This is a genomic window from Luteimonas sp. Soil_C_16 (assembly GCF_057657295.1).
On sequence record NZ_JBDGIS010000006.1, the window covers coordinates 1 to 57,671 of the forward strand.

Annotated in this window: 46 protein-coding genes and 1 riboswitch (1 of these 47 running past the window's edge); of the genes, 17 read left to right on the forward strand and 29 right to left on the reverse strand. The window is 68.4% G+C overall.

Going from position 1 to position 57,671, the window contains the following annotated elements; all coding sequences use genetic code 11:
• Positions 1-376 precede the first annotated feature (376 nt).
• The 3 genes from AC3A5T_RS12140 to AC3A5T_RS12150 all read right to left on the reverse strand — a co-directional run bounded on the left by AC3A5T_RS12140 (position 377) and on the right by AC3A5T_RS12150 (position 6,230).
• Entirely contained in the window at positions 377-1,624 is a 1,248-nt protein-coding gene (locus AC3A5T_RS12140; protein WP_487628798.1) for an FAD-dependent oxidoreductase, read from the reverse strand.
• 130 nt (positions 1,625-1,754) lie between these two features.
• On the reverse strand, positions 1,755-4,955 hold the full coding sequence (locus AC3A5T_RS12145; protein ID WP_487628799.1) for a multidrug efflux RND transporter permease subunit: 3,201 nt from the start codon (positions 4,953-4,955) through the stop codon (positions 1,755-1,757).
• Between the two features lie 6 nt (positions 4,956-4,961).
• A complete protein-coding gene (locus AC3A5T_RS12150) occupies positions 4,962-6,230 on the reverse strand; it encodes an efflux RND transporter periplasmic adaptor subunit (RefSeq protein WP_487628800.1) in 1,269 nt (422 codons plus the stop codon).
• 210 nt (positions 6,231-6,440) lie between these two features.
• On the opposite strand from AC3A5T_RS12150, the gene AC3A5T_RS12155 reads away from it, so the two are divergent.
• The 3 genes from AC3A5T_RS12155 to AC3A5T_RS12165 all read left to right on the forward strand — a co-directional run bounded on the left by AC3A5T_RS12155 (position 6,441) and on the right by AC3A5T_RS12165 (position 11,713).
• Positions 6,441-7,214, forward strand: coding sequence for a TetR/AcrR family transcriptional regulator (locus AC3A5T_RS12155; RefSeq protein ID WP_487628801.1), 774 nt, complete (start codon positions 6,441-6,443; stop codon positions 7,212-7,214).
• A gap of 12 nt (positions 7,215-7,226) precedes the next feature.
• A complete protein-coding gene (locus tag AC3A5T_RS12160; RefSeq protein WP_487628802.1) occupies positions 7,227-8,429 on the forward strand; it encodes an efflux RND transporter periplasmic adaptor subunit in 1,203 nt (400 codons plus the stop codon).
• A gap of 104 nt (positions 8,430-8,533) precedes the next feature.
• Positions 8,534-11,713, forward strand: coding sequence for an efflux RND transporter permease subunit (locus tag AC3A5T_RS12165; RefSeq protein ID WP_487628803.1), 3,180 nt, complete (start codon positions 8,534-8,536; stop codon positions 11,711-11,713).
• A 181-nt stretch (positions 11,714-11,894) separates the two neighbouring features.
• Here AC3A5T_RS12165 and bioD read toward each other — a convergent pair whose 3' ends face one another.
• Positions 11,895-12,581, reverse strand: coding sequence for a dethiobiotin synthase (bioD, locus tag AC3A5T_RS12170; RefSeq protein ID WP_487628804.1), 687 nt, complete (start codon positions 12,579-12,581; stop codon positions 11,895-11,897).
• Between the two features lie 135 nt (positions 12,582-12,716).
• Between bioD and AC3A5T_RS12175 the strand changes: the two genes are divergently transcribed.
• The 9 genes from AC3A5T_RS12175 to AC3A5T_RS12215 all read left to right on the forward strand — a co-directional run bounded on the left by AC3A5T_RS12175 (position 12,717) and on the right by AC3A5T_RS12215 (position 24,636).
• Positions 12,717-13,199, forward strand: coding sequence for a GAF domain-containing protein (locus tag AC3A5T_RS12175; protein WP_487628805.1), 483 nt, complete (start codon positions 12,717-12,719; stop codon positions 13,197-13,199).
• Positions 13,196-13,570 (forward strand): TfoX/Sxy family protein, encoded by a 375-nt coding sequence (locus AC3A5T_RS12180; protein ID WP_332077411.1) that lies wholly within the window; start codon positions 13,196-13,198, stop codon positions 13,568-13,570. Before AC3A5T_RS12175 ends, AC3A5T_RS12180 begins: the two co-directional genes overlap by 4 nt.
• A 50-nt stretch (positions 13,571-13,620) precedes the next feature.
• A riboswitch (cobalamin riboswitch) is annotated at positions 13,621-13,837 on the forward strand.
• A 124-nt stretch (positions 13,838-13,961) separates the two neighbouring features.
• On the forward strand, positions 13,962-15,845 hold the full coding sequence (gene btuB, locus AC3A5T_RS12185; protein WP_487628806.1) for a TonB-dependent vitamin B12 receptor: 1,884 nt from the start codon (positions 13,962-13,964) through the stop codon (positions 15,843-15,845).
• A 187-nt stretch (positions 15,846-16,032) separates the two neighbouring features.
• Entirely contained in the window at positions 16,033-16,740 is a 708-nt protein-coding gene (locus AC3A5T_RS12190) for a TorF family putative porin (RefSeq protein WP_487628807.1), read from the forward strand.
• Between the two features lie 37 nt (positions 16,741-16,777).
• Entirely contained in the window at positions 16,778-18,526 is a 1,749-nt protein-coding gene (gene kdpA / locus AC3A5T_RS12195; RefSeq protein WP_487628808.1) for a potassium-transporting ATPase subunit KdpA, read from the forward strand.
• Positions 18,523-20,589 carry a potassium-transporting ATPase subunit KdpB gene (gene kdpB, locus AC3A5T_RS12200; protein WP_487628809.1) on the forward strand — a complete coding sequence of 689 codons (2,067 nt, stop codon included), beginning with the start codon at positions 18,523-18,525 and terminating at the stop codon, positions 20,587-20,589. The genes kdpA and kdpB overlap by 4 nt, the downstream gene beginning before the upstream one ends.
• A 10-nt stretch (positions 20,590-20,599) precedes the next feature.
• Entirely contained in the window at positions 20,600-21,223 is a 624-nt protein-coding gene (gene kdpC, locus AC3A5T_RS12205; protein ID WP_487628810.1) for a potassium-transporting ATPase subunit KdpC, read from the forward strand.
• Positions 21,224-21,227: 4 nt separating this feature from the next.
• The gene (locus tag AC3A5T_RS12210) at positions 21,228-23,927 is read left to right on the forward strand and encodes a DUF4118 domain-containing protein (RefSeq protein WP_487628811.1); all 2,700 of its coding nucleotides are present in this window, start codon (positions 21,228-21,230) and stop codon (positions 23,925-23,927) included.
• Entirely contained in the window at positions 23,920-24,636 is a 717-nt protein-coding gene (locus AC3A5T_RS12215) for a response regulator (protein ID WP_487628812.1), read from the forward strand. The genes AC3A5T_RS12210 and AC3A5T_RS12215 overlap by 8 nt, the downstream gene beginning before the upstream one ends.
• Before the next feature lie 56 nt (positions 24,637-24,692).
• On the opposite strand, the gene AC3A5T_RS12220 is transcribed toward AC3A5T_RS12215, so the two are convergent.
• Entirely contained in the window at positions 24,693-25,448 is a 756-nt protein-coding gene (locus AC3A5T_RS12220) for an S-methyl-5'-thioinosine phosphorylase (protein WP_332077419.1), read from the reverse strand.
• Between the two features lie 451 nt (positions 25,449-25,899).
• Between AC3A5T_RS12220 and AC3A5T_RS12225 the strand changes: the two genes are divergently transcribed.
• Complete coding sequence (locus AC3A5T_RS12225) at positions 25,900-28,872, forward strand: TonB-dependent receptor (RefSeq protein WP_332077716.1); 2,973 nt, start codon at positions 25,900-25,902, stop codon at positions 28,870-28,872.
• A 329-nt stretch (positions 28,873-29,201) separates the two neighbouring features.
• On the opposite strand, the gene AC3A5T_RS12230 is transcribed toward AC3A5T_RS12225, so the two are convergent.
• The 6 genes from AC3A5T_RS12230 to AC3A5T_RS12255 all read right to left on the reverse strand — a co-directional run bounded on the left by AC3A5T_RS12230 (position 29,202) and on the right by AC3A5T_RS12255 (position 35,630).
• The gene (locus AC3A5T_RS12230; protein WP_332077420.1) at positions 29,202-29,762 is read right to left on the reverse strand and encodes a hypoxanthine-guanine phosphoribosyltransferase; all 561 of its coding nucleotides are present in this window, start codon (positions 29,760-29,762) and stop codon (positions 29,202-29,204) included.
• Positions 29,759-30,745: a beta-N-acetylhexosaminidase gene (nagZ, locus tag AC3A5T_RS12235; protein WP_487628975.1), complete on the reverse strand. Its 987-nt coding sequence runs from the start codon at positions 30,743-30,745 to the stop codon at positions 29,759-29,761. Before nagZ ends, AC3A5T_RS12230 begins: the two co-directional genes overlap by 4 nt.
• A gap of 258 nt (positions 30,746-31,003) precedes the next feature.
• Positions 31,004-31,507 carry a CYTH domain-containing protein gene (locus tag AC3A5T_RS12240; protein WP_487628813.1) on the reverse strand — a complete coding sequence of 168 codons (504 nt, stop codon included), beginning with the start codon at positions 31,505-31,507 and terminating at the stop codon, positions 31,004-31,006.
• 7 nt (positions 31,508-31,514) lie between these two features.
• On the reverse strand, positions 31,515-32,852 hold the full coding sequence (gene rlmD / locus AC3A5T_RS12245) for a 23S rRNA (uracil(1939)-C(5))-methyltransferase RlmD (RefSeq protein WP_487628814.1): 1,338 nt from the start codon (positions 32,850-32,852) through the stop codon (positions 31,515-31,517).
• Between the two features lie 118 nt (positions 32,853-32,970).
• Entirely contained in the window at positions 32,971-33,570 is a 600-nt protein-coding gene (locus AC3A5T_RS12250; RefSeq protein WP_232134885.1) for a YdbL family probable chaperone protein, read from the reverse strand.
• A 32-nt stretch (positions 33,571-33,602) separates the two neighbouring features.
• Positions 33,603-35,630 carry an AsmA family protein gene (locus AC3A5T_RS12255; RefSeq protein WP_487628815.1) on the reverse strand — a complete coding sequence of 676 codons (2,028 nt, stop codon included), beginning with the start codon at positions 35,628-35,630 and terminating at the stop codon, positions 33,603-33,605.
• Between the two features lie 32 nt (positions 35,631-35,662).
• Here AC3A5T_RS12255 and AC3A5T_RS12260 point away from each other — a divergent pair, with 32 nt between their 5' ends.
• Positions 35,663-36,403, forward strand: coding sequence for a response regulator transcription factor (locus AC3A5T_RS12260; protein ID WP_487628816.1), 741 nt, complete (start codon positions 35,663-35,665; stop codon positions 36,401-36,403).
• Positions 36,404-36,405: 2 nt separating this feature from the next.
• On the opposite strand, the gene recO is transcribed toward AC3A5T_RS12260, so the two are convergent.
• The 10 genes from recO to rpoE all read right to left on the reverse strand — a co-directional run bounded on the left by recO (position 36,406) and on the right by rpoE (position 45,688).
• Complete coding sequence (gene recO, locus AC3A5T_RS12265; RefSeq protein ID WP_487628817.1) at positions 36,406-37,122, reverse strand: DNA repair protein RecO; 717 nt, start codon at positions 37,120-37,122, stop codon at positions 36,406-36,408.
• Positions 37,123-37,137: 15 nt separating this feature from the next.
• Entirely contained in the window at positions 37,138-37,575 is a 438-nt protein-coding gene (locus tag AC3A5T_RS12270) for a GFA family protein (protein ID WP_332077428.1), read from the reverse strand.
• Positions 37,576-37,588: 13 nt separating this feature from the next.
• Positions 37,589-38,494 carry a GTPase Era gene (gene era / locus AC3A5T_RS12275; protein WP_332077430.1) on the reverse strand — a complete coding sequence of 302 codons (906 nt, stop codon included), beginning with the start codon at positions 38,492-38,494 and terminating at the stop codon, positions 37,589-37,591.
• A gap of 66 nt (positions 38,495-38,560) precedes the next feature.
• A complete protein-coding gene (rnc, locus tag AC3A5T_RS12280; protein WP_332077718.1) occupies positions 38,561-39,244 on the reverse strand; it encodes a ribonuclease III in 684 nt (227 codons plus the stop codon).
• Positions 39,228-39,608: a DUF4845 domain-containing protein gene (locus AC3A5T_RS12285; RefSeq protein ID WP_487628818.1), complete on the reverse strand. Its 381-nt coding sequence runs from the start codon at positions 39,606-39,608 to the stop codon at positions 39,228-39,230. Before AC3A5T_RS12285 ends, rnc begins: the two co-directional genes overlap by 17 nt.
• A 28-nt stretch (positions 39,609-39,636) precedes the next feature.
• Positions 39,637-40,431: a signal peptidase I gene (gene lepB / locus AC3A5T_RS12290; RefSeq protein WP_487628819.1), complete on the reverse strand. Its 795-nt coding sequence runs from the start codon at positions 40,429-40,431 to the stop codon at positions 39,637-39,639.
• Between the two features lie 60 nt (positions 40,432-40,491).
• A complete protein-coding gene (gene lepA / locus AC3A5T_RS12295) occupies positions 40,492-42,288 on the reverse strand; it encodes a translation elongation factor 4 (RefSeq protein ID WP_332077719.1) in 1,797 nt (598 codons plus the stop codon).
• Between the two features lie 190 nt (positions 42,289-42,478).
• Entirely contained in the window at positions 42,479-44,017 is a 1,539-nt protein-coding gene (locus AC3A5T_RS12300; RefSeq protein WP_487628976.1) for a Do family serine endopeptidase, read from the reverse strand.
• Positions 44,018-44,114: 97 nt separating this feature from the next.
• A complete protein-coding gene (locus tag AC3A5T_RS12305; RefSeq protein ID WP_487628820.1) occupies positions 44,115-45,065 on the reverse strand; it encodes a sigma-E factor negative regulatory protein in 951 nt (316 codons plus the stop codon).
• On the reverse strand, positions 45,062-45,688 hold the full coding sequence (gene rpoE, locus AC3A5T_RS12310) for an RNA polymerase sigma factor RpoE (RefSeq protein ID WP_332077435.1): 627 nt from the start codon (positions 45,686-45,688) through the stop codon (positions 45,062-45,064). Before rpoE ends, AC3A5T_RS12305 begins: the two co-directional genes overlap by 4 nt.
• A 276-nt stretch (positions 45,689-45,964) precedes the next feature.
• Here rpoE and AC3A5T_RS12315 point away from each other — a divergent pair, with 276 nt between their 5' ends.
• Entirely contained in the window at positions 45,965-48,046 is a 2,082-nt protein-coding gene (locus tag AC3A5T_RS12315) for a 3-hydroxyacyl-CoA dehydrogenase NAD-binding domain-containing protein (RefSeq protein ID WP_487628821.1), read from the forward strand.
• 160 nt (positions 48,047-48,206) lie between these two features.
• Here AC3A5T_RS12315 and AC3A5T_RS12320 read toward each other — a convergent pair whose 3' ends face one another.
• Positions 48,207-48,788, reverse strand: a complete 582-nt coding sequence (locus tag AC3A5T_RS12320; RefSeq protein ID WP_487628822.1) for a TetR/AcrR family transcriptional regulator — start codon at positions 48,786-48,788, stop codon at positions 48,207-48,209.
• Between the two features lie 78 nt (positions 48,789-48,866).
• On the opposite strand from AC3A5T_RS12320, the gene AC3A5T_RS12325 reads away from it, so the two are divergent.
• Positions 48,867-49,130 carry a hypothetical protein gene (locus AC3A5T_RS12325; RefSeq protein WP_487628823.1) on the forward strand — a complete coding sequence of 88 codons (264 nt, stop codon included), beginning with the start codon at positions 48,867-48,869 and terminating at the stop codon, positions 49,128-49,130.
• Positions 49,131-49,175: 45 nt separating this feature from the next.
• Here AC3A5T_RS12325 and AC3A5T_RS12330 read toward each other — a convergent pair whose 3' ends face one another.
• The 4 genes from AC3A5T_RS12330 to mltG are packed head-to-tail and all read right to left on the reverse strand — an operon-like array spanning position 49,176 to position 52,303.
• Entirely contained in the window at positions 49,176-49,535 is a 360-nt protein-coding gene (locus tag AC3A5T_RS12330; RefSeq protein WP_332077440.1) for a PilZ domain-containing protein, read from the reverse strand.
• Positions 49,536-49,557: 22 nt separating this feature from the next.
• Positions 49,558-50,490, reverse strand: coding sequence for a DNA polymerase III subunit delta' (locus AC3A5T_RS12335; protein ID WP_487628824.1), 933 nt, complete (start codon positions 50,488-50,490; stop codon positions 49,558-49,560).
• Complete coding sequence (gene tmk / locus AC3A5T_RS12340) at positions 50,487-51,128, reverse strand: dTMP kinase (RefSeq protein WP_487628825.1); 642 nt, start codon at positions 51,126-51,128, stop codon at positions 50,487-50,489. Before tmk ends, AC3A5T_RS12335 begins: the two co-directional genes overlap by 4 nt.
• Positions 51,125-52,303: an endolytic transglycosylase MltG gene (gene mltG / locus AC3A5T_RS12345; protein ID WP_487628826.1), complete on the reverse strand. Its 1,179-nt coding sequence runs from the start codon at positions 52,301-52,303 to the stop codon at positions 51,125-51,127. The genes tmk and mltG overlap by 4 nt, the downstream gene beginning before the upstream one ends.
• A gap of 130 nt (positions 52,304-52,433) precedes the next feature.
• Here mltG and AC3A5T_RS12350 point away from each other — a divergent pair, with 130 nt between their 5' ends.
• The gene (locus AC3A5T_RS12350; protein WP_487628827.1) at positions 52,434-52,769 is read left to right on the forward strand and encodes a hypothetical protein; all 336 of its coding nucleotides are present in this window, start codon (positions 52,434-52,436) and stop codon (positions 52,767-52,769) included.
• 15 nt (positions 52,770-52,784) lie between these two features.
• Here the strand turns inward: AC3A5T_RS12350 and AC3A5T_RS12355 are convergent, their stop codons facing one another.
• The 3 genes from AC3A5T_RS12355 to AC3A5T_RS12365 form a co-directional block, all read right to left on the reverse strand.
• Positions 52,785-54,134: an aminodeoxychorismate synthase component I gene (locus AC3A5T_RS12355; RefSeq protein WP_487628828.1), complete on the reverse strand. Its 1,350-nt coding sequence runs from the start codon at positions 54,132-54,134 to the stop codon at positions 52,785-52,787.
• Between the two features lie 39 nt (positions 54,135-54,173).
• Positions 54,174-56,060 carry an ATP-binding cassette domain-containing protein gene (locus tag AC3A5T_RS12360; protein ID WP_487628829.1) on the reverse strand — a complete coding sequence of 629 codons (1,887 nt, stop codon included), beginning with the start codon at positions 56,058-56,060 and terminating at the stop codon, positions 54,174-54,176.
• Positions 56,061-56,336: 276 nt separating this feature from the next.
• On the reverse strand, positions 56,337-57,671 hold the 3' portion of the coding sequence (locus AC3A5T_RS12365; protein WP_487628830.1) for a protein adenylyltransferase SelO. Its footprint extends 258 nt past the window's final position; the window shows 1,335 of its 1,593 coding nt (coding positions 259-1,593); its start codon lies off the right edge, out of view; the stop codon is at positions 56,337-56,339.

Genomic DNA, 57,671 nt, shown 5'->3' on the forward strand with positions numbered 1-57,671 from the left:
ACAGGGCTTCCGCGCTGTCGCGCGGCTTACTTTTGTCTTGGCAAAAGTAAGCAAAACCGTCTTCGCCGGACGCGAGCCGACGCGATGAAGCCGCGTCGGTGCCCTCCGCTCCTCGCCTGACGTGGCACATTGGGACCTTCACGGTTCCGCAGCCCAAACTCGCTGCGCTCAGACACGGGCTGCTCTTCGGCCACGCCAGGCTCCGGTGCTCGGCTCGCTCTACGGCTCGATTCAAGTCAAAAGCTGAGAGCCAAAGCCAAGCCAAGCCAAAGCCAAAGCCAAAGCCAAGCCAAAGCCAAAGCCAAGGCAAAGGCAAAGGCAAAGGCAAAGGCCAAAGCGAGAGCTTGAGCAACAACGAAGTCAGGCAGAGTCGCGACTACTTCAAAGAAGCTTCGGACACCCGAAACGCCCCCAATGCATCCACGAACTCTGGCGCCAACGCCATCGACCCGAACACCCCGTGCTGCGTGCCACTGAGCACCCGCAACATGTGCCCCCGCCCACCCGGCAGATTCCCCAGCGGCCGGAACGCGACATCGCGCGCGGTCGCGATCACGTCGCGCTCGGACTGGAACACCGGCGTCAGCCATCGGCTCCAGAACTGGTAGATCGCCACGTGCCGGCGACGCACGCGCGCATACGTGGCCAGTGCGTCCGGCAACGCGTGTTCTCTCAAGGCATCACGCAAGGCCTCGGCATCGAGCAGGGCCATATTGACGCCCTGCCCCAGCTGCGGGCTCATCGCGTGCGCGGCGTCGCCGAGCAGCGCCCAGCGGCCGCGATGCCACTGCGTCAGCGTGACGTCGCGATAGGTCGCGCGTGCGAGCTGTGCGTGCGTCGTCGTGGCACTGAGCAGACGCGCGGCGTCGGGCCAGATCGCGGTGACCGTGTTGCGCCAGTCGTCGAGCGCGGCGGACTGCCAGCCGTCGAAGGCGGCGATCGGCAGGCTCCAGAAAAAGCTCAGCCTGGGCACGGTATCGCCCGGACGCGTGCCGACCGGCAGCAGGCCGATCATCCGGCGCGCGGCGACGTAGCGCTGGCGGAGTTCGTTCAAGTGCGGCCAGTCGTCCGCATCCAGCAGGCACCACAGCGCGCCCCAGGGATACACCGCGTCGCGCCGCACGCCGCCGAGCCGGCCGCGCAGGCGCGAGGCGGCACCGTCGGCCGAGAGCACCAGATCGAAGGGGCCGTGCCGTCCGCCATCGGCATCGCACAGCCAGCGGTCGTCGGTGTCGTCCGGACCTTCGATGGTGATGCCGGCATGCAGGCGCACAGCGTCGCCGCGCGCTTGGTCGAGGATCGAGAACAGCGCGCCGCGCTGCAGGCCGACACCGCACAGGCGCGGGTCGAGTCCGGCGTAGCGCATGTCCATGACCGCGCGGCCGCAGGGCGTCTCGCCGTACAGCCGATCGACACGCGCGCCGTGCGCGAGCACCTGGTCGAGCAGTCCCATGCGCCACAACACCTGCAGGCCGGTGGGTTGCAGCAGGAAGCCCGCACCAACCGGGCCCGGCTCGGGCGCACGTTCGAAGACCTCGATGCGATGGCCGTCGCGCGCCAGCAGGACCGCTGCGGCCTGTCCGGCCGTGCCGTAACCGACGATGGCGATACGCAATGACGTCATGACGGCTCCGCTGCAGGGCGGCCAGCATATCCGGCGCGTTGCGGATTCCGGCAGTCGCATGCATCGCGCGCCACACAAAAAGAGCCGCCCTGTTGCCGGGGCGGCCCTTGTGGATCAGTCGAACGCGCGGTCAGTGCGCCGGTCGTTCGTCGCCGTCGTGTTCCAGCTGGCGATCACGCTCGCGTGCCGCTTCCAGACGCGGATCCGGCTCGTCGAGTTTGTCGCCCAGCACGCGGCGCACGATGATGAAGAACACCGGGATCAGCAGCAGGCCGAGGAAGGTCGCGAACAGCATGCCGCCGATGACGCCGGTGGCCAGCGCATGGCGTGCGCTGGAACCCGCGCCGCTCGACAGCGCCATCGGCGTGACGCCCATGATGAAGGCGAACGAGGTCATCAGGATCGGGCGGAAACGCAGGTTCGCCGCCTCGATCGTCGCATCGCGCAGCGTCTTGCCTTCCTTGTACTGCTGCACCGCGAACTCGACGATCAGGATGGCGTTCTTCGCCGCCAGACCGATCACCGTCACCATGCCGATCTTGAAGAAGATGTCGTTCGACAGGCCCGGACGCAGCATCGTGAAGACCACCGCGCCGAGGATGCCCAGCGGCACCACCAGCAACACCGCGACCGGAATCGACCAGCTCTCGTAGAGCGCGGCCAGACACAGGAACACCACGACCACCGACAGCAGCAACAGCAGCGTCGCCGTGTTGCCCGCGATGATCTCCTGGTAGGACATGCCCGCCCAGTCGTAGCCGAAGCCTTCCGGCAGTTCGTTCTCGACGATCTCCTCCATCGCGGCCATCGCTTCACCGGTACTGCGACCGGGCGCCTGCGAACCGACGATGTTGATCGCCGAATAGCCGTTGTAGCGCGTCAGCGACGGCGTGCTCGCGCCCCACTCCGGCTTCACCACCGTGCTCAGCGGAATCATCGTCGGCGTGCCGTCGGGATTCGTCGACGTCGTGCTCGGCGTGTAGAAGCGGCCGATCGAACCCGGCTCGGTGCGGTACTGCGCATCGGCCTGCATGTTGACGCGCTTGATGCGGCCGTCGGACACGTAGTCGTTGACGTAGACCGGCGCCAGCATCAGCTGGATCGCGCCGTAGATGTCGGTCACCGACAGGCCCATCGACTGCGCCTGCACGCGGTCGACGTGCAGTTGCAGCTGCGGCGCGTCTTCCAGCGTGTTCGGGCGCACGCCCTGCAGCACGTCGGTCTTCTGCGCGGCCGCGCCCAGCAGCTGGTTGCGTGCCTGCTGCAGCGCCGCGTTGCCGGCGCCGGTGCGGTCCTGCAGATACATGTCGAAGCCGCCGAACTGGCCCAGACCCTGCACGGTCGGCAGGTTCACGACGAAGATCGTCGCGTCCTGCACGCCCTGCAGCGCGCCGTTGGCCTCGCCGAGGAAGCCGTTGATGTCGACGTCGCGCTCGCCCCAGTCCTTGAGCTTGATGAAGCCCATGCCGACGTTCTCGCCCTGGCCGACGAAGCTGAAGCCCGCGACCTGCAGCATCGCCTCGTACGACGGGTTCTGCTCCAGGCGTGCACGCACGTCCTCGAACACCGCGTTGGTGCGCTGCAGGGTCGAGCCCGGCGGCAGCTGCACGATCGCCAGCGCATAGCCCTGGTCCTCGTCGGGCACGAAGCTCGACGGCAGCCGGATGTAGAGGAACGCACAGACCACGCACAGCACCGCGAACACCGCCATCCAGCGCGGCGCATGCTTCACGGCACTGCCGATGTGGCCGACATAGGTCGCGTTGACCTTGTCGTAGTACTTGTTGAACGTGCGGACGACGACGTTGTCCTTGCGCTCGCCGGGCGGTGCATGCTGCTTGAGGAAGGTCGCGCACAGCGCCGGCGTGAAGCCCAGCGCGAGGAAGGCCGAGAAGCCCATCGCGACCGCGATCGTGATCGCGAACTGCTTGTAGATCTCGCCCGAGGCTCCGCCCTGCAATGCGCTGGGGATGAACACCGCGGCCAGCACGACGGTGATCGCGACGACGGCGCCGGTGATCTGGTCCATCGCCTTCATCGTCGCCTCGCGCGGCGGCAGATGTTCCTCCGCCATGATGCGTTCGACGTTCTCGATCACCACGATCGCGTCATCGACCACGATGCCGATCGCCAGCACCATCGCGAACAGGGTGAGCTGGTTGATCGTGTAGCCGAGCATGCTCAGGCCCAGGAACGTGCCGAGCAGCGCGATCGGAATGACCAGCGTCGGGATGATCGTCGCGCGCAGGTTCTGCAGGAACAGCAGCATCACCAGGAAGACGAGGATCACCGCCTCGATGAGGGTCTTGATGACCTCCTTGATCGACAGCGTCACGAACGTGGTGGTGTCGTAGGGCTTGAACCACTCGATGCCCTGCGGGAACGAGGGCTGCAGTTCGTCCATGCGCGATTCGACCGCCGTGGCCACCGTGAGCGCGTTCGCGCCGGGCAGCAGCTGGATCGCGAACGCACCGGTCGGCTGGCCGTTGTACTTGGTGTCGAAGCCGTAGCCCGACGCGCCGATCTCCACGCGCGCGACGTCCTTCAGGCGCACGGTCGCGCCGTCGTTGTCGGCGCGCAGGATGATGTTCTCGAACTGCTCGGGCGTGCTGAAGCGGCCTTCGGCCGAGACCGTGGCGGTGAAGCCCTGGCCTTCCGGCGCCGGGTCGGAGCCGACCGAACCCGCAGCGAACTGCACGTTCTGTCCACGTACCGCGGCCATGACCTCGGTCGCCGACATGCCGTAGCCCTGCAACTGGTCCGGGTTGAGCCAGATGTTCATGGCGTACTCGGAACCGAACTGCTGGGTGCTGCCGACGCCGGGCACGCGCGCGATCTGCTCGAGCACGCGCGAACCGATCAGGTCGTTGAGCTGGTTGCGGGTGACCGTGGGGTCCGCCGAACGCAGGCCCACGACCATCAGGAAGCCGGCGTTGGCCTTGGCCACGACGACGCCCTGCTGCACCACTTCACTGGGCAGACGCGGCGTGGCCAGCGAGACCTTGTTCTGCACCTGCACCTGCGCGATGTCCGCGTCGGTACCGGTTTCGAAGGTCAACGTGACGCTGGCGCGGCCGGACGAGCTCGAGGTCGAACTGAAGTACAGCAGGTTGTCGATACCGGTGAGCTGCTGCTCGATGACCTGTGTGACCGCGCGTTCGGTGGTGTCGGCGCTGGCGCCGGGATAGGTCGCCGAAACGGTGACCTGCGGCGGTGCGACGCTCGGATACGACTCCACGCCCATGTTCAGCAGCGAGATCACGCCCGCGAGCGAGATCAGGATGGAGACGACCCAGGCGAAGACCGGGTGGTTGATGAAAAACTTGGGCATGGCGGATCAGTCCTGCGTGTCGTTCGCAGCGGGCGCCTGGCCGGCGGCCTCCTGCGCAGGTGCGGGTGCCGCCGCTGCGTCGCCGGGCGTCGCGGGTGCGGCGGCCTCGCCTGCGGAATGCGCCGCCGGCGCTGCACCTGCGGCCGCGCCGGGCGCCGCCTGCGCCTGTGCCTGCTCGGGCGTCCACGGCTTGGGCGCGACCACCGCATCGGGACGTGCCTTCGGCACGCCGCTGACGATCACGCGGTCACCGGCCACCAGGCCGTCGGTGATGACCCACTGGCCACCCTGTGCGCGGTCGGTACGGACCGACTTGCGGACGACCTTGTCGCCCTCGCCCACCACCAGCACGTAGGCGGTGTTGGCATCGCGCAGCACGGCGGCCTGCGGCACCAGAAACACGCCGCTCTGCTGGCCCATGTTCGCGCGCAGCGTCACGTAGACGCCGGGCAGCAGACGACGATCGGGGTTCGGCAGTGTCGCGCGCAGCTGGATCGCGCCCGAGGCCGGGTCGACCACGTCGCCGGAGAAGTCCAGCGTCGCCAGCTGGTCGTGCACCGTGCCGTCGCCGAGCACGATCTCGACCTGGCCGCCACCGGCGTCGCGGTCGAGCGGCAGTGCGCGGATGCGGGCGAATTCGCCGGCGCTCATCGAGAAGTTGATGTACAGCGGATCGATCTGGTCGACGGTGGTCAGCAGCGTGGAATCGCCCTGCCCGACCAGTGCGCCCTCGGTGACCTGCTGCTTGCCCGCGCGGCCGGAGATCGGCGCGCGCACGGTGGCGTAGCCGAGATTGATCTGCGCGGTCTGGGTCGACGCGCGCGCGGCCTGCAGCGCGGCTTCGGCGCTGCGCTCGGCGGCGAGCGCGTTGTCGAGATCCGACTTGGAGATGAAGTTGGTCGGCGCCAGCTGGCGCGCGCGGTCCGCGGCGCTCTTGGCGTTGACCGCGTTGGCCTGCGCCTGCGCCTGCGCGCCCTGCGCGGTGCCGAGCGCGGCCTGCAGCTGCGCGGGATCGATGCGGAACAGCACGTCGCCTTCGGTGACGTCGCTGCCTTCCTGGTAGACCCGGCGTTCGAGCACACCCGGCACGCGGGCACGCACGTCGGCGCTGCGGAACGGGGCCAGACGGCCGACCAGTTCCTGTTCCAGCGCGATGCTGGTCGGCTGGACGGTCAGCACACCGACTTCGGGCGGCGGCGGCGCGGCCTGCTCCTCTTGTTGACCGCAGGCGGAAAGTGCCGCAGCGAGCACGGCAATGGAGAGGAGTCGGCGCATGGGGGAGAGACCTGGGAGAGGTGGGACGGGATTTACTATACCGGCCAGTATAGCTAATTCAGATTGCGGTTCGCACCGTGAAGGAAGTCATTGCCGCCGGCGCGGGCGCGATGCTGCGTTGCAGGCGGTGCGAGGCCGGTGAAATCGAACCTTGCTCACGGAATGAATCAAGTTCATAATCCGCGCCGCTTCCGGTTCATTCAGGTTTCCATGCCACCCCTGTCCCCCGCCGTCGCACGTCGCCAGCGCGAGATCGCCGCGCGCGAACGCACGCTGCTCGACACCGCCCAGGCGCAGATCCAGCGCGACGGACTGCTGTCGCTGCAGATGGCGCGCGTGGCCGAGGAGTGCGGCTATGCGATCGGCACGCTGTACAAGCATTTCGCCAGCAAGGAAGACCTGCTGGTCGCGCTGGCCACGCGCAACAGTCTCGACCGCGTGGAGCTGTTCGAACGCGCCGCGAAGTGGAGCGGGCCTACCCGCGAGCGCATGCTCGCCGTCACGCTCGCCGACATGCTGATCATCCGCGAGCAGCCCGAGCACTTCCGCCTCGCCCAGTTCGTTTGGACCGACGTGGTCTGGGGCGCGGCGTCGGACGAAAGCCGGCGCCGCGCGCTCGAAGCCTGCGAACCCCTGGGCACGCTCGTCGACGGCATCGTCGCCGAGGGTCGCGAACGCGGCGAGTTGCCCGCCTCGGTGCTGACGGTCGGTGCGATGACGATGGGGCCTTGGATGATGACCGTCGGCATGCACGCGCTCGTGCAGCAGCAGGGCCTGGTCGACACCGCCGTGACCGGCGATCCCTATCGCCTTCTGATCCGCCAGCTGCAGTACCTGTTCAACGGTTACGGCTGGCAACCGCTGTTCGACGCCGAGGACGATGCCGCGCTCGATGCGCTGATCGCCCGCGTCAGCCGTGACGTCTTCGATACCGACTGGTCCAGCATCACGCCAGACCTGCCGCCGCCCCTTCCTCTTTCCTGACGGAACCCGACCATGTCCAGGACCGATACCCCATCCACGCCGCGCAAACCGCGTCCCCGTCTGCGGATGATCGTGATGCTGATCCTCGTCGCCGTGATCTTCGGCGGCGTCTTTCTCGCCAAGGCCCTGATGGGCAAGGGCATGAACGATTTCTTCGACAACATGCCGCAACCGCCGGTCGCGATCACGACCTACGACGCCGCGCAGCAGTCGTGGTCGACGCCGCTCGAAGCAGTCGGCACGCTGGTCGCGGTCAACGGCACCGACGTCACGACGGAAGCCGGCGGCGTGGTCCGCAAGCTGTCGTTCGAACCCGGCCAGCCGGTCAAGGCCGGCACGGTGCTGGTCGAACTCAACACCGACAACGAACTCGCGGTGCTGCGCTCGAGCGAAGCGGCGGCGAAGCTCGCCGTCGTGCAGCGCGACCGCTGGCGCGAACTCGGTGAGACGCAGCTGGTCTCGAAAGCCGAGGTCGAAGAACGCGCGACGCAGGCGGCGACGTCGCTCGCGCAGGTCGAGGCGCAGCGCGCCCTGATCGCGCAGAAGACCATCCGCGCACCGTTCGACGGCGTGCTCGGCATCCGCAAGGTCAACCTCGGCCAGTTCATCTCGCCGGGGACGCCGATCGTCGGCCTGCAGCAGCTCGATCCGATCTTCCTCGACTTCACCCTGCCCGAGCAGCAGCTGCCGCTGATCGAGACCGGTGCAACGCTGCAGGCGGTCGTCGACTCGCTGCCGGGTGAGCAGTTCGAAGGCACGATCACCGCGATCGAGCCGTCCGTCGATGCCGGCACACGCAACTTCATGGTCCAGGCCACGCTGGCCAATCCCGACGGCAAGCTGCGCCCGGGTGCGTTCGCGCGCGTCGGCCTCGCGGTCGGCGGCGAGCAGAGCGTGGTGGTGATCCCGCAGACGGCGGTGACCTTCAATCCCTACGGCAACGCGGTGTACGTGGTGTCCGAGAAGCCGGTCGATCCTGAAGCGCCCAAGGCCGAAGGCGAAGACGCGCAGCAGGGGCCGACCTTGATCGTGCGCCAGCGCTTCATCAAGACCGGTGCGACCCGCGGCGATCTGATCGCGGTCACCGATGGCCTCAAGCCCGGCGAGCGCGTGGCGACCAGCGGCCTGCTCAAGCTGCGCAACGACGCCGTGGTGACGATCAACAACAAGGTGCAGCCGAGCGCGGATGCCGCGCCGACGCCCGAAAACCGATGAGCGCGCGCCGCTGATCGCGATCGCACCTTCCTGATCGATGTGTCCGGGCGCCCTGCGCCCGCCCCGCTCCCTGACCCGTGCGCCACCGCGCGGGGGAGACCGAGATGAAATTCACCGACATCTTCATCCGCAAACCCGTGCTGGCGATGGTCGTCAGCCTCTTCATCCTGCTGTTCGGCCTGCGCGCGTTCTCCGAGCTCAACGTGCGCCAGTACCCCGAGCTGCAGAATGCGGTCGTCAACATCAGCACGACCTACTTCGGCGCCGACGCCGACCTGATCCAGGGTTTCATCACCACGCCCCTGGAACGCGAGGTCGCGAGCGCCGAGGGCATCGACTATCTGACCTCGACCAGTTCGGCCGGCGTCAGCGTGATCCAGGCCTACATCCGTCTGGACTACGACCCGAACGAAGCGCTCACCCAGATCGCGGCCAAGGTCAACAAACTGCGCAGCGAGCTGCCGACCGAGTCGGAAGATCCGGTCATCGACCTGCAGCAGGGCCAGCAGGTCGCGGCGATGTACGTTTCGTTCGCCAGCGATGCACTCAACGACAACCAGATCACCGATTACCTGACCCGCGCGGTCGAACCGACGATCGCGACGATTCCCGGCGTGCAGCGCGCCGAGATCATGGGCCCGGGTTCGTTCGCGATGCGCGTGTGGCTCAAACCCGACCGCATGACCGCGCTCGGCGTCACCGCGAGCGACGTGTCGGCCGCGCTGCAGTCCAACAACGTGCTGTCCGCGCTGGGCTCGACCAAGGGCCAGATGGTCGCAGTCGACCTGACCGCGCGTACCGACCTGCGCACGCCCGAGGAATTCCGCGCGCTCGTCGTGCGCGAGGCCGATGGCGCGATCGTGCGTCTGGGCGACATCGCCGATGTCGTGCTGGGATCGGAGAACTACGGTTCGTCGGTGCGCATCAACGGCGCCGCGGCGACGTTCATGGGCATCTATGTCTCGCCGGATGCGAACGCGCTCGACGTGATCGCCGAGGTCCGCAAGGCCTGGGACAACGAGATCGTGCCGCAGTTGCCGGAAGGCATCGAAGCGACGATTCCCTACGACAGCACCGAGTCGATCCAGGACGGCATCAACGAGGTCATCCGCACGATCATCGAGGCGGTGATCATCGTCATCGTGGTGATCTACCTGTTCCTCGGCTCGTTCCGCAGCGTGCTGATTCCGGCCGTCACGGTGCCGCTGTCGCTGGTGGGCGCGCTGTTCCTGATGCTGCTGATGGGCTTCACGATCAATCTGCTGACGCTGCTGGCGATGGTGCTGGCGATCGGCATCGTGGTCGACGACGCGATCATCGTGCTGGAGAACATCCACCGGCACATCGAAGAAGGCATGACGCCGTTCGATGCCTCGATCCGCGGCGCGCGCGAACTGGCGTGGCCGGTGGTCGCGATGACCACGACGCTGATCGCGGTATATCTGCCGATCGGTTTCCAGGGCGGCCTGACCGGCGTGCTGTTCACCGAGTTCGCGTTCACGCTCGCCGGCGCGGTGTTCCTGTCGGGCATCATCGCGCTGACGCTCACGCCGATGATGTGCGCGAAGATCCTCAAGCCGCACGGCGAACACAGCAAGAGCCGCCTCGAGAAGTGGCTCGACCGCCGCTTCGAATCGGTGGAGCGCGGCTACCAGCGCAGGCTGCACGGCGCGCTGCAGACGCGCGCGGTGATCCTCACCTTCGGTGCCATCGTGCTGGTCTCGTGCGTGTTCCTCTACATCGGCGCGCCCAAGGAACCGGCACCGCCGGAGGACGAAGGCTTCGTGTTCGCGATCGGCAGCGCCGACGCCGCGAGTACGCTCGATTACGTCGAGGGTTACACCGAGGAGATGACCGCCGTCGTCGAGCAGATCCCCGAGATCAACGACTTCTTCCTGTTCAACGGCGGCATGGGCGGCATGGGCGGCAGCAACAGCGCGATGGGCGGCTTCGTCATGAAGCCGTGGAGCCAGCGCGAGCGCTCGACCAACCAGATCCTGCAGCAGGATCTGCAGCCCAAGCTCGCCGAGATCACCGGTCTGAACATCTTCGCGCTGGTGCCGCCGTCGTTGCCGTCGGCGGGTGGTGACGGCGGTGGCGAGTTCCTGATCGGTGGTATCGGCTCGCTGGAACAGCTGTCGGAGATCGCCGACGAAGTCGTGGCGCGTGCGCAGGCCAGCAGTCGCTTCATCTTCCTCGACAAGGATCTGAAGATCGACAAGCCGCGCGTGGAAGTGCAGATCGATCGCGACAAGGCGGCGCTGCTGGGCATCGACATGCGCACGCTCGCGGCCGACATGAGCGCGCTGCTGGCCGGCGGCTACGTCAACCGCTTCGCGATGCAGAACCGTTCCTATCGCGTGATCCCGCAGGTGCAGCGCAGCGACCGGCTCAATGCCGAGCAGCTGGGTAACTATTACACCCGCACCCGCGACGGCGACCTGATTCCGCTGTCGACGGTGATCTCGTTCAAGGAAAGCGCGCAGCCGCAATCGCTTAAGCGCTTCCAGCAGCTCAATGCGGTGGGCATCACCTTCGCGCCGCGCCCCGGCGTGACCAAGGGCGAGGCGCTGCGCGTGCTCGACGAGATCGCTGCCGACGTGCTGCCGCAGGGGTACAGCGTGGACTACGCCGGCGAGTCGCGGCAGTTCAAGCAGGAAGGCACGACGATGCTGATCACCCTCGCCTTCGCGCTGGTGATCATCTTCCTGGTGCTGGCGGCGCAGTTCGAGAGCTTCCGCGATGCGGTGATCATGCTGATGACCGTGCCGATGGCGATCAGCGGCGCGCTGCTGGTGCTCAATGCGCTGGCGCTGCTCTCGGGTGTGCTGCAGTTCGCCGGCATCGAGGCCTTCCCCGGCATGTCGATCAACATCTACACCCAGGTGGGACTGGTGACGCTGGTCGGCGTGATCTCCAAGCACGGCATCCTGATCGTGGAATTCGCGAACAAGCTGCAGGTCAACGAGGGTGTCTCAAAGGCCGAGGCCATCGAACGCGCCGCCGCGATCCGTCTGCGTCCGGTGCTGATGACGACCGCCGCGCTGGTGTTCGCGATGGTGCCCCTGCTGATCGCCAGCGGTCCGGGCGCTGCGGCCCGCTTCTCGATGGGTCTGGTGATCGCCGCCGGCATGTCGATCGGCACCGCGTTCACGCTGTTCGTGCTGCCGGCGTTCTATCTGCTGCTGGCCCGCGACCACAGCCACGATCGCGACGCGGCCGAAGCACGGAAGGCGGACCATCGCGACGACGACGATCTGACGCCGGCGCCGCAGGGGCATTGAGTCCCGGCGACAGGTGACACGGAAACGGGCGCGGCTTCGGTCGCGCCTGTTTCTTTCGGGGTTATCCCGTTCGATCAGATGGCGAGGATGGGTTTCGCTGGCGCTCTATCCATCCTGCAAAGGCGCCGACACTCCCACCGAAGGACGGGTGGAGCGCAAGCGAGACCCATCGCGCAACGCGCTAGAGAATCGCGATCCACGCTGCATCGAGCGACAACGTCGCAGGCAGGTCGCTTCCGTCCGCGACGAACGGCAACACCCCCAGACACGGCGCCGGCAACGCGTCCGCCAGCAGGCCGACGTAGTCGTCCGCGCGTGCGAAGTCCGGATCGATGCGGTTACCGATCCATCCGACCAGCCGACAGCCGTCCGCCTCGATCGCACGCGCAGTCAGTCGCGCGTGACTCAGGCAGCCGAGCTTCAGGCCGACGACCAGCACGACGGCGCCGCCGAGCTGCCGCGCGAGATCCCGGTGCTCGAGCTCTTCCGCCAGCGGCGCATCCCAGCCGCCGGCACCCTCGACCAGCACCACATCCGCAGTCGATGCGAGCCGCGCATGCGCGGCGTACAGGCCTGCGATGTCGACCGTCACACCCGCCGCGATCGCGGCCAATGTCGGCGCCGTCGGCTCCGGCAGCGCCACCGGATTGACGTCGGCGTAGTCCGGTCGCGGCGCACTGGCCGCCTGCAGGGCGAGCGCATCTTCATTGCGCCAGCGCCCGTCGATCCAGTCGCAGCCACTGGCGATGGGCTTCATGCCGACCGCGCGGAGACCGTGCGCACGCAGTGCATGCAGCAGGGCCACGCTCGAATGGGTCTTGCCGATGCCGGTATCGGTGCCGGTCACCAGAAAGCTGCGCGCGCTCATGCGGATTCCGTCGCGATGCGGGGCTGCGCACCGCAGCGCGGGACCGGCGCGGTTCGCAATGGGCGGCCGTCCGCATCGCGCGACCACGCGTCCCGTCCCCCGAGCCCCTGCGGGGCCGCTGCTACACTCCGCGGCATGTTCACTTCATCTCCCCTGACCGGCTCCAAGGCCGAACAGTATGCCGCGCTGGCGGCACAGGCACGGGCGCTGCTGCACGGCGAACGCGATGCAATCGCCAATGCGGCGAACCTCTCGGCGCTGGTCTATCACGCGCTGCCGGATCTCAACTGGGTCGGCTTCTATCTCTTCGACGGCACCGAACTCGTGGTCGGCCCGTTCCAGGGTCTACCGGCCTGCGTGCGCATTCCTCTAGAAAAAGGCGTGTGCGGCGCGGCTGCGCGCACGCGCACGACGCAGCGCATCGACGACGTGCATGCCTTCCCCGGCCACATCGCCTGCGACAGCGCCTCGCGCTCGGAACTGGTGGTCCCGCTGTACGTCGGCGAGCGCCTGATCGGCGTCTTCGACATCGACAGTCCGGTCCCGGCGCGTTTCGACGTTGAAGACCAGATCGGCATCGAGTCCCTGGCCGCCGTCTATCTCGAATCGCTGCAATGACCGCACCGACGCCGCTCAAGCTGCGCAACATCGGACCCAAGTCCGCGGCCTGGCTGCGTCAGGTCGGCCTGCGCACGCGCGAGGATCTGGAAGCGGCGGGCGCGGTGGACGCGTTCGTCAAGGTGCGCCGCGCCGGTTTCAAGCCCAGCCTCAACCTGCTGTATTCGCTGGAAGGCGCGTTGCTCGACTGCCACTGGCAGGACGTGCCCGAGGCGCGCCGCCTGCAACTGGTCGAAGCCGCCGAGGCCGCGACCGCCCTGCTTCCCGATCCGCGCGCGCGCCAGGCGGCCGGCCCGGTGACGACGACGGTGACCGAAACGGTCGAATCGGAATCGCCCTTCGACAGCCTGTTCGACCGCCGCGACGACTGACCGCATTCCCGGCGCCGCCTGTCCGCGCCTGCAGCCCCGCGCTCACGTACAATCCGCGCCAGCTTCATGGTGACCCGCCGGCGTTCCGCCGTCCGGGTTGAAACGGGAAGCCGGTGACGCGCCCAGGCGCCAGTCCGGCACTGCCCCCGCAACGGTAAGCGTGTTCAAGGCATCGCATCCGCCACTGTGCCCGTGCACGGGAAGGCGCGACGCCCGGGAGTCCTCCCACGCGCGAGTCCGGAGACCGGCCACGAAGTCTTCCTCGATTGCGATGCGGCGGGCATTGCGGCGGCGTTCCGGACGGCGTGCGCGCGTCCGGCCGGCAGCCGTGTCCGTCCTCGCGATCTCCCGATACCCCGCGTGCGTGGGCGCACGCGACAAGGAGACTGCAATGCCGTTCCGCACCCTGACCGTGGCGATCGTCGCCGCTCTCGCTTCGCCATTCGCCGTCGCCGCGACCGCCGCCGACGCGCGCGATCTCGACACCGTGCTCGTCACCGCCAACCGCAGCGCAAGCACGCTCGGCGACACCATCGTGCCGGCCCAGGTCATCGACCGTGCCGAGATCGAACGCACCCAGGCGCGCGACCTGCCCGAACTGCTGCGCGGCCGCGCCGGCATCCAGATCGGCAACTCCGGCGGCCCCGGCAAGCTGACCTCGGTCTTCATGCGCGGCAGCGAGTCCGACCACGTGCTGGTGCTGGTCGACGGCGTGCGCATCGGCTCGGCGACCGCCGGCCTCGCCGCATTCCAGGACATTCCGGTCGACCAGATCGAGCGCGTCGAGATCGTCCGCGGCCCGCGCTCCAGCCTCTACGGCTCGGAAGCCATCGGTGGCGTCATCCAGATCTTCACCCGCCGCAACACCGGTGCGATCAGCCCGCACGCACGCATCGGCGTGGGCAGCCACAACCTGCGCGAAGCCAGCGCCGGCATCGGTGGCCGCGCCGGCCGCGGCTGGTTCGGGGTCGACGCCGCGTTCCAGCGCACCGACGGCATCGACAGCTGCCGCGGCCGTGGTCCGCTGGACGGCGATTTCGGAGCGGGCTGCTTCGTTGACGAGCCCGACCGTGACGGCTACCGCAACCGTTCGCTCAACCTGCGCGGTGGCGTGGAACTCGCGGAAGGCCTGACGTTCGAAGCCAACGCCCTGCGCGCGGAAGCGTTCAACGAGTACGACGGCAGCGTGTTCGGCGGCAACGAGGCCGACAACGTGCAGCAGGTCGCCGGCGGCAAGCTGACCTATGCACCTTCCGACGTCGTCACACTGACCGCGCAGGCCGGCCGCAACTACGACGAGTCCACGACCTACTTCCGCGACATCGATGCGGGCACGCGCGTCGATGTCGGCCAGATCGACACCCGTCGCGACACCGCCTCGGTGCAGGCCGATTTCGGTCTGGCGCCAAGCCAGCGCTTCTCGCTCGGCTTCGACTGGATGTCCGACAACGTCGAGAGCGACACCGACTATGCGTTGACCTCGCGCAACAACTTCGCCGTGTTCTCCGATTACACGGCGCGTTTCGGCGCGCACCGCGTGCAGGCCGGCGTGCGTCACGACGACAACGAACAGTTCGGCGGCCACACCACGGGCAGCCTCGGCTGGGGCCTCGACCTCGACCACGGGCTGCGCCTCAACGCCAGCGCCGCGACCAGCTTCAAGGCGCCGACGTTCAACGATCTGTATTTCCCGTTCGGCAGCGGCAATCCGGATCTCGAGCCCGAGCGCGCGAAGACGGCCAATCTCGGTCTGTCCCAGTACGCCGATGCGTGGAACTGGTCGATCAACGTGTTCGAGAGCCGCGTCGACGATCTGATCTTCCTCGACCGCAACTTCATCCCGCAGAACATCCAGGAAGCCCGCATCCGCGGCGCCGAGCTGACGTTCGCGACCACGCTCGCCGGCTTCGACCTGTCGACCGAACTGAGCCACGTCGATCCGCGCGACAGCAGCGACAACGCCAACAACGGCAACCTGCTCGCCCGTCGTACGCGCAACAGCGGCCGTCTCGACATCGACCGCAGCTTCGGCGACTTCCGCATCGGCACCACGCTGCGCGCCAGCAGCAGCCGCTACGACGACGCCGCCAATACGGTGCGCGTCGCCGGCCACGGCACGCTGGACCTGCGCGCCGCGTGGGCGTTCAACCCCGACTGGACGCTGGAAGCCCGCGCGACCAACGTGCTCGACAAGACCTACGAGACCGTGAACTGGTACTACCAGCCGGGTCGCGAATACGGTCTGGCGCTGCGCTGGTCGCCGGTCACACGCTGATCCAGGCGCGGCGCAGGCCGCGTTTCGCGTCACTCCACACGGCCGTCGCATGACGGCCGTGTGCGTTTCGGGGGGGCAGGTTTTACGGCGAATTTATGCCGCAAGGCCGCCGGGCGCATGGAGACTTTATGCGCGCCGGGCGGACCATGCGCGGCATCGGCGGAACGGTTCCGCCCTGGATGCCACGATGTCCACCCGGTTCTGTCCGCGACGCCCGCACGCCGTCGCCTGTGCCTTGCTCACGCTGCTGACCGCATCCGCGGCGCAGGCCCATGATTTCAGCGGCACGGCCGCGCTGACCTCCGATTACGTCTGGCGTGGCACCAGTCAGAGCAACGAACGCCCTGCCGTGCAGGCCGGCGCGAAACTCGCGGGTGACAACGGCTTGTACGCACAGGTCTGGGCGTCGAGCGTCGAGTTCGCGCCGGAAGCGCAGGCCTCGAGCGAGTTCGATCTGGTCGCCGGCTGGAGCGGCGCGCTGTCCGACGCCTGGGCGCTCGACGTCAACCTCACGCACTACCGCTATACGGGCACGACGGTCGATCTCGACTGGACCGAAGCCAACGCGACGCTGACCCTGCACGACCGGTACTGGCTGCAGATCGGGCATTCGAACGACGCGCTCGCCAGCGATGCAGCGGGCACCTACGCGCAGCTCGGCACGCGCCTGCCGCTGGGCGACACGGTCCGGCTCGAAGCCGCCGCCGGTCATTACCGGCTCGACACCGCGAACGGCGACAACGACTACACGCACTGGCAGCTGGGTGCGGTCTGGGCATTCGCCGCGCCGTTCGAACTGCGGGTGACCGCGCACGACACCGACGCCGACGCGCAACGCGTGTTCGGCCCCTGGGCCGGCGCACGCGTGGAAGCGGCGCTGCAGGCCGCGTTCTGACCCGCCCTTTTTCGTCCGCTTGCCACCGGCCCTTCCCATGATCGAATTCCTCATTCCACTTGCGCTCGCGATCGCACTCGCATGGCCGCTCGGGCGCTACCTCGCCGCGGTGATGCGCGGCGGCGCGGCCCCCGGCGATCGCGTGTTCGCGTGGATCGAACGTCCGCTGTATCGCGTGCTCGGCGTCGACCCGGCGCGCGGCATGGGCTGGAAGGCCTATGCCCTCGCCTTCCTCGCAAGCAACGCGATCCTGCTCGCGCTCGCGACCGCGCTGTTCATGACCCAAGCCTGGCTGCCGCTCAATCCCAATGGCGCGCCCAACATGCGCTGGGATCTCGCGCTGCACACCGCGATGTCGTTCCTGACCAACACCAACCAGCAGCACTATTCCGGCCAGGCGCAGCTGTCGCATCTGGCGCAGATGACCGGCATCGTCGGTCTGCAGGTGGTGACGCCGATGATGGGGCTCGCGCTGGTCGCCGCGACCCTGCGTGGGCTGTTCGGCGGGCGCGCGAATCCGCAGGACATGGCACGACGCGAAGACGGTTCGCCGGTGACGCCTGCGAAGCCGGCCGACCGCATCGACATCGGCAACTACTGGGCCGACGTGATCCGTCCCACCGTGCGCGTGATGCTGCCGCTGTGCCTGTTGTGGTCGCTGCTGCTCACCGCGCAGGGCGTGCCGTCGACGCTCGACGGCGGCCCGGCGGCGACACCCGTCGACGCCAGCGCCGGCATGGCGTCGCAAAAGATCCCGCTCGGTCCCGTCGCGGCGATGGTCGCGGCCAAGCAGCTCGGCAGCAACGGCGGCGGCTGGTACGGCCCCAACAGCGCGGTGCCGCTGGAGAATCCGACGCCGGTGTCGAACCTGCTGGAAATGCTCGCGATCGTGCTGCTGCCGATGGCAGTGGTGTTCATGGTGAGCGCGTTCACCGGACGCCGTCGATTCACCGCGCTGGTGTTCGGCAGCATGTTGCTGATGTCGCTGTTGTCGGCCGGCGCTGCGACCTGGGCGGAAGCGCACGGCCCGGCGAGTGGCGCGTCCGCGCTGATGGAAGGCAAGGAAGTCCGTCTCGGCGTGGACGCATCCGCCGCGTGGGCAGCGCTGACCACGCAGGTCAACAACGGCTCGGTCAACATGATGCACGACTCCGCCGCGCCGCTGACCGGCCTCGTCGCGATGGCCAACATGCTGGTCAACGCGATCTGGGGCGGCATCGGCTGCGGCCTGCAGCAATTCCTGGTCTATCTGCTGCTCGCGGTGTTCGTCGCAGGGTTGATGACCGGGCGCACGCCGGAACTCTTCGGACGCAAGATCGAAGCGCCCGAAGTGAAACTGCTGGCGGTACTGGTGTTGCTGCAGCCGGTCGCCCTGCTCGGCATGACTGCGGCGACGCTGGCGATGCCGTCACTCGCCGGCACCTCGAATCCCGGCTTCCACGGTGTGTCCCAGGTGTTCTACGAGTACGCCTCGGCGTTCGCCAACAACGGGTCCGGCTTCGAGGGCCTCGGTGATGCCACCGCGTGGTGGAACCTGTCGACGACCGCGCTGCTCGCACTGGGCCGCTATCCGGCGCTGGTGTTTCCGCTCGCGATCGCCGCGCTGCTCGCCGCCAAGCGCGTCGCCCCCGAGAGCGTCGGCACGCTGCGCATCGAAACGCCGACCTTCGCGCTGACCCTCGTCGCGATCGTCGTGATCCTCACCCTTCTCCAATTCATGCCGGTGCTGGTGCTCGGACCCGTTGCCGAACACCTCGCACTGGCCACCTCCGGATCGATCCGATGAATCCCGCCACCGACACCGCCGCGCCGACGCGCGGCACCAACCCCGGCCTGTTCGACGCGACCATCCTGCGCGCTGCGCTGGTCCACGCGTTCCGCAAACTCTCGCCGCGTCATGCGCTGCGCAATCCGGTAATGGCCGTGGTCTGGCTCGGCACCGTGTTGACCGCGGTGCTGACCGCATCCGGTCACGCGTCGTCGCCCGGGATGGGCTGGACGGTGACGGCGCTGCTCGCGATCACGGTGCTGTTCGCGAACTTCGCCGAAGCGCTGGCCGAGGCGCGCGGTCGCGGGCAGGCGGCCTCGCTGCGGCGCGCGCGCAAGGATCTCGTCGCACGCCGCGTCCGCGATGCCTCCGGCAGCGACGAAACGCAGGTGGCCGCGACCGATCTCGCGCCCGGCGATCTCGTCGTGATTTCCGAAGGCGGCCTGATTCCGGCCGACGGCGAGATCGTGCGCGGTCTGGCGACGATCAACGAGGCCGCCGTCACCGGCGAATCGGCGCCGGTGCTGCGCGAGGCCGGCACCGACAGGTCCGGCGTGATCGGCGGCACGAAGGTGCTGTCGGACGAGATCGTGGTGCGGGTGACCGTCGAGCCGGGCCACAGTTTTCTCGATCGCATGATCGCGCTCGTCGAAGGCGCCAACCGGCAGAAGACGCCGAACGAGATTGCGCTCGGCCTGCTGCTCGGCACGATGACGCTGACCTTCCTGGTCGTCGTGCTGACGCTGCCGGCGATCGCGGGCTTCGTCGGCGCGCGCCTCGATCCGCTGCTGCTGGTCGCGCTGCTGGTGTGCCTGATCCCGACGACCATCGGCGGTCTGCTGCCGGCGATCGGCATCGCCGGCATGAACCGGGCGCTGTCGGCGAACGTGCTGGCGAAATCCGGCAAGGCGGTCGAAGTGGCCGGCGACGTCGACGTGCTGCTGCTCGACAAGACCGGCACCATCACCTACGGCGACCGTCAGGCGACCGCGCTGCATGCGCTCGCGGGCATCGATCCCGATGCGCTGCGCGACGCCGCCCTGCTCGCCTCGCTGGCCGACCCCACGCCCGAGGGCAAGTCCATCGTCGCGCTCGCGCGCCGCCCCGGCGCCTCGCTCGACGCACCGGCGCAGGCGCACTTCGTGGCCTTCACCGCGCAGACGCGGATGAGCGGCGTCGACATGCCCGGCGGCACTGGCACGCGGCAGATCCGCAAGGGCGCGATGGACGCGATCATCGCCCACGTGCAGGCGCTCGGCGGCGAGGTGCCGGCGGAACTGCGCGGCCGGGTCGAACAGGTCGCGCGCAACGGCGCGACGCCGCTGGTCGTCGCCGATGGTCGTCATGTGCTCGGCGTCGTCGAACTGTCTGACGTGGTGAAGACCGGCATCCGCGACAAGTTCGCGCAGCTGCGGGCGATGGGCGTGCGCACGGTGATGATCACCGGCGACAACCCGCTCACCGCCGCGGCCATTGCCGCTGAAGCCGGTGTCGACGATTACATCGCCGAAGCGCGGCCCGAGGACAAGCTCGCGCGCATCCGCGCCGAACAGGCCGGCGGTCGCCTGGTGGCGATGGTCGGCGACGGCACCAACGATGCGCCGGCGCTCGCCCAGGCCGACGTCGGCCTGGCGATGAACTCCGGCACGCAGGCGGCGAAGGAAGCCGGCAACATGGTCGATCTGGATTCCGATCCGGCCAAGCTGCTGCGCGTGGTCGAAGTGGGCAAGCAGCAGCTGATCACCCGCGGCGCGCTGACCACGTTCTCGCTGGCCAACGACGTATCGAAGTACTTCGCGATCCTGCCGGCGCTGTTCGCCGCCTCGGTGCCGTCGCTCGCCGCGCTCGACGTCATGCAGCTGTCGAGTCCGCGCAATGCGGTGATCGCGGCGCTGGTGTTCAACGCGCTGGTGATTCCGATGCTGATTCCGCTCGCGATGCGCGGCGTGCGCGTGCGCGCGGCCGGTGCCACCGCGCTGCTGCGCCGGAACATGCTCGTCTACGGCGTCGGCGGCGTGCTGCTGCCCTTCGTCGCCATCAAGCTCATCGACCTGGCGCTGGCCGCCAGCGTCGGCCCCTGAGGAATCTGTCATGTCGTCCAGAGAATCCACCGTCCACGCACGCACCGCGCCCGATGCGGGCACGCTGCGCCCTGCATTGATGCTCGCGCTGCTCACCCTGTTGTGCGCCGGCCTCGCCTACGCTCTGGTCGCGACCGGTCTGGGCCGGTTGCTGTTCCCGGCGCAGGCGCAGGGCAGCCTGATCGAACGCGACGGCCGCATCGTCGGCTCCGCGCTGGTCGCGCAGCCCTTCGCCGATGCGCGCTACTTCATCCCGCGGCCGTCGGCGGCCGGCTTCGATCCGATGGCGATGGCCGGCAGCAACCAGGCACGCAGCAATCCCGAACTGCTGCAGACCATCGCGGATACCCGCGCGGAGATCGCGGCGCGCGACGGCATCGATATCTCCGACGTGCCGGCCGATCTGGCCACGCGCTCCGGCAGCGGGATCGACCCGCACATCTCGCCCGACGCCGCGCGCGTGCAGATCGCGCGCGTCGCGGCGGCGCGTCGTCTCGATCCCGCGCAGGTGCGGGCGCTGGTCAAGGCGCACACGCAAGGGCCGAAGCTCGGCGTGCTCGGCGCGGCGCGCGTCGACGTGCTCGCGCTCAATCTCGCACTCGATGCGGCCGACGCCACGCGAGGCGCAGAATAGGCCCATGCCCGCCGATCGCGATGCCCGCGCCGATGCCCTGCTCGCCGATGCCGCGCGTGATGCCGGCCCGGGGCGGCTGACGGTCTTTCTCGGCGCGGCGCCCGGCGTCGGCAAGACCTGGACGATGCTGGCGCGTGCCCGCGAACTGCAGGCCCAGGGTCGCGACGTGCTGGTCGGCATCGTCGAGACCCACGGCCGCGCCGAGACAGCGGCGATGCTCGACGGTCTTGAGCAGCTGCCGCGTCGGCGCCTGCCGCATACCGCCGCCGATGGCACGCGTCGCATGCTCGACGCCTTCGACGTCGACGCGGTGCTGGCGCGCCGGCCTTCGCTGGTGCTGGTCGACGAGCTCGCCCACCGCAACGCGCCGGGCAGTCGTCACGAACGACGCTGGCAGGACGTCATCGATTTGCTCGACGCGGGCATCGATGTGTTCACGACGGTCAACGTCCAGCATCTGGAAAGCCTCAACGACGTGGTCTTCGCGATCACCGGTGTGCGCGTCACCGAGACCGTGCCCGATGCGGTGTTCGACCGGCTGCGCGACATCCGTCTGGTCGATCTGCCGCCGCGCGAACTCATCGAACGCCTCAACGCCGGCAAGGTCTACCTGCCGGACCAGGCGGCGCAGGCACTGCAGGCGTTCTTCTCGCCGTCGAATCTCGCCGCGCTGCGCGAACTGGCGATGCAGGCCGCAGCCGACCGCGTGGATGCGGATCTGCGCGAATCGCAGGCCGCGCGCGGTTTGCCGGGCATTCCGCTGCGCCGGCAGGTGCTGGTCGCGATCGATGGACTCGGCGCGTCGGAGTATCTGGTGCGCGCTGGGCGCCGCATCGCCGAACGCCGCGACGCACCGTGGACGGTGGTCACCGTGCAGACTGGCCGTCCGCCGGACGAAGCGCGGCAGCTGGAACTCGACCGCGCGTTCGCGCTCGCGCGCAGCCTCGGCGCGTCGACCGAACTGCTGCACGGTCACCAGATCGCCGCCACCCTGCTCGACCACGCCGAGCGCAGCGCCGCCTCGTCGATCGTGGTCGGCCGCACGCGCGAGCGTCCGGTTGCGCGCATGTTCAACCGCACGCTGACGCAACGCCTGCTGCAGCAGGGTGCGCATTACGAACTGGTCATCATCGGCACGCCCGGCGCCCGCGCGCGGGCGCGACGCGCGCAGCGGCTGCGTGCCGACGGCGATCTGCTGCGCGAAGGCGCATTCGCGCTGGCCGCCACTGCCGCGGCCAGCGGCATCGGCTGGGTCGCGCAGCATCTGCTCGGGCTCGAAGACCTGTCGATGGTGTTCATCGTCGCGGTGGTGCTGGTGGCCGCGCGCACGCGCATGGCCACCGCCGTACTGACCGCGGTGCTGTGTTTCGGCGGTTACAACTACTTCTTCATCGAGCCGCGTTTCACGTTCGACGTCGCGACCCATCGCGGCCTGGTGACCGTGGTGCTGTTTCTCGCGGCCGCGCTGATCGCCGGGCGTCTGGCCTCGCGATTGCGCCAGCAGGTGCTCGCGCTGCGCGCCGCCAACACGCATGCGACCGGTCTGCAGGCGCTGGGCCGTGATCTGGCCGGCGCCGCCGATCTCGGCCAGGTGGCCGCCGCAGGCCGCCTCGCGCTCACGCGGGTGCTCGGTGTGCCGGCCTGGCTCGACATCGGCCAGCCCGGTGGCGACGTGTCGAAACCGGTCGATGTCGACGCTGCCGCGAGCGACTGGGTGCGACGCCACGGCCAGCCCGCGGGCCGCTTCACCGACACCCTGTCCGCATCGCGCTGGTGGCTACTGCCCGTGCGCGACGGCGAGACGCTGCATGGCGTCGCCGCGCTGCGCCCATCCGACGACGCCGCGCGCCCGGGGCTCGAAGAACGTCGTCTGGCGCAGGCCATGCTCGACGACATCGCCCAGGCCGCGTCGCGCGCGCGACTGGTCGCCGATCTCGAAGCCGCGCGCGTCGGCGGCGAAACCGAACGCCTGCGCTCGGCGCTGCTGTCGTCGGTCTCGCACGACCTGCGCTCGCCACTGGCCTCGATGATCGGCTCGGCGAGCAGTCTGGTCGGCTATGGCGAATCGATGGACGCCGCCGATCGCCACGCCCTGCTCGACACCATCGTGCTCGAAGGCGAACGGCTCGACCGTTACATCCAGAACCTGCTCGACATGACCCGGCTCGGCCACGACGGCCTCACCCTCAACCGCGACTGGATCGGCGTCGACGAACTGGTCGGTGCGGCCACCGGGCGCCTGCGTCGCTACCAGCCCGCGCAGCAGATCGAGATCGACATCGACCCGGAGCTGGCGCCGGTCTGGGTGCATCCGGCGCTGGTCGAGCAGGCGCTGTTCAACGTGCTGGAGAACGCGGCGAAGTTCTCGCCGCCGGACGTGCCGATCCGCGTCGAAGCGCGCGCGATATCCGCGCCCGACCCAGGCGATACGCGTGCGTGGTTGCGCATCGACGTCCTCGACGCCGGCCCGGGCATTCCCGAGGACGAACGCAGCCGGATCTTCGACATGTTCTACAGCGTCGAACGCGGCGATCGCGGCCGCACCGGCACCGGCCTCGGGCTGACGATCTGCCAAGGCATGATCGGCGCGCACGGCGGCGCGGTGTCGGCGCTGCGCGGCCCCGGCGGCACGGGTACGCTGATCCGCATCGAGCTGCCGATGCAGCACCCGAACGGACCCGAGCGCGACGATCCCGATGACTGAGCCGACACCCGCCAGCGCCGCGCGCATCCTCGTCGTCGACGACGAACCGCAGATCCGACGCTTCCTCGACATCAGCCTGCGCGCGCAGGGTTGGCAGGTTGCGTTGGCCGACACCGGCGCGCAGGCGCTGGACACGCTGGCCCGCGACGGCGCCGACCTCGTGGTGCTCGACATCGGCCTGCCCGACATGGACGGCCACGCGGTGCTGCGCGCGATCCGCGACTGGTCGCAGGTGCCGGTGGTGATGCTGTCGGTGCGCAGCGACGAGAGCGGCAAGGTCGCGGCGCTCGACGCAGGCGCGAACGACTACGTGACCAAACCCTTCGGCACGCAGGAACTGATGGCGCGCGTGCGCGCCCTGCTGCGACAGCAGACGCAGGCGCCGGATGCACCGCCGGTGTTCGACGACGGGCATTTGCGCATCGATCTGGCCCGCCGCGAAGCGAGCCTCGACGGCGTCGCACTCGCACTGTCGCGCAAGGAGTTCGCCCTGCTGTCGCTGCTGCTGCGCAACGCCGGCCGCGTGATCACCCAGCCGCAGCTGCTGCGCGAGATCTGGGGCCCGACCCACACCGACGACGCGCACTACGTGCGCATCCTGGTCGGCAAACTGCGCCAGAAGCTCGGCGACGACGCCGCACAGCCCCGCTACATCGCGACGGAACCCGGCGTGGGTCTGCGTTTCATCGACGCCGAACGTCACGCATGAAAACGCCCCGCTGGTGCGGGGCGTTGCGGATCACACGCGGACGAAGCGCCGCCCGGTCATCCCGCGAGCATCGCGCGCAGCAATGACGGAATGCCCGACGATGCGGCCGCGACATTGTCGAGCACATCCTCGAACGTGATCACCTCGTCCACCTGCGGGCCTGCGCCAGCTGCCCAGTTGGCGACGATCGCCAGGCACGCGTAATCGAGCCCCAGTTCGCGCGCGAGCCCGGCTTCCGGCATCCCGGTCATGCCGACCAGATCGCAGCCGTCCCGGCGCATGCGCGCGATTTCCGCTCGCGTCTCCAGGCGCGGCCCTTGCGTCGCCCCGTAGCAACCGCCGTCGACCAGCGTCACCCCGGCGGACGCGGCCGCCTCGAGCACGCGCTTGCGCAGCACCGGCGTGTAGGGATCGCCGAAGTCGACGTGCAGCACGTCTGTGCCCTCTTCCTCGCAATAGGTCGACACGCGGCCCCATGTGTAATCGATCAACTGGTCCGGGCACGCCAGCACGCGCGGCCCGAACCGCTCGGTGATGCCGCCGACGGTGTTGAGCGCCAGCACCCGCGTCGCACCCAGCGCCTGCAGCGCCGACAGATTGGCCCGGTAGTTCACCCGGTGCGGCGGGACCGAATGCCCCTCGCCATGCCGCGCCAGAAACGCGACGCGCTTGCCGTCGAGCGTGCCCACCCGCACCGGACCCGACAACGCGCCATAGCGCGTAACCGGCTGATGCGGCTCCACATCCTGCAGGTCGGCCAGCTGATAGAGGCCGGTGCCGCCGATGACGGCCAGATCGATGTCGAGGTGCATGAGGGTACTCGCGGGGATGACGGAAGCGGTTCGCCATTCTCGGCCATCCGCCCTGATCGGTCACGGACCCTGCCATCGCGCCGCTGCGGCAGTGCACATGAACACATACGGCGCATTGACGGTCATGGGCCTCATGTCATCGCGTCTGGCAGGCTACATGAACAAACGGAATTTCCTGACAAGGGAAATGCCTATCAGCACTTGACTACAGACTCTTTACACAAGCTCGAATTCGACTAGTATCCGAAAAACCTGTTGTTACTAATTCGTTCAGGGGCGCTGGCTGGAGCGGTCGATAACCGCCCAGGCGGCGGCAACAGGCGGGGACCGACCCGGATCACCGGGCGGCATGAACATCCATCTAGCGGGAAGACCGAACATGGCGACTCGTCGAGTCAATCGTCTGCTGTCCAGAAACATCAGGTTCAGTGCCCTCAGCATCGCGCTGGGTATGTGTGTCGCGGGTGGCGTGCAGGCGCAGAGTGCAGTGGGTTCCATCTTCGGCAACGGACAGCCGGGCGCGACCATCACGATCCAGAATCCACAAACGGGCTTGAGCCGGACGAGCACCGCCGGCGCCGACGGACGCTTCACCTTCAGCCAGTTGCCGTCCGGTACCTACGTGGTCACCACGGACGGCCAGCGACGGGAAGTCGAGGTCAAGATCGGCGGCGGCTCGCAGGTCGTGTTCGGTGGTGGAACGACCGACCTGGGTAGGGTCAACGTCACCGGAACACGTGCCTTCAATCCGATCGACGTCTCGTCGGTCGAATCCAACTCGGTCTTCACCGCGGAGCAGCTGATCTCGTTGCCGGTCGCCAGTGACGTGTCCTCGGTGGCGTTGCTCGCACCCGGCACCGTACGTGGCGACACCGGCCTGGGTGGCGGCAATCTCGCGTCGTTCGGCGGTTCGTCCGTCGCGGAGAACGGTTACTACATCAACGGCTTCGACGTGACCAACATGCGCACGTTCCTGTCGTTCGCGGACACGCCGTTCCAGAGCATCGCGCAGCAGCAGGTGAAGACCGGCGGCTACGGTGCCGAGTACGGGCGGTCGCTGGGCGGCATCATCAGCATCGTGACCAAGTCCGGTTCGAACGACTGGCATTACGGCGGCAGCGTCGAATGGGCGCCCGACTGGGGCCGTTCCGACGGCCGGAACGTACAGCAGCGCGATCCGGATGCACCGAACCCGCTGTATCAGTACCGCAGCGACAACGAGTCGGACAGCACGGTGTACTCGGCTTATGCCAGCGGACCGATCGTCAAGGACCGGCTGTTCTTCTTCGCCCTCGCCGAAGGTCGCAGCGATACGTTCGACACCTATAGCGCCCTCACCAGCCAGCGTACGCGCAACACCAGTCCGCAGGGCATCCTGAAGCTGGACTGGTACATCAGCGACCGCAACCTGCTCGAATTCACCGGCATCTACAACCAGGCCAAGACCAAGTACAACACCTTCGAGAACGACCTGGATGCCAACGGCGACGAACGCTACAACGTCGGACGCCACGAGTTGCCGACCGACCAGTACGAGGTCGAAACCGGTGGCAAGGTGGGCATCCTCAAGTACACGGGTTACTTCACCGACAACTTCACGGTGTCCACGCAGTTCGGTTATCTGAGCAACCTCATCTCGTCACGGCTGCCCGCGGCGGGCGCGGGATCCGAGTGCCCCTGGGCGTACAGCTTCGGCCTGACGACCGGCACGCTCGAGCGTTACATCGGCTGCAATCCCGGCACCATCAGCACGGTGCCCGACGCCGACGCACCGCCGGACGAGGATGTCCGCAAGGCGTTCCGCGTGGATGCCGAATGGATTCTCGGCGATCACCGCGTGCGGTTCGGCGTCGATCACGACAGCTACGACTCCAGCCATCGCGGCCTGACGTATGCCGGCGGCATCAATTGGGCTTACTACCTGGTGCCCAACAATGCCGTGGCGACGGGCGCATTCGCAGGTCAGCCGGGGCGCACGGTGAACGGCACGCTGGTACCACGCGGCGCCCGGTATGCGCGTTCGCGCGATTTCCAGAGCAGCAGCTCCAGCTACGAGAACATCAACAGCGCCATCTACGTCGAAGACAACTGGCAGATCACCGACAACTTCCTGGCGTACATCGGCCTGCGCGGCGAGAAGTTCGAGAGCAGGAACGGTGACGGTATCGCGTGGGTCGAATCGGATTACGAGATCGCACCGCGTCTGGGCTTCTCGTGGGACGCGAATGGCGATGCCAGCCTGAAAGTGTTCGGTACGCTCGGTCGCTACTACATTCCGGTGGCCACCAACTCGAGCATCCGTGCGACGGGCGCGGAATCGACCGTGTCCAACTGGTACTACGTCACCGGCTGGAACGAAGCCGACGGTCGTCCCGTGGGCCAGGGTGCGCAGATCGGCCAGACCCAGACCAACGGCTCGCTCGTGGCGCCCAACCCCGCATCGGTCGCGTCCACCAACCTGTCGCCGATGTACCAGGACGAACTGATCCTGGGTGGACAGCTGCAGCTCAATGAGAACTGGATGGCGGGCATCCGCGCCACGCGGCGCCAGGTGAAGTCGGGTATGGACGACACCTGCCAGACCAATCCGTGGATCGAATGGGCTGACGACAACGGCTTCGACGATTTCGATCCGGGCTCGGTGCCGAGCTGCTACTTCGTCAATCCGGGCGAAGACGCCATTCTCAACGTCGACCTCGACGGCGATGGCACGCTCGAGCTGGCGACATTGCCTGCCTCCTACCTCGGACTGCCGCGCTACAAGCGCAACTACAGCGCCCTGGAGCTCTTCTGGGAACGCACGGGCGAGCGGTTCAACCTGCAGGGCTCGTACACGATCTCCAAGACGCGCGGCAATGTGGAGGGTTACGTCAACTCCACGCTCGAGCAGGAAGACGCCGGCCTGACCCAGGACTTCGACCATCCGCTGTTCACCGACGGCACCTACGGTCCGACACCGAACGATCGACTCCACTCGCTCAAGCTGTTCGGTGCCTACAGGCTCACGCCGGAATGGCAACTCGGTGGCAACCTGATCGTGCAGTCCGGCCGTCCCGTCAACTGTCAGGGCTACATCCCGCTCGAGGGCATCGCCCAGCCTGACCTCGGCACACTGACCCCCTACTCGGGATCGAGCTTCTATTGCCTCAATGACGCAGGCGTCCGCGAACTGCGTCAGCGTGGCGACGAGGGACGCACGCCGTGGGCGTGGACGTTCGACCTGAGTGCGGCGTACGTGCCGAACTGGGCCGACAACCGGCTGCGCTTCAAGGTCGACGTGTTCAACCTGTTCAACAACGACAAGGTCACCGAGTACAACGAGTTCAAGGAGCAGTCGCGCGACAACATCAGTCCGAACTATCTGAATGATGTGAACTACCAGTCGCCGCGCACGGTGCGTCTGACCCTGCGTTACGACTACTGATCCACGTTCTCGCTGGCGTCAACGAATCCGGCCCCGCGAGGGGCCGGATTTTCTTTGTCCGATGATGGCGAGCCGGTCGTACAAGCGTGTCTGGCGCGCAAAACCGACATGGGTTGCGAATGCGTGCGACGGCCCTTTACTCAAGACATCTCGACTGGCAAGGCAGTCTGAAAAACCGGGTTTGGGCCATCGAGAATTCAGACGTACGCAACCGACGAGCGTTCCGCCAACTCGTCAGCCGCGAGAACGCAGAAGAACCCGGCCGGAGCCAGACAATCGAGGGCGCCAGAGCGGACGGTGCCGAAGTGCGAGCACAGCGTTACCACGTCCTACTCCGCGAGCGCGTAGATTCCGGGCAGATTGCGCCCCTGCTCGTGGAAATCCATGCCGTAGCCGAACACATACCGGTCCGGCACTTCGACGCCGACGTAATCGGCTTCGACACCATCCACGCCACGGTCGTGCACCTTGACCGCGAGCACGGCGACGCGGACGTCGGTCGCTCCCTGGTCTTCGACCCACTGGCGCACGGCCTTGAGGGTGTGGCCTTCGTCGAGGATGTCGTCGACCAGCAGCACGCGGCGTCCCTGCAGCGGGGTCGCAGGACGATGCAGCCAGGCGAGGCCCGAGCCGGTGGTGTTGCCGCGGTAGCGGGTGGCGTGCAGATAGTCGAACTCGAGATCGACTTCGTTCTCGCCGATCGCGAACGCGAGCTGCGCGGCGAACGGCATGCCGCCATGCATGATCGTGATGTAGACCGGCGGCACGTCGTCGTCGCCGTACTCGTCGGCGATCTCTTCGGCCATCGCTTCGATGGCGTCCTCGAGCGCGTCGCGATCGAACAGCAGGTCGGCGGTGTCGATCACGTCGTCGAGGCGTGGGACGTTCATGCGATGTCTCCGGTGCGGGGGGCGGATGCGTCGCCGGCGAGCGCGCCGTCCCAGCCGAGCGGACCGCGTCCGATCAGGCCGGTCAGCGCCATGGTGTTGAGGGTACGGCTTTCGACCGCGGCCAGCGATTCGGCGACGAGTTCCGGGTGGCAGACGAGGACGACGTCGCAACCGGCATCGAGATGCGCATCGACGCGCGACTTGACGCCGCCGGCCGAGAACGCCGCGGCCATGCCGATGTCGTCGGAGAACACCACGCCACGGAAGCCCATCTGCTCGCGCAGGATCGTGTTGATCCACAGCGGCGAATAGCCGGCCGGCTCGGGCGCGACCTGCGGGTAGACCACGTGCGCGAGCATCACCGCGTCGGCGCCGGCATCGATACCGGCCACGAACGGCACAAGATCGTGCGCGCGGATCGCGTCGAGACTGCGGTCGTCGACCGCGTCGTCGAAATGCGTGTCCTCGCGCACCGAGCCGTGACCCGGGAAGTGCTTGAGGGTCGCGGCCATGCCGGCTTCGTGCATGCCTTCGACATAGGCACGCGTGAGCGCGGCGACGATTCGCGGATCTTCGGAGAACGAACGATCGCCGATCGCGAGATTGCCATGACCGACATCGACAACTGGCGCGAAGCTCAGGTCGACCCCACTGGCGCGCACTTCCTGCGCCATCAGGCGCGCATGCGCACGCGAGGCTGCCATCGCGGCATCGGGATCGGCGAGGTACTGCGCACCGAAACCGGCCAGTGACGGCAGTTCCGAATAGCCGTCCTGGAAGCGCTGCACGCGGCCGCCTTCCTGGTCCACGCAGACCAGCTGCGGACGCGGCGCGGCGGCGCGGATCGCGACCGACAGCTCGGCGATCTGCGCGCGCGAGGCGAAGTTGCGCTTGAACAGGATCACGCCGGCGCAGGCATCGTGCTGCAGCCAGTCGCGCTCCTGCGCAGTGAGTTCGGTGCCGGCGACGCCGATCACGAGCATTGCGGACTTCTCCATCGAACACGCCTCATGGCGCGGACGGGCATTGTCGCAGATGCGGACGCGCGTGCCGTCAGGCGGCGCGGCGTGTTCAGTCGCGTCCGCGACGGACCGCAGGCCGGCGCGGACGCAGACGTCGGTGCAGCGCTGCCCAGCGCCTGGCGCACGGCATCGGCCATCGCGTCGGGGGGTTGCTCGCCCTGCACTGCCAGCCGTCCGTCGATGACGCAGGTCGGCACCGCGCGGATGCGCGCGGAGACCTCAGCCGCGTTCCGCAGCGTCCCAGTGCGAGAACGGCCGCGCGGCGAGCGCGAGATTGAAGTAGCGCCGATGTGCGGTGACCTCGGCGCCGAGCCAGTCGGGATGCGCGAAGACTTCGTCGGCGGCGCCCAGTTCGATCTCGGCGACCACTAGGCCGGCGTTGTCGCCGAGGAACTCGTCGACTTCCCACAGATGCGCGCCATGACGCACGAGGTGCCGGCGCTTCTCGACCAGACCGCCGACGCACAGCTTCAGCAACGCGTGCGCGTCGTCGACCGGCAATGGCAGCTCGAACTCCTGCCGCGTGGTGCCGGCCTCGCGCGACTTGATGTTGAGGAACGCGAGATCGCCCTCGATCCGCACGCGGACCGACGCGTTCTGCGCGCCGCTGGCGATCGACGCGGCGTCGTTGAGATAGCCCTGCGCCATCGGCACGACCGCGTGCGCGGCCGCGCGCCAGGCGTCGGTCGTGACGAGGAACTTGCGCTCGATCTCGATGCCCATGCGGTGCTCAGCGCTTCTCGAACAGGGCGATGGATTCGACGTGCGCGGTCTGCGGGAACATGTCCATGACCCCGGCATCGGCGAGCGTCCAGCCGCGCTCGTTGACCAGATAACCCGCATCACGCGCGAGCGATGCCGGATGGCAGCTGACGTAGACGATGCGCTTGAAGCGCTCCAACGGCAGCTGGCGCAGCACGTCGATCGCGCCCGACCGCGGCGGATCGAGCAGCAGCTTGTCGAACCTCTGGCGCATCCACGACGTGCTGCGCTGGTCCTGGGTGAGATCGGCCGCGTGGAACTGCGCGTTCGCCAGCCCGTTGTGGGCCGCGTTTTCCCTGGCCCGCGCCACCAGTCCGGCTTCGCCTTCCACGCCGACCACCTCGCGCACGCGGCGCGCCAGCGGCAGGGTGAAATTGCCGAGTCCACAGAACAGATCGAGCACGCGGTCGTCGGGCTGCACGTCGAGCAGCTCGAGCGTGCGCGCGATCATCGTGCGGTTAAGGCCCGCATTGACCTGGATGAAATCCAGCGGCCGGAACTTGAGTTCGATGTCCCAGTCTTCGAGCCGGAACGACAACGCCGGTGCCTCGGGCCACAGCGCATGCACACTGTCGTTGCCGCCGGGCTGCAGGAAGATCGCCATGCGGTGCTGCTGGCCGAACGCGAGCAGCGCAGCCGTGTCGGCATCGCTCAAGGGCTGCAGATGGCGGAACACCAGCGCGATGCCGTCGAACTCGGGGCGCGGATCGCCGGCGATGAATTCGATCTGCGGCAGCGTGCTGCGCGCGTCCATGCTGTCGATCAGCTGTGCCAGCGCGGGAATGATCGCAGCGATCGGCGGGATCACCGTGTGGCATTCCTGCAGCTCGGCGACGAAGCGCGGATCGCGCTCGCGGAAGCCCACCAGCGTCTTGCCCTTCTTCTCCACCCGCTTGACCGAGAACCGGCCCTTGCGGCGATAGCCCCAGGCGTGGTCGACGAGCGGCGCCATCCAGCGCTTGGGCGTGACGTGGCCGATGCGCTCGAAGTTCTCGCGCAACACGCGGTCCTTGGCGATGATCTGCTGCTCGGCATCGAGATGCTGCAGCACGCAGCCACCGCACGTGCCGAAATGCGGACAGCGCGGCGTGATCCGGTGTTCGGACGCGCGCAGCACCTCGAGCGTCACCGCCTCGTCGAAACTGCGCGAGCGCGCGAAGCGCTGGGCGACGACCTGCTCACCCGGCAGCGCGCCGGTGACGAACAGCGCCTTGCCATCCGGCAACCGCGCGACGCCGCGGCCGTCGTGCGTGAGGTTGAGGACATCGACCTCGAAGGGGGTCTGATCGAGACGTTTACGGGCCACGTGGCGAAGGCTGCGGGCAGAAGGGCCGCACATTGTCGCAGAAGCGGTGCGCGGACTGCCCGGCCCGGAATGCAGAAGGCCGCCCGCAGGCGGCCTTCGCACGCATCCTCGAAGCGCCTTACTTCTGCGTCCAGCTCCCGCCCTGCTGGTACCACCAGCCGGCACGCGCGCTCGAGATCCACTGACGCGCGAACACGTCGCGGATCTGCGATTCCCACTCGGGATGCCCATTCGCGACCGCGATCTCGCGATACACCGCCTGGCGATCGCGGTTGTCGTCGGCGACGGCCGAGTTCACCGCGACGCGATCCTTGATCGGCAGCTGCGAGGCATCGCGCACGACGATCGAGCCGTTGCCGCCGAAGCCCAGCGCGCCGGAATCGAAATGCGGACGCAGCGTGCCGTTGAAGCGCTGCTCCATGCGCGCCTGGATCGCCTGGATCGCGGGCGTGCGGATGCTGATGTCGGGCGTCTGCGCCTGCGCGCTGCCGATGCCGATCAGCATCCAGGGATCGAACCGCGTCGAGGTCTGGGCCATGCCGCCGCCCGGCACCGTCGCAGGCGGTGTGTCGGTCGCCGGCGCCTGGTCGCCGATCACGTTCTCGACGAACTCGCGCGCCGCTTCCTTCGCTTCGGCGGCGGGAAAATACACATTGATCGTCACGCAGGCGGTCAACGCCAGTGCGGCCACGGCCGGCAAACCCATCCAACGCGCCATCGACACTCTCCTGTCAGAAATTCGAACGCCGGTCATTCGATCACCGGCGCGACGTCACCGCCTGCGGCGGCTGCCAGGCGCTCGACGAGGGTGGGCCAATCGACGTCGCGATTGAATCCCACGACGTCGAGTCGCGGCAGGCCGGCGCCTTGGACGATAGTAAAGGCGTTGCCCTCTGAACGCAGGCCACCCATCCGGCAGACCGCATTGCGCAGGCGGCACGAGATGCCGATGCCGCGATAGCCGAAGTCGTCGAACAGCGCGATCGCCCGGCCCTGCAACGTGGTCACGAACGAGGCGTCGCCAACGCTGGAGATGTCCTGCACCGCGCGCTGGCTGATGCGCTGGCGCACGCCGCGCGCGGCCTCGGTGTGCAGTTCGGCATCGAAAGCGGTCGCGTTCCAGTCCACCAGACGCAGGCCGTCGATCCGCCCGTGGAGTCTGCCCTCGATGCTGCCGAAGCCGAACACGCCGGTCAGCGCGTGCAGATCGAGTGCCGACAACGCGAGATCGCCGGTGACCGTCGGCAGCACGCCGAACGGCCGCTCGATCGCCAGTGACGACACGTCGATCCGACCATCGAACAGCTCCATCGACAGGCCGCCATCGAAATCGATGCGGTTGTCGGCATAGCGCACCGTCGGAATGCGACCGGCGAGCGTGCCTTCGAATGCCGGCCAGTCGAGCGATTTCGCGAGCACGCCGATGTCGAGCGCATCGAGGCGCAACGCGGTCTGCATCCGCAGCCCAGTCTCGTCCGCGGGTGGCTGCAGCTGCAGCGATTCGAAGCCGATCTCGCCTCCGAGGAACGAGAACGCGACCGGCTCGCGCAGGCGCAACAGGCCGGCGCCGCTTTCCAGACTCCACGCCGCCGCATCGAAGGGCATGCCGTACAGCGCGCCCCCGCGCCAGGCGAATGCGCTGCGCACGGGGTCCGACGCCGAGTAGCGCACCGCCCCGTCCAGCCGATCAAGCCGGAAGCGGCCGCCGGCGTCGCCGATGTCGAGATGGCGCAACGCGACATCGGCCTTGCGCAGCGTCGCGCCCTCGAGTTCGAGTCCGGCACGGAAGCCGCCCGACAGCGACAGACCCGGCACGCCGGCCGGGCCCAGCCAACCGGACAGATAGCGGGCCGGCAGCGCCGTGGTGTCGTCGCTGGCCAGCGTGAGTGCGAGTGCACCGATGCCGAAGTCCTGCGTCAGGCGCGCGTGGCCGTCGACGCGCAAGGCGTCGCCGTCGCGCCACTGCAACCGCGGCAGCGCCCAGTCGCCATCGCCGACGCGGGTCATGTCGACGCCGATGCCGACCGGCGTCTCCGGCAACGACACATAGGCATTGCCGAACAGCAGTTCGCCGCCGCGCAGGCGCCCATCGACGCGCGCCTGCAATGCGTCGTCCGGCAACGTCAGGCGTATCTCGAGATCGCCATCGACATCGCCGGCGGCGATGCTGCCGTCGTCGGTCTCCAGTGCCAGCCCGGCGATCGCGAGATCGGCGTCCACGCGCATCGGTCGATCGGCCGGTGCCGTGATCCGGACGTCGCCATCCAGCGTGCCCCCGGTCAACCGCGCCGACGCCCAGCCCGCGCGGATCAGCGCTTCGACCCAGGCGGCGGGTACGCGTCGCAGATCGATCCGGGTGGCGTCGGGCGCGGCCGCGTTACGCGACAGGCCGACACGCGCGTTGCCGCCCGTCAGCGTGGCCGTCGTGGTAGCCGCGTCCAGCACCAGCGACAGCTGCAAGGGCGCGCCCTGCCCGGCGCGCAGCGGGCCGTCGCAGCGCCAGCGCGTGTCGTCGCCCACGGTCTCGCGGCGCAACGGGCAGCGCCAGTCGACCGCCTCGAAACGCCAGCCCAGTGCGCCGGCGTCGAAATCGCCGGCCCGCAGACGCAGCCGGCCGTCGGGCGCATCGGCCGGCCAGTCCAGCGTCAAGCGGACATCGCGCAGCGTCGCGCCGGCCGCCTCGACCTTCGAAACCCGGGCCTGGATCGACTGCGCCTGCACCGCGATCGGCACACAGGCGAGAAACAGGGGTAGGATCGACAGGACGGGACGCGGCATCGCCGCAGGATACCCGCGACATCGAGGACGCGATGAATCGATTGCTGCTGGTCGAGGACGACCCCACAAGCCGCAGTTTCCTGCAAGCCGCGAGTGCCGCACTGCCCGCCGAGGTCGATATTGCCGACTCGGTGGAAGCGGCCTACGCACTGGCCACTGTGAACGCATACGACGCCTGGCTGATCGACGCCAACCTGCCCGACGGCACCGGCAGCGCCCTGCTCGCCCGCCTGCGTGCGGACGGACGGACGACGCCGGCGATCGCCCACACCGCAGCGCGCGAACGCCGCGAACTCGACGCCTTGCGCGCCGAAGGGTTCGCGATCGCGGTCAGCAAGCCGGTGGCCGCCGACGCCTGGCTGGGCGCGATCCGTCGGGTCCTGGTCCGGCGCGGAGGCGCGCGGCCTGCCCCGCCCCTGATGCCGTTGCCCGACGCGCGACGCAGTGGCGAGGCGCCGCTGTGGAATGGAGAGACCGCACTGGCCGCGGTGGGCGGCGACAGCCGCAACGTGCGCGGCCTGCGCGAACTGTTCGTCGGTGAGCTCGACGGCACACGCGCCCGGATCGCGGCGGCGGCCACGGCGGGCGACGCGCATGCGATCCGCAACGACCTGCATCGCCTGCGCGCGGGCTGCGGCTTCGTTGGCGCCGAGCGCCTCGGACTGGCGGCGCGGACGCTGCACGTCGATCCGACCTCGACGAGCGCGCTGCAGAGCTTCCTCGACGCACTCGACGCCACCCGCACGAGCGCGAACGCGCTGGCGAACGCCTGAAGTCAGCGCCGCGACAGGTTCGCGGCCAGTTCCCAGGATTTCAGCCCACGCGGGCCGAGGTGATGCGACAGCACCGCCCGCAACGCGCGCCGCAGACTGGCCATGTCGGCCGCTTCCGGGGCGATGTCGGCCGCCAGCGCCAGCAAGGCATGTCCGGTGGCCGCGGCGCTGCGATCCGCCGCCTCGCCATCGCGCTGCAGACGACGCGGACCATGTTCGGGATCGAGTCGATACCGCGCCGCCGGCTCGATCTCATGGCCGTCGCCGTCGCTATCGAAGGCGAAACCCAGACCGATCGCGTCGAGCAGATCGCGCTCGAACCGGCGCAGCGTCCACGCCAGTCCGTCGAGCGCCAGCCGCTGTCGCACATCCGCGAATGCTTCGTAGAGTTCGGGCGCGGGATCCTGTCGCGGTGCGAGCCGCAGCACCAGTTCGTTGATGTAGAAGCCGGCGAGCATGGCATCGCCGGTGAGCCGGGGCGCGGCATCCAGCGATTCCGCGGACCGCAGCTGGGCGAGTTCGCCGCGCAGCACCGCGGTCAGGCGGATGTGCTGCAGCGGCTGCAGCGCGGCGCGGAGCACATGCTTCTTCGGCCCCTGTACGCCACGTGCAACCAGGCCCAGACGGCCGTGATCCAGGGTCAGCACTTCGACCAGCAGACTGGTTTCGCGCCAGGGCCGTGCATGCAGCACGAACGCGGGCTGGTCCTCGATGTGCACGGTCGGCCCGCGGCGTCAGCCGGCGCCGATCCGGGCCAGGAACGCCTCGCCGGTCAACTGCTCGTCCGAGCCTGTCAGCGCATACCAATGGGGTTTGGCGTCGATGAAGATTTCGGCTTCGAACCGCGCACCGGGAATCGCATCGAACAGACCGGCGGCCACGAAGTGCTGGCCGTCGCCGGTGCTGAGAAAAAACAGGCTGCTGCCGCAGGCGCTGCAGAACGCGCGCTCGGCCCAGTCCGACGATGCGAACCGGCGCACCAGCGCATCGCCGGTTTCGATGCGCACATCGTCGCCGGCCTGCAGCACCATCGCGGGACCGCCGTGCCAGCGACGGCACGCGCCGCAGTGGCAGGCGTGTACGGCGTGCGTCGTCGCCGGCACGCTGAGCGTGACGCCGCCGCACAGGCAGTGCCCGTGCAGACGGTCGGCGCTGTCGATGGATCCGCTCATGCGCGCGCCCCTCCTACTCGCCGTAACCGAGCGCCTTGAGCGCCGCCTCGTCGTCGGACCAGCCCTCACGCACGCGCACCCAGGTTTCCAGGAACACCTTGGCGTCGAACAGACGCTCCATGCCCATGCGCGCCTTGGTGCTCATGTCCTTGAGCCGGCTGCCGGCCTTGCCGATGACGATGGCCTTCTGGCCCTCGCGCTCCACCCAGATCACCGCGCCGATGCGCAGCATCCGGCCATCGAGGGCGAAGCTTTCGATCTCGACCGTGGTCGCGTACGGCAGCTCGTTGCCGAGCTGGCGCATCAGCTGCTCGCGCACCAGTTCACCGGCCAGAAAGCGCTGGCTCTTGTCGGTGATCTCGTCTTCGGCGAAGAGTGCGTCCTGCTCCGGCACCAGCGGCAGCACGGTCGACTTCAACTGTTCGAGACCCTTGCGCTTGAGCGCCGACAGCGGCACGACGCCGGCGAAGTCACGGCCTTCGGTCACCTTCTGCAGATACGGCAGCAGCAGCGTCTTGTCCTTGATCTTGTCGACCTGGTTGACGACCAGCACCACCGGCACGCCGGCCTCGTGCAGCGTGTCGAACGCGAGGCTGTCCTCGTCGTCCCAGCGGCCGGCGACGACGACCAGCAGCGCCACGTCGACGCCTTCCAGCGCGCCGCGCGCCGCGCGGTTCATGATCCGGTTCATCGCGCGCTTCTGCTCGTGATGGATGCCGGGGGTGTCGACCAGCAGCAGCTGGCCTTCCGGGAACGTCGCGATGCCCAGCAGGCGGTGACGCGTGGTCTGCGGACGGTTGGAGACGATGCTCACCTTGGCGCCGACGAGGGCGTTGACCAGGGTGGACTTGCCGACATTGGGTCGGCCGATGACGGCGACGTAGCCGGCATGGTGGGGCGTGGTATGGGGTTCGGTCATGTCCGCATTCTACGGAAATGCCGCTGGCGCGATGCAGGCAGCGTTCTGAGGGGCGTTGCGCGCGGCTCAGCCCGGCGCTTCAAGCAGGCCCATGACCGCTTCGGCGGCCTGCTGTTCGGCCGCACGGCGCGAACTGCCCTGCCCCTCGGCGGCCAGGCCGGCATCGTTGAGCGCGCAGCGCACGAGGAAGGTCTTGGCGTGCTCCTCGCCACTTTCCGACAGCAGCTCATACACCGGAAGTGCCTTCTGCCGCCCCTGCAGCCATTCCTGCAGACGTGTCTTGGCGTCCTTGGAAACGCGGCCGCTGGCCAGCGCGACCATGGTCTTCTCGAACAACGGCAACACCACCTCGCGGCAGGTGTCGAGACCCGCGTCGAGATAGACCGCCGCGATCACCGCTTCGAGCGCGTCGGACAGGATCGAGTCGCGCCGGTGACCGCCAGACTTGAGTTCACCCGGGCCCAGCACCAGACGGGCGCCGAGATCGAGTTCACGCGCGACCGCGGCCAGCGAGGACTCGCGCACCAGTTCCGCGCGGGCACGCGTCAACGTGCCTTCGTCGGCATTCGGCCAGCGGGCATAGAGCGACTCGGCGACCAGCGCACCGAGCACGGCGTCGCCGAGGAACTCCAGACGTTCGTTGTGCGGGGCGCCGGCACTGCGATGCGTCAGCGCCTGGATCAGCAGCTCGGGATCACGGAAGACGTGCCCGGCGAACCGACCCTGCTGACGGTCAAATTCCGTCGCCACCACGGGTCAGCGTCTGGGTCGCGTGGAACTTGCCCACGACGTCGAGGTTGAACACCAGCGGACGACGCACTTCGTACTGCACGTCCATCTGCCAGCCGTTGTCGGCACGGCGGATCTTCACGTTCTCGGGCTTCACGTTCTCCGAGTAGCTGATGTACAGCCGGCGGAAGAACAGGTCCTGGATACGGGCCGGGTCGGAGGCGGCGGTGCCCGGCTCGCTGGCCAGCCCCTTGAGCGCGGCCTTGACGCTGTAGTACTCCGAATACATCGGAAACAGCTTCATGCCGACATAGGCGAAGAAGCCGACAACTGCCAGGACGATGATGAATCCCAGCAGGGTGATGCCGCGTTGCGTGCGTTTCATGGACGTCCCCTCGAGCCGATGCCGTTGGTCACTTGATGCCCTGACCGATCCTTCCCCAGTCGACCCAGCCCGGCGCGGCGGTATCGACGTTCATCCAGATCAGGAACGCCTTGCCGCGCAGTTGGGTCTCGGGAAGCGTACCCCAGAAGCGCCCGTCATCGCTGCGGTCACGGTTGTCGCCCATGACGAAATAATGGCCCTGCGGCACGTGGAACGTGCCCTCGCCCAGATGGAAGGGCGCGGCCTGGTCGATGTGCAGGATCTGGTGGCTGCGGCCGGGCATCTGCTCGGTCATGAGCGAGGCGCCGGTCATCTCCGCGCCGCGGCCCACGCCCTCGTAGGTGCCCACGCGCTGGTACTCGAACGGGGTGCCGTTGACGAACACCTGGTTGTCGCGGAACTCGACCGTGTCGCCCGGCAGGCCGATCACACGCTTGATCCAGTCCTGGTCGGGATGCTGGGGCGGGCGGAACACCACCACGTCACCACGCACCGGCTCGCCGATGTCGATGATTTTCTTGTTGGTGATCGGCAGACGGATGCCGTAGGCGAACTTGTTGACCAGGATGAAATCGCCGATCAGCAGGGTCGGCATCATCGAGCTGGACGGAATGCGGAACGGCTCGGAGACGAAGCTGCGCAGGATCAGCACGACGAACAGCACCGGGAAGAACGCCTTCGCGTAATCGACGACGATCGGTTCCTTCTCCTCGAGCAGTCCGGCGCGGCGCGCGCGCGCCTTGGCCAGCACCAGCTTGTCGAGCAGCCAGATGACGCCGGTGAGCAGCGTCAGCACGACCAGGGCGGTCTCAAACCATTTCATGCAGCATCCTCGGACACGGGATCGGACGGCCGCGCTGGGCCGCCGCTATGAAAACACGAATCAGGACTCGCGCGACGTGCTCAGCACCGCCAGGAAGGCTTCCTGCGGGATCTCCACGCGGCCGACCTGCTTCATGCGCTTCTTGCCTTCCTTCTGCTTTTCCAGAAGCTTCTTCTTGCGCGAGATGTCGCCGCCGTAACACTTGGCCAGCACGTTCTTGCGCAGTGCCTTGACCGTCGTGCGGGCGATGACCTGGGCGCCGATCGCGGCCTGGATGGCCACGTCGAACTGCTGGCGCGGAATCAGATCCTTCATCTTCTCGGTCAGCTCGCGGCCGCGGCGATCGGCGTGGCTGCGATGCACGATCAGCGACAGCGCGTCGACCTTGTCGCCGTTGATCAGCGTGTCCACGCGCACGAACGGGCCGGCGTCGAAACGCACGAAGTGATAATCCAGCGAGGCGTAGCCGCGGCTGGCGGATTTCAGCTTGTCGAAGAAGTCGAGCACCACCTCGGCCATCGGCAGTTCGTAGCTGATCTGCACCTGGCTGGCGAGGTACTGGATGCCGATCTGCATACCGCGCTTGTCTTCGCAGAGCTTGATGATCGCGCCGATGTAGGCCTCGGGCGTGAGGATGTTGGCGCGGATGATGGGCTCGCGCACTTCCTGGATCAGGTTCGCCTGCGGCAACTTGGCCGGGTTGTCCAGCGGCATGACCTCGCCGTCGGTCTTGAGCACCTCGTAGATCACCGTCGGCGCGGTGCTGATCAGGTCGAGGTCGTACTCGCGTTCCAGACGCTCCTGCACGATTTCCATGTGCAGCATGCCGAGAAAGCCGCAGCGGAAACCGAAGCCCATGGCTTCCGAACTTTCGGGTTCGAAGCGCAGCGCGGCATCGTTGAGGCGCAACTTGTCGAGCGCTTCTCGCAGATCCGGGAAATCCTCGGCATTGACCGGAAACAGGCCCGCGAACACGCGCGGCTGCATTTCCTGGAAACCGGCCAGCGGCGTCTCGGCGGGCTTCGCGGCCAGGGTCAGCGTGTCGCCGACCGGCGCGCCATGGACGTCTTTGATCGACGCGGTGATCCAGCCCACCTCGCCCGCGCGCAGTGCCGGCAGTTCCTTGCGCTTGGGCGTGAACACGCCGACCTTGTCGACGTCGTGCGTGCGTCCGGTCGACATCACCAGGATCTTGCTCTTGGGCGTGATCTCGCCCTGCATCACGCGCACCAGCGACACCACGCCCAAGTAATTGTCGAACCAGGAGTCGATGATCAGCGCCTGCAGACGATCGGTGTCGCGCGGCTTCGGCGGCGGGATGCGATGCACGATCGCCTCGAGCACCTCCTCCACGTTGAGGCCGGTCTTGGCGCTCACCGCGACCGCGTCTTCGGCGTCGATGCCGATCACCGCTTCGATCTCGGCCTTGGCCTTTTCGATGTCGGCCGTCGGCAGGTCGATCTTGTTGAGCACCGGAATCACTTCCAGACCCTGCTCGATCGCCGTGTAGCAGTTGGCGACCGACTGCGCTTCCACGCCTTGTGCCGCGTCGACGACCAGCAGCGCGCCTTCGCACGCGGCCAGCGAGCGGCTGACCTCGTAGGAGAAGTCGACGTGCCCGGGCGTGTCGATGAAGTTCAGATGGTAGGTCTGCCCGTCGCGCGCCTTGTAAGGCAGCGACACCGACTGCGCCTTGATCGTGATGCCGCGCTCGCGCTCGATCGGATTCGAGTCGAGCACCTGCGCTTCCATCTCGCGCGCCTGGAGGCCGCCACAGATCTGGATGATGCGATCGGCGAGCGTCGACTTGCCGTGGTCGACGTGGGCGATGATGGAGAAGTTGCGGATGTTCCGCATCGGATCGTGGGTCATTGGGCGGCGGCCGGGCCGTCGTCGAAAAGGTAACGGGCGATTATCGCACAGCGCCCGCGTCGCACGCGGCCGGCGGATCGGGACGGGTGCGCCGTTCACCACGCCGGCCCGCCCGCATACGAAGACGGCCCGCGGAATGCGCGGGCCGTGGATGTCGCATCGTTGAAGCGATTGATCAGCGTTCGGCGGTCTCCGACACGGTGATCGCGCGGTACTGGGTCGCGCCGCCGCGTCCGCGGACCAGCAGCATCACCGTATCGCCCGGCTTGACGCTCTGCAGCGCCCGGTCGAGCGCGGCCGCGCTGCCCACCGGCGTGCGACCGACGCGCAGGATCACGTCGCCCTGGGTGATGCCGGCGTTCGCCGCCGGGCCGCGGCCGGCGCTGGCGACGAGGACGCCTTCATCACCGGCGAGCCCGAACTGGCGCCGCTGGGCGGCGTCGAGATCACGGCCGGTGATGCCCAGCGGGTTGCCGCTCGCCGCCGATGCAGGCGCCGGTTCGCCCCGCGTCGTCGTGCTCGCCGTCGCCGAATCGAGCGCGGTCAGGGTGACGTCGAAGTCGCGCGTGCGGCCTTCGCGCAGGATGCGCATGCGCACCTTGGTGCCCGGCGTCTTGCCACCGACCAGCGGCGGCAGTTCGCTCGACGCGACGATCTCGGTGCCGTCGACGGCGCGGATCACGTCGCCGGGCTCGATACCCGCACGCTGCGCCGGACTGCCCGGCAGCACTTCCTGCACCAGCGCACCCTTGGTGTCGGGCAGCTTGAAACCGGCCGCGGCTTCCGAGGTGACATTGGACACCTGCACGCCGAGCGAACCCCGCTGCACGCTGCCGGTCTTCTTGATCTGTTCGGCCACGTTCGCCGCGAGATCGATCGGAATCGCGAAACTCACGCCCATGTAGCCGCCGGAGTTGCTGAAGATCTGCGAGTTGATGCCGATCACCTCGCCCGATACATTGAGCAGCGGACCGCCCGAATTGCCCTGGTTGATCGGCACGTCGGTCTGGATAAAGGGCACGTAGCGCTGGTCGGCGTACTGGTTGGAACGCGCCACGGCGCTGACGATGCCGGCGGTCACCGACTGCTCGAATCCAAACGGCGAGCCGATCGCGACCGCCCACTGGCCCGGCTTCACGCTCGCACCGTTGCCGAAGCGCAGCGTCGGCAGGCCGGTCGCATCGATCTTGAGCACCGCGACGTCCGATTCGGCATCGCTGCCGACGACCTTGGCGGTGAACTCGCGGCGGTCCGACAACCGCACCTTGACCTCTTCCGCGCCGTCGACGACGTGGTGGTTGGTCAACAGATAGCCATCGGCCGAGATGATGAAACCTGTGCCCATCGAGGTGCCGCGGGGCACGGCGCCGCCACGGCCCGGACCACCCGGACCGCCCGGCATTTCGAAACCCGGGCCGAAGAAGCGGCGGAAGATCTCGGGGATCTGCGCGTCGTCGGGCATCTGCTGACCGCGCGTCTGTCGCGCGCCGATCGTCGATTCGATGCTGACCACGGCCGGCGCCACGCGCTCGACCAGACGGGTGAAGTCGGGAAGACCCGAGACCAGCGGCGCTTCGGGGGTCGACGACACGCTGGCCGCGGCATCGGCCGGGGTCTGCGCGCCGGATTGCGCGGTGGCGTTGGGCAGCAGGAAGGCAGTGGTGCCGGCCGAAAGTACGGCGACGAGCGACACCGCGAGCAGGGATTTCTTCATCGAGGACATGGCGGACTCTGAGGGGGATGTGCGATGCGACACGATGCAGCGGCCATCAAGTGGCCGCGCATCGCGTCAGAAGGCGGACCGGAACGGCTCAGGGCACCGCGCGCAATTGCGGCCGCGCGGCATCGGCGGGGTCGACCGGAAAGCTCGGCAGCACGTTGCTGGCCGACGCCTGCGGCGCCCCCCAAGACGGTGCGGCGAAGGCATCGCCGTAGCGCACCGAGAAGCTGCTGTTGGCCGACAAGGACGAGGCCTTCGGCCAGGGACGCGACACCGCGGGCGCTTCCGGAAGACCGGTCGCGATCACCGTCGCAGACGTCGGCGCACGCGACGCGATCGCGTCATTCGTGGCGACCGGCCGCGGCGGCGCAGCGGACGCGACCATGCGGGATTCCGACGCCTGACGCGTCTGCGTATTGCGCAGCGCGGCGCGCTGTGACTGGCCGCGCGAGGCGCGATCGCCATTGCCGCGACGCGGCACTTCTGCGACTGCCAGCGCGGCGGCGCCGGCGACTGCCGCGGTGGCTTCGAGCGGCGATGCCGACACGAGCGCGGACGCATCGGCGGTCGCATCGTGGGCACCGGGCGTGACCGGCGCGATGGGCGCCGCGTCGGCGACCATCGGCAGCACGTCGTCCGCATCGTCGAAAGACGCACCCGGACGGCCCACGAACAGCGCCACCAGAGCGACCGATGCCGCCAGCGCGGCGCCACCGCCCCAGCGCAACAGACGCGGACGCTTCGCCGTCGCGACCGGTGCGATCACCACGTCGCCGGCCGCAATGCCGCGCGCGATGCGGTCGGCGAAATCGGGCGGCAGCAGCGAGACCTGACGGCCCCGCAAAACATCGCCGCAGACCTGCCAGCGCTCGAAGCAGCCGGACAGTTCCGCATCGTGCTCGAGCCGGCGGCGCAGGAAGCGCGCCTGGTCCTGCGACAGCTCGCCATCGAGCATCGTCGACAGCTGCTGGCGGTGGAACCGCTCGAGCTTGTCGGGGTCGGGGCCGATCTGCAGGGTGTCGATGTCGTCGGCAGTGTTCATCGGGTCACGCGCTCCACTTGTCTTTCGTTGTCCATCAAAGGTCGCAGTTCGCGATCGATCGCTTCTCGCGCCCGGAAGATCCGGGAGCGGACGGTGCCGATCGGGCACCCCATGCGTTCGGCGATCTCGTCGTAGCTCAGACCGTCGACTTCGCGCAGGTTGATCGCGACCCGGAGTTCCTCGGGCAATGCTTCGACCGCGCGCATCACCGTTTGTTCCAGCTGCTGGCGCATCAGTTCACGCTCGGGCGTATCACTGTCGCGCAGACGGATGCCGCTGTCGAAATGCTCGGCGTCCTCGACATCGATGTCGTCGGTCGGCGGCCGGCGGTTGTGCGCGACCAGATGGTTCTTGGCCGTGTTGACCGCGATCCGGTGCAGCCAGGTGTAGAACTGCGCATCGCCGCGGAAGTTCCCCAACGCGCGGTAGGCGCGGATGAAGGTTTCCTGGGCGACGTCCTGTACTTCGCTCCAGTCGGACACGTAACGGCCGATCAACGCCGCGATCCGGTGCTGGTACTTGCGTACCAGCAGATCGAACGCCGCGGTGTCGCCCGCCTGCACCCGCTTGACCAGTTCCTCGTCCAGTTGAATCCGCTCCTGGCTGTCGTGCTCTTCGACCATCGGGCCGGATCTCCTTGGGGACACCCGGCCTGGCTCGGGTAGTTGTGACAGGTCACTGCGCGAAAAGTTCCGTCACAGGCGGTGTGGCATCGTCGCCGCGTCACCGTGCTGCATGTCTTGGGGCGGCGCCCGCGCCCTGCAAGTCGTCAGGGCGCCTCCCGTTCGATCCCGCACGCGGCGCTCGATTCAAACGCCACTTTCAAGCGCCGATTTGACGGCGTGGAAGCAACCTCGGGATCATAGGCGGATCCCCCATACCTTCAAGAATGGTGCCGTATGTTCGCAGGCCTCGACGGGCTTCGCTTCAGTCATTGGCAAGCCGAGCCGCGCGAAGACGGTGTGCTCGTGCTGTCCTTCGACCGCGCCAACGAATCGGTCAACACATTCGCGCAGGACGTGCTGATCGAACTCGACGCCCTGCTCGAACGCCTTGCGCTCGATCCGCCCAAGGCGCTGGTCATCCGCTCGGCCAAGGCCAAGGGCTTCATCGCCGGCGCCGACATCCGCGAGTTCCAGGCCTTCGACGCCAAGGGCACGATCGGCGATTCGATCCGCCGCGGCCAGATGACGTTCCAGCGCCTGGCCGAGCTGCCCTGCCCCACGGTCGCGGCGATCCACGGTTTCTGCATGGGCGGCGGCACGGAGATTTCGCTGGCCTGCGACTACCGCGTCGCCAGCGACGATCCGTCGACGAAGATCGGTCTGCCCGAGGTCAAGCTCGGCATCTATCCGGGCTGGGGCGGCAGCGTGCGCCTGCCGCGACTGGTCGGTGCGCCGGCTGCGTTCGACATGATGCTGACCGGTCGCGCGCTGTCGGCGAAGGCCGCGCGCGGCATCGGCCTGGTCGACAAGGTGGTCGAGCCGGCACTGCTGGTCGATGCGGCGATCGCACTCGCGCGCAAGGGCACGACGCGCCCGTTCAAGCAGCGCTTCCTGGGCTGGGCGACGAACATCTGGCCGGTGCGCCAGGCGCTGGCGCCGGTGCTGGTCAAGCAGGTCGCGCGCAAGGCGAAGAAGCAGCACTACCCCGCGCCCTACGCGATGATCGAAACCTGGCGCCGCGCGTCGGGCGACACGCGCAGTCTGCTGGCGGCGGAACGCAAGTCGGTGGTCAAGCTCGCCGGCACACCGACCGCACGCAACCTCACCCGCGTGTTCTTCCTGATGGAGCGCCTCAAGGGCCTCGGCGGCAAGGCCGCGAGCGGTCAGGCACCGATCCGCCGCGTGCACGTGGTCGGCGCCGGCGTCATGGGCGGCGACATCGCGGCGTGGTCGGCCTGCAAGGGCTTCGACGTCACCCTGCAGGACCGCGAACAGCAGTTCATCGACAAGGCGCAGGCCCGCGCCGCGACGCTGTTCGAGAAGAAGGTCAAGGATCCGGCCAAGCGCCCCGAAGTCGCCGCGCGCCTGCGCTCCGATCTCGCCGGCACCGGCATCGCCGATGCCGATCTGGTGATCGAGGCGATCGTCGAGAACGCCGAGGCCAAGCGCAGCCTCTATGCCGATGTCGAGCCGCGCTTGCCGGTCGATGCGCTGCTGACGACGAACACCTCGTCGATTCCGCTCGACGAACTGCGCACCGGCGTGCAGCGTCCGGGCCAGTTCGCCGGCCTGCACTACTTCAATCCGGTCGCGTCGATGCCGCTGGTCGAGATCGTCCACCACGACGGTGTCGACGAGGTCACCGCGCAGCGTCTGGCCGCGTTCTGCAAGGCCATCGACAAGCTGCCCGTCCCGGTTGCCGGCACACCGGGCTTCCTGGTCAACCGCCTGCTCTTCCCGTACATGCTCGAAGCCGCGAGCGCCTACGCCGAAGGCATTCCGGGCAAGGCGATCGACAAGGCTGCAGTCGACTTCGGCATGCCGATGGGCCCGATCGAGCTGATCGACACCGTGGGTCTGGATGTCGCCTCCGGCGTCGGCCAGGAACTCGCGCCGTTCCTCGGCCTGCGGATTCCCGCCTCGCTCGCCACGCCACCCGAACCGGGCCAGCGCGGCAAGAAGGATGGCCAGGGTCTCTACACCTGGGTCGAAGGCAAGGCGCAGAAGCCCGAACTGCCGAAGGACTACAAGGCGCCGGAGGATCTGCAGGACCGCCTGATCCTGCCGCTGCTCAACGAGGCCGTCGCCGCGCTGCACGACGGCGTGGTCGCCGATGCGGATCTGCTCGATGCGGGCGTGATCTTCGGCACCGGCTTCGCGCCGTTCCGCGGTGGCCCGATCCAGTACATCCGCGAGACCGGCGCCGACGTCATCGTCGAACGCCTGCGCACCCTGCAGGCGCGCCACGGCGACCGCTTCGCACCGCGTCCGGGATGGGACAATCCGGCGCTGCAGCCGGTGCCGCGTACGGCGTGAATCAGGTCACGACGGCCGCGTTCGATGACGCGGCCATGGGGCATCTGATCCGACACTTTCCTGTGGATGCGCGCTTGGGCGCGATGGGTATTTTCCGAAGTCCCGCACGCGCGCAAGCGCGCGCCCACCGATGCATCCCATCCTGGAATCCGTCCGACGGTCAGTCCGAATGCCGCGTCGCCAGCGCCGCGGCGCGCGATTCCAGCGCGGCGATCAGCGCGTCGCGCTCTGAAGCCGTCAGATCGAGCATCTCGAACGCGTCGCCGAAGAACAGGCCGTCGAACGCGAGCGTGACCAGCAGCGCTTCGACGAAATCCGGGCCCAGTTCGCGCAGGCGCGCGGCATGCGTGGCGGCGTACTGCCGCGGCGAATCCATCAACTCGGGCGTATTGACCGCCGCGGCGATGAAAGACTGGGTTGCCTTCGGGCCATGCAGCCGCTTGGCCTCCAGTCCCTGGCGCTGGGCGTGCACGAACGCCTGCAGGTAGCCGCCCGGATTAGCCGGGAACATCGTCTCGGCCATCTCCAGATCGCGATGGTGCTGGTCCATGTGGTGCTCGACCACGCCCTTGAGCAACAGGTCCTTGCTCGCGAAGTGGTACAGCAGGCCGCCCTTGCTGACGCCGGCCTCCGCGGCCACGGCGTCGAGGGTCAGGTGCGCGGCGCCGACGCGATCGGAAACGGCGAGCGCCGCATCGAGGATGCGGGCGCGGGCGTCGCTGCGGGGCTTGCGGGTGGTCATGGGCGCGCGTCTTGACGAAGGAACCGGGATTCTAGACTATACCGTCCAGTCGGTTTAGTTCGCCTGAAGGAAGTCCGCATGCAAGCCCGTCCGAATCCGCCCAGACTCGCGCTGCCACGGGTGCAACCGGCCGTGCCGGATGCCTATGCGGCCCTGGGCTGGATCGAGGAATTCACCGAACTCGCGCGGCTGGCGATCGACGAAGAGGACGACGAAGTCCTGCGCCGCGGTTACGAAGACGAACTGCTGCGCCGCGCCGTGTATCTGCGCGCAGCGGGTCTGTTCGACGTCATGGACATCCGGCATCCCGCCCTTCGCGCGATGCTCGAGGACGCGCGCTGAGCGCATCCGTCGCGACGAGACGCCCGCGCGACGCGGGCGACGGACTCACATCGTGTGGGTCGACTTCTCGGATTGCAGCGTGCCGGCGAGCAACGTCTCGATCCGGTTCTTGACCGCCTCGCCTTCCGGCGTCTCGGCGAACTGCACGCCGACACCCGCGGTGCGGTTGCCCTGCGCGCCGGCCGGCGTCACCCACACCACCTTGCCGGCAGTCGGCAGGCGATCGCTGGATTCGGGCAGCGTCAGCAGCAGGAACACCTCGTCGCCGAGGAAATAGCGCTTCGGCGTCGGCACGAAGATGCCGCCGTGCTTGAGGTACGACATGTACGCGTTGTACAGCGCGGCCTTGTCCTTGACGGCGAGCGACAGGATGCCCTGACGTGCCCCAGCAGCGGTTGCGCTCATGGATCGGTTTCCAGCGAAGAAGTCAGTTGCGGGCGACGGTACCGCGCCAGGCCAGCAGCAGCTCGGCGATGGCGAGATCGGCGCGCACCGTGGTCCTGAGCAGATCACGGGTGCGGTTGGCGGCGTCGAACCACGCGGCCAGCTTCCCGATTCCCGTGACATCGGTCAAGCCGGATGCACGCGCGAGCGCGAGATCGGCGGCATGCGCGACGCGTTCGGCCGCATCGTCGCCATTGGCCCAGCGCTGCGCGGTGGCGACGACCGGCAGTTCGCCCTTCGCCACCCCGGCGAGATCCTTGGCGACTTCGCGACGCAGCGCCATGCCGCCACCGTCGAGCCATTCGGCGGCGAGACCGGGATGCCCGCGCGCGGCATCGAGCGCTTCGACCGCGTCCGCCTCGCGATGGCCGCGCCCCGCGAGCCAGGCCAGCGCTTCCTCGCGCGGCGGCAGGCGGAACTCGATGCGCTGGCAGCGGCTGCGGATCGTCGCCGGCAGGCGCAGCGGATTGGCGGCCACCAGCCACAGGTGGCGGCCGGGCTGCGGCTCTTCCAGCGTTTTCAGCAGCGCGTTGCAGGCGGACGTGTTGACCGCATCGGCCGGATCGACGATCGCGACCTGCGCGCTGCCGTACTGCGGCGTCAGCGACAGTTTCGCCGACAGCTCGCGGATCTGGTCGATGACGATTTCGGTGCGCAGCCTGGTGCCGTCCTTGGTCGGCACGAACGAGACGCTGTGGAAATCGGGATGCGTGCCGGCCGCGAGCAGTTGCGCGCTGCGCACTTCGCGATCCAGACCGAGCACGTGCGCGGCGAGCGCATCGGCGACCGCGCGCTTGCCCAGACGCGCCGGCCCGCAGAACAGCAGCGCATGGCCGAGCCGGCCGCTGTCGAGCGCAGCGCGCACCTGGTCGTGGATGCGCGCCTGCCAGGGTGCGAATGCGGGCTGCGCGCTCATGCGACGGCCCGCGCCGCCTGCAGCGCCTGTACGGCGTCCGCGGCGACGACATCGGCGCTGCGCGTCGCGTCGATGACGCGGATGCGCTGCGGTTCGGCCTGCGCGCGGGCGAGAAACGCACTGCGCACGCGCTCGAAGAATGCGTCCTGCTCGGCCTCGATACGATCGGGAGACGCATCGCGTCCACGCGCACGTTCGCGACCCTGGGCCACGCCGAGATCGAGCAGCAGCGTGATCGCCGGCGCGATGCCGACGTGCGCCGCTTCGAGCGCGGCAATGCGCGCCGGATCGATGCCGCGGCCGCCGCCCTGGTAGGCAAAACTGGAATCGGTAAAGCGGTCGCTGATCACCCAGGCGCCGCGTTCGAGCGCAGGCAAGATCGTCTCCTGCACATGCTGGGCACGCGCGGCGAACATCAGCAGCAGCTCGGTGTCCGGCCGCGCGGGTTCGTGGCCGGGATCGAGCAGCAGGCCACGGATGAGTTCGGCCAGCGGCGTGCCACCCGGCTCGCGGGTGCACACCACTTCGTCGCCGTCCGCCGCCAGCGCATCGCGCAGGGCGCGCAGCACGGTGGTCTTGCCGGCGCCCTCGCCGCCTTCGATCGTCACGAAACGCGGAAACGTGCGGAGTGCGCTCACGCGCCGTCGTCCGCTGCGCCGGTGGCGGCTTCGACTTCCACCTCGTTCGGCGGCGCGGCTTCACCGCCTGCCGCCGCTTCGGCCGCATTGCCGCTGCTGGCGTCGCCGCTGCCGAATTTGGAGCGGTAACGGCGCACGTATTCGCGAACCGCGACGTTGTGCGCGGCGTAGGTCGGCGAGAACACATGGCGGCCGCTGCCGTCGCCAACTGCGACGAAATACAGTGCATTGCCGTCTTCGGGATGCGTCGCGGCGTGGATCGCTGCGGCACCGGCCATCGCGATCGGCGTCGGCGGCAGGCCGTCACGGGTATAGGTGTTGTACGGCGTGTCGGTCTGCAGATCGCTGCGGCGGATGTTGCCGCCGTAGGCGGTGCCCATGCCGTAGATCACGGTCGGATCGGTCTGCAGGCGCATGCCGATCTTCAACCGGCGGTTGAACACGCCCGAGATCGCCGGACGCTCTTCGGCGATGCCGGTCTCCTTCTCGATGATCGAGGCCAGCACCAGCACCTGCTCGCGGTCACGCAATTCCAGGCCGTCGGCGCGCGATTCCCAGGCACGATCGACCGCGGTTTCCAGCGCGGTGTTCGCGCGGCGCAGCAGGTCCACGTCGCTGTCGCCGGTGGTGTAGAGATACGTCTCTGGCAGGAACCGGCCTTCGGGATGCACGCCGGGCTTGCCGAGCGCGTCCATCAGCGCCGCGTCGTCGATGTCCTGCAGCGTCTGCACCAGCGGCTGTGCGCGGCCGAGCGCGGCGCGCAGCTCGCGGATGTTCCAGCCTTCGACGATCGTGAAGCGGTGATGGATGACCTTGCCGTCGCGCATGCGCACCAGCAGATCGCGCGGCGTGGTCGTCGGGTCGAGCGGATACTCGCCGACCTGGATGCGCGCATCGGCGCCCAGCTCGCGCGCCAGCAGGCGCCATTCGAGTTCGTGCCCCTCCACCGCGCCGGCCTCGCGCAGGCGACCGAGCACGCGCTGGAACGAATCGCCGCGTGCGACCACCAGCGTACCGTCGGTCGACAGGCCGGCCAGCGGCGCGTCCGCGAAGCGGGTGTAGCGCGCGTGCAGGAACCAGGCAGTGAGACCGGCCAGCAGCGCGACGATCACGAGCCCACCCAGCAGGATCTTGCCGATGCGGCGACGGGGACGTGGCGGTGCGGATTCGGTCATGGGCGGCGTGGGCCGTCGATGCGGGAGGGCGTGCAGGATACCGTGGCCGGCGGACGACCATGCAATGCATGGCCGCTGCGCGTGACTTCCCCCGTGTCAGACGGCACATCCCATGCGCGCGGAGCCCGTCATGCAGCAGACCCGGATCACCGGTTACCAGGTGATGTACTCGGCCAACCGTTTCCCGCCGCGCATCTGGCTGCACGGCGACAGCGGTTCGATCGGCCAGCTGGTCTTCCACGCCAACGGCGAAGCGCTGCCCGAGGATGCCATCCAGGGCACTGCGCCGTCCCTGCATTACCACCTCGACGACTTCCACAACGCGCTCGACGTGCTGCGCAACGAGAGCCCGGTGTGGCTGCTGTATTCGGGCAGCGGCGGCGGTTACGAGAACGGGCTGCGCACCGACCCGGAGGGCGTCGGCGAAGGCGAACCGAGGCTGCGTGCGATGGCGCGGATCGACTGAGGCCGGGCGGCGCGATCAGCCGGAGACGCCGAGCGCGCGCAGCGTGCCGCGGGCCTTGGCCCGGGTTTCTTCGAGTTCGCGATCCGGATCGGAGTCGGCGACGATGCCGGCGCCGGTGCGGAAGCGCGCGGTGCCGCCTTCGACTTCCGCGCTGCGGATCAGGATGTTGAGGTCGAGATCGCCATCGCGGTTCAGCCAGCCCATCGCGCCGGTGTAGGCGCCACGGCCCTGCCCTTCGAGCTCGGCGATGATCTGCATGCAGCGCACCTTGGGACAGCCGGTGATCGTGCCGCCCGGGAATACCGCGGCGATCGTGCGGCCCGGCGTCGCATCGGCGCGCAGCCGCCCGCGGACGTTGCTGACGATGTGATGGACGTGCGCGTAGCTCTCCACGCACATCAGCTCGTCGACTTCCACACTGCCCGGCACGCAGACGCGGCCCAGGTCATTGCGCTCGAGATCGACCAGCATCACGTGCTCGGCGCGTTCCTTCGGATGGCCGACGAGCTCCTGCACGCGCGCCGCGTCGTCGTCGCCGTCGAAGCGCGCGCGGGTACCTGCGATCGGGCGCGTTTCGACCAGATCGCCACGCACCGAGACCAGCCGTTCCGGCGACGCACTCGCCACCGCCCAGCCCTCGCCCTGCAACAGGCCGGCGAACGGCGCGGGATTGTGTTCGCGCAGACGTGCGTACAACGCCGCCGGATCGAGCGCGCCGTCGAAACGCGCCTGCCAGCCGCGCGACAGGTTCGCCTGGAACACATCGCCGGCGGCGAGGTAATCGAGCACCCGGCCCACGCCATCGGTGAACCGCGCAGGCGTGTCTTCGTCGAGCATTTCGGGCGGATGCCACGCCGGGGATGCCGCAACCGTCGCGCCCGCCGCCGCGACGAGTTCGGCAAGCAGCGTATCGGCACCGGCTTCGGCGACCGCGATGCACTCCCCCGTCGCGTGATCACGCAGCACTGCCGCCGGACACCGCCAAGCCACCGCGACCGGCAGGCCGCCGACAGCGGGCGGCAAATCCAGCACCGGCTCCACCTGCGCCGCGAGCTCGTATCCCAGATACAGCGCCCAGCCGCCGCGGAACGGCCAGCGCGGTTCGTCGCGCGGCATGCGCAGGTCCGACCAGGCGGCATCGAGCGCCGCGAGAAAATCGCCGTGGACCGCCGCGCCCGTCGCATCGCGGGTGACGCCGTCGACGTCCAGCTGCAGGCGCGTGCCATCCGTCGCCAGCAGCAGATCCCAGCGCGCATGCGCGGTGCCGTGCGCGACCGACTGCAGCAGCAACGGATGACGCGCAGGCGCCGCGCGTTGCAGCGCCAGCAGGTCGGTCTCGGCAGGCAGCGGACAGGTGATCAGCACGGCGACGTTTCCAGTGGGCCGCTGACGCGGCGGCAGCGATCAGGCGTCGAGTTCGGTCCAGCGCAGATAGGCCGCATCCAGCGCCGTCTGCGTGTCCTGCAGTTGCTGCCCGTGAGCGGCGATGGCCTCGGCGTCGCGCTGATAGAACGCGGGTGTGTTCATCTCGTCGGTCATGCGCGCGATGTCACCTTCGAGCTGCTCGATGCGCAGCGGCAGCTGTTCGAGTTCGCGCTGATCCTTGTAGCTGAGCTTGCGCTTGGCGACCGGGGTCGGTGTCGACGGTGCAGCAGTTGCCGCGGCCGTGACGGCAGCCTTCGGCGCGAGCGTCGTGCCCGGCAACGCGGCACCCGGCTGCGGACGCTGGCGCAGCCAGTCCTCGTAACCACCGATGTACTCGCCGACACGGCCCTCGCCTTCCATCACCAGCGTCGAGGTCACCACGTTGTCGAGGAAGTCGCGGTCGTGGCTGACCAGCAGCAGCGTACCGGGATACTCGCCCAGCAGCTCTTCGAGCAGCTCCAGCGTTTCGACGTCGAGATCGTTGGTCGGTTCGTCCATCACCAGCAGGTTCGACGGCTGGGCGAACAGCTTGGCCAGCAGCAGGCGGTTGCGCTCGCCGCCCGACAGACGGGTGATCGGCGCGCGCGCGCGTTCAGGCGTGAACAGGAAATCCTGCAGATAGCCGATCACGTGCTTGCGCGTGCCGTTGATCTCGACGAAATCCTGGCCTTCGGCCACGTTCTCCAGCGCGTTCCAGTCTTCGCGCAGCGTCGCGCGGTACTGGTCGAAGTACGCGATCTGCAGCTGGGTGCCGGTCTTGACCTCGCCCGCCTGCGGCTGCAGTTCGCCGAGCAGAAGTTTCAGCAGCGTCGTCTTGCCGGTGCCGTTGGCGCCGATCAGGCCGATGCGGTCGCCGCGGAAGATCGTCGTCGAGAAGTTCTCGATGAGCGTGCGCTCGCCGAACGAGAACGAGACGTCCTGCATCTCGACGACCTTCTTGCCCGACGCATTCGCCGACGCGGCGGCCATGCGCACGTTGCCCGTCAGGTCACGACGCTGGCTGCGCTCCAGGCGCATCGCCTTGAGCCGCCGAACACGACCTTCGTCCCGGGTACGGCGTGCCTTGATGCCCTGCCGGATCCAGACTTCCTCCTGCGCCAGCATCTTGTCGAAGCGCTGTTGCTCCTGGGCTTCGGCGTGCAGGCGTTCTTCGCGGCGACGCACGTAGTTGTCCCAGTCGCCGGGCCAACTGGTCAGCGCGCCGCGCTCGATCTCGACGATCCGCGTGGCGAGTGCGCGCAGGAAACGCCGGTCGTGGGTCACGAACACCAGCGCGCCGGGCCACTGCTTGAGGAAGCCTTCGAGCCAGTCGATCGCGGCGATGTCGAGATGGTTGGTGGGCTCGTCGAGCAGCAGGATGTCGGGCGCCGACACGACCGCGCGCGCCAGCAGCACGCGTCGCTTCATGCCGCCCGAGAGCTTGGTGAACGCCGCATCGCCGTCGAGCTGCAGCCGTTCGAGCACTTCGGTCACGCGCTGGTCGATGCGCCAGCCATCGAGTGCCTCGACCCGCGCCTGCACATCGGCGAGCGCGTCGTAGTCTTCCGCATGCAGCAGACGGTGGTATTCGGCCAGCGCCGCGCCAGCATCGCCGAGCCCGCCTGCGACGACGTCGTACACACTGCCGTCCGCGCCGGCCGGCACTTCCTGCTCGAGCCGCGTCACGCGCACGCCCTGCTCGCGGCGGATCTCGCCGTCGTCGGGTTTCAGCTCGCCATCGATCAGGCGCATCAGCGTGGACTTGCCGGCGCCGTTGCGGCCGATCAGCGCAATCCGCTCGCCGCGTTCGATCGAAAGCTCGACGCCGTCCAGCAGCAAGGGTCCGCCGACGCTGTAGTCGACGTCATTCAAGGTCATCAAAGGCATCCCGCCATTCTAGCGGGTCGGCGCTGATCGGATGCGGGTCCGGAGCGACGACAGTGGACTTGAGCGGTGTTGCGCTTTAACTCGCGCGGTGTTTCGAGCCCCTCTCCCTTCGGGAGAGGGGTTGGGGTGAGGGCACGCGCATTCGCCGACCGGAAAAAAGGCGGCCCGCTGAGAAAGCCCCAACTATCACGCCACCATTGGCATCCGCCGATGGTCCGCCCCTCTCCCCGAGGGAGAGAGACGGACGCTTCCCGCCTGCGGCGGAACGTCAACGCATCAGGAACTGCACGACAGCATCGAACAGCCCGCCTTCGTCCGCGCCCAGTCCGGCCGCTTGCCGGCGAATGCGGCGCGTCCGGGCTGTTCGTCATACGGCCGACGCATGACATCGAGCAGCTCGACGATGCCGGACGGATCGCCGGCTTCCGCGCGGTCAATCGCCTGCTGCGCGAGATAGTTGCGCATCACGAAGCGCGGATTGGCCGCGTGCATCCGCGCGCGCCTCACGTCGCTGGACTCGCCCGCCTCCCGCAAGCGCGAAGCGTAACCGCCGAGCCAGACGTCGAATTCGCCCTGCACCTGGGCGCGTTTCGCAGCGTCGTAGAACGCATCCGCCACGACGTCCAGCGACGGCGCCTCGGCGTCGAGATCCGCGAGCCCGCGGAAGCACAGCGTCATGTCGACCTCGCCGGCCTGCAGCAAACCGTGCAGCCGCTGCATGCGTTCGACATCGTCGTCGCGGCACTCGGGCAGGCCGAGTTTCGCGGCGATGGTCTCGCGATCCAGCTGCGCGTACGTCGCCGCATACGCATCCAGTCCGGCCTGCAAGGGCGCGACATCGCCGAACAACGGCGCCAGTGCCTGCGCCAGACGTCCGAGATTCCAGTGCGCGACACGCGGCTGCCAGCCGAAGCGGTAGCGGCGCCCCTGCGCGTCGGTGGTGTTGGGCGTCCAGTCCGGATCGTAGTCGTCGACCCAGCCGTAGGGGCCGTAGTCGATCGTCAATCCCAGGATCGACATGTTGTCGGTGTTCATGACGCCGTGCACGAAGCCGACGCGCATCCAGCCGGCGATCATCGCTGCGGTGCGCGTGCAGACCTCGGCGAACCAGTCGGCGTACAGCGCCTCGCCCTCGCCCGTCAGATGCGGGAAATCGCGGGCGATGGTGAAGTCCACGAGCTGCCGCAACAGCGCGGTATCGCCGCGCGCGGACGGCAGTTCGAAGTGACCGAACCGGATGAACGAAGGCGCGACCCGGCAGACGATCGCGCCGGGCTCCGGCGCCGCGTTGCCGTCGTAGAACATATCGCGGACCACGGCGTCGCCGGTGCCGACCAGCGACAGCGCCCGCGTTGTCGGCACGCCCAGATGGTGCATCGCTTCGCTGCACAGGAACTCGCGCACGGACGATCGCAGCACCGCGCGGCCGTCGGCGGTGCGCGAATACGGCGTCGGGCCGGCGCCCTTGAGCTGCAGTTCCCAGCGTCGGCCGTCGGCGGCGACGCCCTCGCCCAGCGTGATCGCGCGGCCGTCTCCGAGCTGCCCCGCCCAGTGGCCGAACTGGTGGCCGCCGTAGTTCGAGGCGTACGGGCGCATGCCGGACGTCAGCGC

What these genes read in the sequence shown, in the direction of transcription:
- AC3A5T_RS12225 (WP_332077716.1), top strand. Translation starts at nt 25,900, where the DNA reads ATGTGTGTCGCGGGTGGCGTGCAGGCGCAGAGTGCAGTGGGTTCCATC.
- nagZ (WP_487628975.1), bottom strand. Translation starts at nt 30,745, where the DNA reads ATGCTCGTGATCGGCGTCGCCGGCACCGAACTCACTGCGCAGGAGCGC.
- AC3A5T_RS12285 (WP_487628818.1), bottom strand. Translation starts at nt 39,608, where the DNA reads ATGAAACGCACGCAACGCGGCATCACCCTGCTGGGATTCATCATCGTC.
- AC3A5T_RS12270 (WP_332077428.1), bottom strand. Translation starts at nt 37,575, where the DNA reads ATGAGCGGATCCATCGACAGCGCCGACCGTCTGCACGGGCACTGCCTG.
- AC3A5T_RS12240 (WP_487628813.1), bottom strand. Translation starts at nt 31,507, where the DNA reads ATGGGCATCGAGATCGAGCGCAAGTTCCTCGTCACGACCGACGCCTGG.
- AC3A5T_RS12330 (WP_332077440.1), bottom strand. Translation starts at nt 49,535, where the DNA reads ATGAGCGCAACCGCTGCTGGGGCACGTCAGGGCATCCTGTCGCTCGCC.
- btuB (WP_487628806.1), top strand. Translation starts at nt 13,962, where the DNA reads ATGCCGTTCCGCACCCTGACCGTGGCGATCGTCGCCGCTCTCGCTTCG.
- AC3A5T_RS12250 (WP_232134885.1), bottom strand. Translation starts at nt 33,570, where the DNA reads ATGGCGCGTTGGATGGGTTTGCCGGCCGTGGCCGCACTGGCGTTGACC.
- AC3A5T_RS12175 (WP_487628805.1), top strand. Translation starts at nt 12,717, where the DNA reads ATGTTCACTTCATCTCCCCTGACCGGCTCCAAGGCCGAACAGTATGCC.
- AC3A5T_RS12150 (WP_487628800.1), bottom strand. Translation starts at nt 6,230, where the DNA reads ATGCGCCGACTCCTCTCCATTGCCGTGCTCGCTGCGGCACTTTCCGCC.
- AC3A5T_RS12155 (WP_487628801.1), top strand. Translation starts at nt 6,441, where the DNA reads ATGCCACCCCTGTCCCCCGCCGTCGCACGTCGCCAGCGCGAGATCGCC.
- AC3A5T_RS12260 (WP_487628816.1), top strand. Translation starts at nt 35,663, where the DNA reads ATGAATCGATTGCTGCTGGTCGAGGACGACCCCACAAGCCGCAGTTTC.
- AC3A5T_RS12300 (WP_487628976.1), bottom strand. Translation starts at nt 44,017, where the DNA reads ATGAAGAAATCCCTGCTCGCGGTGTCGCTCGTCGCCGTACTTTCGGCC.
- AC3A5T_RS12305 (WP_487628820.1), bottom strand. Translation starts at nt 45,065, where the DNA reads ATGAACACTGCCGACGACATCGACACCCTGCAGATCGGCCCCGACCCC.
- AC3A5T_RS12145 (WP_487628799.1), bottom strand. Translation starts at nt 4,955, where the DNA reads ATGCCCAAGTTTTTCATCAACCACCCGGTCTTCGCCTGGGTCGTCTCC.
- AC3A5T_RS12210 (WP_487628811.1), top strand. Translation starts at nt 21,228, where the DNA reads ATGCCCGCCGATCGCGATGCCCGCGCCGATGCCCTGCTCGCCGATGCC.
- AC3A5T_RS12165 (WP_487628803.1), top strand. Translation starts at nt 8,534, where the DNA reads ATGAAATTCACCGACATCTTCATCCGCAAACCCGTGCTGGCGATGGTC.
- kdpA (WP_487628808.1), top strand. Translation starts at nt 16,778, where the DNA reads ATGATCGAATTCCTCATTCCACTTGCGCTCGCGATCGCACTCGCATGG.
- AC3A5T_RS12190 (WP_487628807.1), top strand. Translation starts at nt 16,033, where the DNA reads ATGTCCACCCGGTTCTGTCCGCGACGCCCGCACGCCGTCGCCTGTGCC.
- AC3A5T_RS12140 (WP_487628798.1), bottom strand. Translation starts at nt 1,624, where the DNA reads ATGACGTCATTGCGTATCGCCATCGTCGGTTACGGCACGGCCGGACAG.
- AC3A5T_RS12335 (WP_487628824.1), bottom strand. Translation starts at nt 50,490, where the DNA reads ATGAGCGCGCAGCCCGCATTCGCACCCTGGCAGGCGCGCATCCACGAC.
- bioD (WP_487628804.1), bottom strand. Translation starts at nt 12,581, where the DNA reads ATGAGCGCGCGCAGCTTTCTGGTGACCGGCACCGATACCGGCATCGGC.
- AC3A5T_RS12325 (WP_487628823.1), top strand. Translation starts at nt 48,867, where the DNA reads ATGCAAGCCCGTCCGAATCCGCCCAGACTCGCGCTGCCACGGGTGCAA.
- AC3A5T_RS12255 (WP_487628815.1), bottom strand. Translation starts at nt 35,630, where the DNA reads ATGCCGCGTCCCGTCCTGTCGATCCTACCCCTGTTTCTCGCCTGTGTG.
- AC3A5T_RS12230 (WP_332077420.1), bottom strand. Translation starts at nt 29,762, where the DNA reads ATGAACGTCCCACGCCTCGACGACGTGATCGACACCGCCGACCTGCTG.
- AC3A5T_RS12160 (WP_487628802.1), top strand. Translation starts at nt 7,227, where the DNA reads ATGTCCAGGACCGATACCCCATCCACGCCGCGCAAACCGCGTCCCCGT.
- AC3A5T_RS12350 (WP_487628827.1), top strand. Translation starts at nt 52,434, where the DNA reads ATGCAGCAGACCCGGATCACCGGTTACCAGGTGATGTACTCGGCCAAC.
- rpoE (WP_332077435.1), bottom strand. Translation starts at nt 45,688, where the DNA reads ATGGTCGAAGAGCACGACAGCCAGGAGCGGATTCAACTGGACGAGGAA.
- AC3A5T_RS12315 (WP_487628821.1), top strand. Translation starts at nt 45,965, where the DNA reads ATGTTCGCAGGCCTCGACGGGCTTCGCTTCAGTCATTGGCAAGCCGAG.
- lepB (WP_487628819.1), bottom strand. Translation starts at nt 40,431, where the DNA reads ATGAAATGGTTTGAGACCGCCCTGGTCGTGCTGACGCTGCTCACCGGC.
- AC3A5T_RS12220 (WP_332077419.1), bottom strand. Translation starts at nt 25,448, where the DNA reads ATGCACCTCGACATCGATCTGGCCGTCATCGGCGGCACCGGCCTCTAT.
- AC3A5T_RS12320 (WP_487628822.1), bottom strand. Translation starts at nt 48,788, where the DNA reads ATGACCACCCGCAAGCCCCGCAGCGACGCCCGCGCCCGCATCCTCGAT.
- AC3A5T_RS12180 (WP_332077411.1), top strand. Translation starts at nt 13,196, where the DNA reads ATGACCGCACCGACGCCGCTCAAGCTGCGCAACATCGGACCCAAGTCC.
- mltG (WP_487628826.1), bottom strand. Translation starts at nt 52,303, where the DNA reads ATGACCGAATCCGCACCGCCACGTCCCCGTCGCCGCATCGGCAAGATC.
- kdpC (WP_487628810.1), top strand. Translation starts at nt 20,600, where the DNA reads ATGTCGTCCAGAGAATCCACCGTCCACGCACGCACCGCGCCCGATGCG.
- lepA (WP_332077719.1), bottom strand. Translation starts at nt 42,288, where the DNA reads ATGCGGAACATCCGCAACTTCTCCATCATCGCCCACGTCGACCACGGC.
- kdpB (WP_487628809.1), top strand. Translation starts at nt 18,523, where the DNA reads ATGAATCCCGCCACCGACACCGCCGCGCCGACGCGCGGCACCAACCCC.
- AC3A5T_RS12215 (WP_487628812.1), top strand. Translation starts at nt 23,920, where the DNA reads ATGACTGAGCCGACACCCGCCAGCGCCGCGCGCATCCTCGTCGTCGAC.
- AC3A5T_RS12360 (WP_487628829.1), bottom strand. Translation starts at nt 56,060, where the DNA reads ATGCCTTTGATGACCTTGAATGACGTCGACTACAGCGTCGGCGGACCC.
- era (WP_332077430.1), bottom strand. Translation starts at nt 38,494, where the DNA reads ATGACCGAACCCCATACCACGCCCCACCATGCCGGCTACGTCGCCGTC.